At 73.2% G+C, this 56,794-nt stretch carries 48 protein-coding genes; 29 read left to right on the top strand and 19 right to left on the bottom strand.

Annotated features, from left to right (window positions below):
* Window positions 1–65 precede the first annotated feature (65 nt).
* Window positions 66–335 carry a hypothetical protein gene (locus tag U8525_RS22785; protein ID WP_374268396.1) on the top strand — a complete coding sequence of 90 codons (270 nt, stop codon included), beginning with the start codon at window positions 66–68 and terminating at the stop codon, window positions 333–335.
* Window positions 336–443: 108 nt separating this feature from the next.
* On the opposite strand, the gene U8525_RS22780 is transcribed toward U8525_RS22785, so the two are convergent.
* The gene (locus tag U8525_RS22780) at window positions 444–1,682 is read right to left on the bottom strand and encodes a hypothetical protein (protein ID WP_374268395.1); all 1,239 of its coding nucleotides are present in this window, start codon (window positions 1,680–1,682) and stop codon (window positions 444–446) included.
* Window positions 1,683–1,895: 213 nt separating this feature from the next.
* Between U8525_RS22780 and U8525_RS22775 the strand changes: the two genes are divergently transcribed.
* Entirely contained in the window at window positions 1,896–2,255 is a 360-nt protein-coding gene (locus U8525_RS22775) for a thioredoxin family protein (RefSeq protein ID WP_374268394.1), read from the top strand.
* On the opposite strand, the gene U8525_RS22770 is transcribed toward U8525_RS22775, so the two are convergent.
* The 3 genes from U8525_RS22770 to U8525_RS22760 all read right to left on the bottom strand — a co-directional run bounded on the left by U8525_RS22770 (window position 2,256) and on the right by U8525_RS22760 (window position 6,037).
* Window positions 2,256–4,121, bottom strand: coding sequence for an ABC transporter ATP-binding protein (locus U8525_RS22770; RefSeq protein WP_374268393.1), 1,866 nt, complete (start codon window positions 4,119–4,121; stop codon window positions 2,256–2,258). It lies immediately after the preceding gene.
* Window positions 4,122–4,158: 37 nt separating this feature from the next.
* Window positions 4,159–5,115: a universal stress protein gene (locus U8525_RS22765; protein WP_374268392.1), complete on the bottom strand. Its 957-nt coding sequence runs from the start codon at window positions 5,113–5,115 to the stop codon at window positions 4,159–4,161.
* Window positions 5,116–5,827: 712 nt separating this feature from the next.
* Window positions 5,828–6,037 carry a CsbD family protein gene (locus U8525_RS22760; RefSeq protein WP_374268391.1) on the bottom strand — a complete coding sequence of 70 codons (210 nt, stop codon included), beginning with the start codon at window positions 6,035–6,037 and terminating at the stop codon, window positions 5,828–5,830.
* Window positions 6,038–6,356: 319 nt separating this feature from the next.
* On the opposite strand from U8525_RS22760, the gene U8525_RS22755 reads away from it, so the two are divergent.
* Together U8525_RS22755 and U8525_RS22750 are read left to right on the top strand one after the other, a co-directional pair.
* Entirely contained in the window at window positions 6,357–8,141 is a 1,785-nt protein-coding gene (locus tag U8525_RS22755; protein ID WP_374268390.1) for a methyl-accepting chemotaxis protein, read from the top strand.
* 166 nt (window positions 8,142–8,307) lie between these two features.
* On the top strand, window positions 8,308–8,676 hold the full coding sequence (locus tag U8525_RS22750) for a VOC family protein (protein ID WP_374268389.1): 369 nt from the start codon (window positions 8,308–8,310) through the stop codon (window positions 8,674–8,676).
* An 11-nt stretch (window positions 8,677–8,687) separates the two neighbouring features.
* On the opposite strand, the gene U8525_RS22745 is transcribed toward U8525_RS22750, so the two are convergent.
* On the bottom strand, window positions 8,688–10,274 hold the full coding sequence (locus tag U8525_RS22745; protein ID WP_374268388.1) for a phytoene desaturase family protein: 1,587 nt from the start codon (window positions 10,272–10,274) through the stop codon (window positions 8,688–8,690).
* A gap of 215 nt (window positions 10,275–10,489) precedes the next feature.
* On the opposite strand from U8525_RS22745, the gene U8525_RS22740 reads away from it, so the two are divergent.
* The 9 genes from U8525_RS22740 to U8525_RS22700 all read left to right on the top strand — a co-directional run bounded on the left by U8525_RS22740 (window position 10,490) and on the right by U8525_RS22700 (window position 23,147).
* Window positions 10,490–10,975, top strand: a complete 486-nt coding sequence (locus tag U8525_RS22740; RefSeq protein WP_374268387.1) for a chemotaxis protein CheW — start codon at window positions 10,490–10,492, stop codon at window positions 10,973–10,975.
* Window positions 10,972–12,621 carry a CheR family methyltransferase gene (locus U8525_RS22735; protein WP_374268386.1) on the top strand — a complete coding sequence of 550 codons (1,650 nt, stop codon included), beginning with the start codon at window positions 10,972–10,974 and terminating at the stop codon, window positions 12,619–12,621. Before U8525_RS22740 ends, U8525_RS22735 begins: the two co-directional genes overlap by 4 nt.
* Before the next feature lie 12 nt (window positions 12,622–12,633).
* The gene (locus tag U8525_RS22730; protein ID WP_374268385.1) at window positions 12,634–13,248 is read left to right on the top strand and encodes a chemotaxis protein CheW; all 615 of its coding nucleotides are present in this window, start codon (window positions 12,634–12,636) and stop codon (window positions 13,246–13,248) included.
* Window positions 13,245–14,888, top strand: coding sequence for a methyl-accepting chemotaxis protein (locus U8525_RS22725; RefSeq protein ID WP_374268384.1), 1,644 nt, complete (start codon window positions 13,245–13,247; stop codon window positions 14,886–14,888). Before U8525_RS22730 ends, U8525_RS22725 begins: the two co-directional genes overlap by 4 nt.
* Before the next feature lie 9 nt (window positions 14,889–14,897).
* Window positions 14,898–17,054, top strand: a complete 2,157-nt coding sequence (locus U8525_RS22720; RefSeq protein WP_374268477.1) for a response regulator — start codon at window positions 14,898–14,900, stop codon at window positions 17,052–17,054.
* Window positions 17,051–18,118, top strand: coding sequence for a chemotaxis-specific protein-glutamate methyltransferase CheB (gene cheB / locus U8525_RS22715; RefSeq protein WP_374268383.1), 1,068 nt, complete (start codon window positions 17,051–17,053; stop codon window positions 18,116–18,118). The genes U8525_RS22720 and cheB (U8525_RS22715) overlap by 4 nt, the downstream gene beginning before the upstream one ends.
* Window positions 18,119–18,229: 111 nt before the next feature.
* On the top strand, window positions 18,230–19,960 hold the full coding sequence (locus U8525_RS22710) for an ATP-binding protein (protein WP_374268382.1): 1,731 nt from the start codon (window positions 18,230–18,232) through the stop codon (window positions 19,958–19,960).
* 75 nt (window positions 19,961–20,035) lie between these two features.
* Window positions 20,036–21,817 carry a monovalent cation:proton antiporter-2 (CPA2) family protein gene (locus U8525_RS22705; RefSeq protein ID WP_374268381.1) on the top strand — a complete coding sequence of 594 codons (1,782 nt, stop codon included), beginning with the start codon at window positions 20,036–20,038 and terminating at the stop codon, window positions 21,815–21,817.
* A 13-nt stretch (window positions 21,818–21,830) separates the two neighbouring features.
* Window positions 21,831–23,147, top strand: a complete 1,317-nt coding sequence (locus U8525_RS22700) for a dicarboxylate/amino acid:cation symporter (protein ID WP_374268380.1) — start codon at window positions 21,831–21,833, stop codon at window positions 23,145–23,147.
* 1 nt (window position 23,148) lies between these two features.
* Here the strand turns inward: U8525_RS22700 and U8525_RS22695 are convergent, their stop codons facing one another.
* On the bottom strand, window positions 23,149–23,571 hold the full coding sequence (locus U8525_RS22695; protein WP_374268379.1) for a response regulator: 423 nt from the start codon (window positions 23,569–23,571) through the stop codon (window positions 23,149–23,151).
* A 235-nt stretch (window positions 23,572–23,806) separates the two neighbouring features.
* On the opposite strand from U8525_RS22695, the gene U8525_RS22690 reads away from it, so the two are divergent.
* From U8525_RS22690 to U8525_RS22675, 4 genes are all read left to right on the top strand, one after another.
* Window positions 23,807–24,007 carry a hypothetical protein gene (locus tag U8525_RS22690; RefSeq protein ID WP_374268378.1) on the top strand — a complete coding sequence of 67 codons (201 nt, stop codon included), beginning with the start codon at window positions 23,807–23,809 and terminating at the stop codon, window positions 24,005–24,007.
* A gap of 99 nt (window positions 24,008–24,106) precedes the next feature.
* Complete coding sequence (locus U8525_RS22685) at window positions 24,107–25,585, top strand: sensor histidine kinase (protein WP_374268377.1); 1,479 nt, start codon at window positions 24,107–24,109, stop codon at window positions 25,583–25,585.
* The gene (locus U8525_RS22680; protein WP_374268376.1) at window positions 25,567–26,964 is read left to right on the top strand and encodes a sigma-54-dependent transcriptional regulator; all 1,398 of its coding nucleotides are present in this window, start codon (window positions 25,567–25,569) and stop codon (window positions 26,962–26,964) included. The genes U8525_RS22685 and U8525_RS22680 overlap by 19 nt, the downstream gene beginning before the upstream one ends.
* Window positions 26,965–27,427: 463 nt before the next feature.
* A complete protein-coding gene (locus U8525_RS22675; RefSeq protein ID WP_374268375.1) occupies window positions 27,428–28,945 on the top strand; it encodes an ATP-binding protein in 1,518 nt (505 codons plus the stop codon).
* A 1-nt stretch (window position 28,946) separates the two neighbouring features.
* Here the strand turns inward: U8525_RS22675 and cheB (U8525_RS22670) are convergent, their stop codons facing one another.
* Genes cheB (U8525_RS22670) through U8525_RS22640 form a run of 7 tightly spaced genes read right to left on the bottom strand, consistent with a single transcriptional unit; the run spans window position 28,947 to window position 38,598 of the window.
* Entirely contained in the window at window positions 28,947–29,978 is a 1,032-nt protein-coding gene (gene cheB, locus U8525_RS22670; protein ID WP_374268374.1) for a chemotaxis-specific protein-glutamate methyltransferase CheB, read from the bottom strand.
* The gene (locus U8525_RS22665; protein ID WP_374268373.1) at window positions 29,975–30,796 is read right to left on the bottom strand and encodes a protein-glutamate O-methyltransferase CheR; all 822 of its coding nucleotides are present in this window, start codon (window positions 30,794–30,796) and stop codon (window positions 29,975–29,977) included. The genes cheB (U8525_RS22670) and U8525_RS22665 overlap by 4 nt, the downstream gene beginning before the upstream one ends.
* Before the next feature lie 16 nt (window positions 30,797–30,812).
* Window positions 30,813–33,179, bottom strand: a complete 2,367-nt coding sequence (locus U8525_RS22660; protein ID WP_374268372.1) for a HEAT repeat domain-containing protein — start codon at window positions 33,177–33,179, stop codon at window positions 30,813–30,815.
* Complete coding sequence (locus tag U8525_RS22655) at window positions 33,176–35,719, bottom strand: methyl-accepting chemotaxis protein (protein ID WP_374268371.1); 2,544 nt, start codon at window positions 35,717–35,719, stop codon at window positions 33,176–33,178. Before U8525_RS22655 ends, U8525_RS22660 begins: the two co-directional genes overlap by 4 nt.
* A complete protein-coding gene (locus U8525_RS22650) occupies window positions 35,700–36,146 on the bottom strand; it encodes a chemotaxis protein CheW (RefSeq protein ID WP_374268370.1) in 447 nt (148 codons plus the stop codon). The genes U8525_RS22655 and U8525_RS22650 overlap by 20 nt, the downstream gene beginning before the upstream one ends.
* Entirely contained in the window at window positions 36,143–38,209 is a 2,067-nt protein-coding gene (locus U8525_RS22645) for a chemotaxis protein CheA (protein WP_374268369.1), read from the bottom strand. The genes U8525_RS22650 and U8525_RS22645 overlap by 4 nt, the downstream gene beginning before the upstream one ends.
* On the bottom strand, window positions 38,206–38,598 hold the full coding sequence (locus U8525_RS22640; RefSeq protein ID WP_374268368.1) for a response regulator: 393 nt from the start codon (window positions 38,596–38,598) through the stop codon (window positions 38,206–38,208). Before U8525_RS22640 ends, U8525_RS22645 begins: the two co-directional genes overlap by 4 nt.
* Before the next feature lie 289 nt (window positions 38,599–38,887).
* Here U8525_RS22640 and U8525_RS22635 point away from each other — a divergent pair, with 289 nt between their 5' ends.
* Window positions 38,888–40,345 (top strand): response regulator, encoded by a 1,458-nt coding sequence (locus tag U8525_RS22635; protein ID WP_374268367.1) that lies wholly within the window; start codon window positions 38,888–38,890, stop codon window positions 40,343–40,345.
* Window positions 40,346–40,436: 91 nt separating this feature from the next.
* Here U8525_RS22635 and U8525_RS22630 read toward each other — a convergent pair whose 3' ends face one another.
* A complete protein-coding gene (locus U8525_RS22630) occupies window positions 40,437–40,814 on the bottom strand; it encodes a response regulator (protein WP_374268366.1) in 378 nt (125 codons plus the stop codon).
* A 357-nt stretch (window positions 40,815–41,171) separates the two neighbouring features.
* Here U8525_RS22630 and U8525_RS22625 point away from each other — a divergent pair, with 357 nt between their 5' ends.
* Window positions 41,172–41,855: a cyclase family protein gene (locus tag U8525_RS22625; RefSeq protein ID WP_374268365.1), complete on the top strand. Its 684-nt coding sequence runs from the start codon at window positions 41,172–41,174 to the stop codon at window positions 41,853–41,855.
* Window positions 41,852–42,940 (top strand): glucose 1-dehydrogenase, encoded by a 1,089-nt coding sequence (locus U8525_RS22620; protein ID WP_374268364.1) that lies wholly within the window; start codon window positions 41,852–41,854, stop codon window positions 42,938–42,940. Before U8525_RS22625 ends, U8525_RS22620 begins: the two co-directional genes overlap by 4 nt.
* A gap of 23 nt (window positions 42,941–42,963) precedes the next feature.
* Here U8525_RS22620 and U8525_RS22615 read toward each other — a convergent pair whose 3' ends face one another.
* The 4 genes from U8525_RS22615 to U8525_RS22600 all read right to left on the bottom strand — a co-directional run bounded on the left by U8525_RS22615 (window position 42,964) and on the right by U8525_RS22600 (window position 47,342).
* Entirely contained in the window at window positions 42,964–43,509 is a 546-nt protein-coding gene (locus tag U8525_RS22615) for a hypothetical protein (RefSeq protein WP_374268363.1), read from the bottom strand.
* Between the two features lie 8 nt (window positions 43,510–43,517).
* Window positions 43,518–44,459, bottom strand: a complete 942-nt coding sequence (locus tag U8525_RS22610) for a hypothetical protein (protein ID WP_374268362.1) — start codon at window positions 44,457–44,459, stop codon at window positions 43,518–43,520.
* A gap of 391 nt (window positions 44,460–44,850) precedes the next feature.
* Window positions 44,851–45,276, bottom strand: a complete 426-nt coding sequence (locus U8525_RS22605; RefSeq protein ID WP_374268361.1) for a hypothetical protein — start codon at window positions 45,274–45,276, stop codon at window positions 44,851–44,853.
* A 92-nt stretch (window positions 45,277–45,368) separates the two neighbouring features.
* The gene (locus U8525_RS22600) at window positions 45,369–47,342 is read right to left on the bottom strand and encodes an ATP-binding protein (RefSeq protein ID WP_374268360.1); all 1,974 of its coding nucleotides are present in this window, start codon (window positions 47,340–47,342) and stop codon (window positions 45,369–45,371) included.
* 272 nt (window positions 47,343–47,614) lie between these two features.
* Here U8525_RS22600 and U8525_RS22595 point away from each other — a divergent pair, with 272 nt between their 5' ends.
* The 5 genes from U8525_RS22595 (at window position 47,615) to U8525_RS22575 (ending at window position 52,120) form a co-directional block, all read left to right on the top strand.
* On the top strand, window positions 47,615–48,067 hold the full coding sequence (locus U8525_RS22595; RefSeq protein ID WP_374268359.1) for a Fur family transcriptional regulator: 453 nt from the start codon (window positions 47,615–47,617) through the stop codon (window positions 48,065–48,067).
* A 203-nt stretch (window positions 48,068–48,270) separates the two neighbouring features.
* Window positions 48,271–48,648, top strand: a complete 378-nt coding sequence (locus U8525_RS22590) for a response regulator (protein ID WP_374268358.1) — start codon at window positions 48,271–48,273, stop codon at window positions 48,646–48,648.
* Window positions 48,649–48,769: 121 nt separating this feature from the next.
* Window positions 48,770–49,255, top strand: a complete 486-nt coding sequence (locus U8525_RS22585; protein WP_374268357.1) for a hypothetical protein — start codon at window positions 48,770–48,772, stop codon at window positions 49,253–49,255.
* Window positions 49,256–49,464: 209 nt separating this feature from the next.
* Window positions 49,465–50,994, top strand: a complete 1,530-nt coding sequence (locus tag U8525_RS22580) for a hypothetical protein (protein WP_374268356.1) — start codon at window positions 49,465–49,467, stop codon at window positions 50,992–50,994.
* A gap of 220 nt (window positions 50,995–51,214) precedes the next feature.
* On the top strand, window positions 51,215–52,120 hold the full coding sequence (locus U8525_RS22575) for a metallophosphoesterase (RefSeq protein WP_374268355.1): 906 nt from the start codon (window positions 51,215–51,217) through the stop codon (window positions 52,118–52,120).
* A gap of 24 nt (window positions 52,121–52,144) precedes the next feature.
* On the opposite strand, the gene U8525_RS22570 is transcribed toward U8525_RS22575, so the two are convergent.
* Window positions 52,145–52,582: a DoxX family protein gene (locus U8525_RS22570; RefSeq protein WP_374268354.1), complete on the bottom strand. Its 438-nt coding sequence runs from the start codon at window positions 52,580–52,582 to the stop codon at window positions 52,145–52,147.
* A 218-nt stretch (window positions 52,583–52,800) separates the two neighbouring features.
* Between U8525_RS22570 and U8525_RS22565 the strand changes: the two genes are divergently transcribed.
* Genes U8525_RS22565 through U8525_RS22550 form a run of 4 tightly spaced genes read left to right on the top strand, consistent with a single transcriptional unit; the run spans window position 52,801 to window position 56,292 of the window.
* Window positions 52,801–53,691: a transporter gene (locus U8525_RS22565; protein WP_374268353.1), complete on the top strand. Its 891-nt coding sequence runs from the start codon at window positions 52,801–52,803 to the stop codon at window positions 53,689–53,691.
* A gap of 41 nt (window positions 53,692–53,732) precedes the next feature.
* Entirely contained in the window at window positions 53,733–54,434 is a 702-nt protein-coding gene (locus tag U8525_RS22560) for a hypothetical protein (protein ID WP_374268352.1), read from the top strand.
* Window positions 54,431–55,738 (top strand): ATP-binding protein, encoded by a 1,308-nt coding sequence (locus tag U8525_RS22555; protein ID WP_374268351.1) that lies wholly within the window; start codon window positions 54,431–54,433, stop codon window positions 55,736–55,738. The genes U8525_RS22560 and U8525_RS22555 overlap by 4 nt, the downstream gene beginning before the upstream one ends.
* Complete coding sequence (locus tag U8525_RS22550) at window positions 55,735–56,292, top strand: response regulator transcription factor (RefSeq protein WP_374268350.1); 558 nt, start codon at window positions 55,735–55,737, stop codon at window positions 56,290–56,292. Before U8525_RS22555 ends, U8525_RS22550 begins: the two co-directional genes overlap by 4 nt.
* Window positions 56,293–56,794: the final 502 nt, after the last annotated feature.

The following is a 56,794-nucleotide window of genomic DNA, read 5'->3' as shown; positions in this document are numbered from 1 at the left end:
GTCCCGGGGTCGCATTTTCGTGGGGACACGGAGGCTTTCTCAACCGTCCCTGTCGAGGAGACCCCATGCGATTCAACAAGCTCGGAGATGAGGACGTGGGCGAGTCCACCTCGCTTCGCCACCGGAACCCGGACACCGGAGAGGATGAGATCAACATCTCGGACCAGGACATGGCTGTGTCGCCGCCCCTGGAAGAGGAGGCGGATGCGCGGGACATCCTGCCGGATCAGATCCAGCGCTTCGGCCGGGAGGAGGAGGAAGAGGAGCGTGAGCTGACCGCGCAGCCCGACGAGCCCGGCCCCCGCGCGCAGTCGCCGGACCTGCTGCCCGAGTAGCCGGGGCCTGGCCCCTGGATGCGGATGCGAACAGGGCGCGTCCCCGTGCGAGGGACGCGCCCCTTGTTTCAGGTGGAGGCACCCGTGAGGTGCCCCCGTCCCTTGTGCTCAGGACCTGCGGCGCGAGGACTTCTTCACCGTGGGCTTGCGGGCCAGGGCCTTCTTCGCGGCCCCGCCCTTCCGGGCAGCGGCCTTCTTCGCGGGAGCGCCACGCTTCTGGGCGGCTCCCTTCTTCGCGGAGGCCTTCTTCAGGGAGGCGCCACGCTTCTGGGCAGCCCCCTTCTTCGCGACACCCTTCTTCGCGGCTCCCTTCTTCGCGGCGGTCTTGCCCGCGGCCTTCTTCACGGCGCCCCTCTTCGCGGCGGCCCTACCTGCGGCCTTCTTCGCGGCACCACGCGCGGGCGCGGCCTTCTTCGCGGCGGCCTTGCCCGTGGCCTTCTTCGCGGCGGCCTTCTTCACGGCGGCCTTGCCCGTGGCCTTCTTCACGGCACCACGCGCGGGCACGGCCTTCTTCGCGGTGGCCTCCTTCCGAGCGCTCTTCTCTGCGGGGGCGGCCGGCGCCTCCGTCACGGGCGGCTCGCGACGGGCCTTCTTCGCGACGGGGCGCTTCGGCTCGGGCTCCGCGAACAGCTCCTCCTGCTCGGGGGCCTCCTCGTCGGACAAGGCCTCCGCCTCACCGGTGTCCCCGGCGAGCTCCTCCTCCAGTTCCTCCTCGCCGGACACCTCGACCTCGCCCTCTTCGAGCGCCTCCTCTTCGTCAGCCTCCGCGTCGGACGCGTCCTCCTCGTCCACACGCGCCGCGGCGCCGGACAGCGCGCCCTGGAGCACGGCGTTCATGGCGCGCGCGAAGGTCCGCTCCCCGAAGGTCTCCACCTCTTCCACGGGCGGAATCAGCACCTCGAGCATGTCCTTGAGCGTGCGGTACAGCCGCATCTCCTTCTTCTCGCCATCCCAGGTGCCGAAGACCCAGGCGTCCCCGTCCAGCGCGTCCACCCAGCCGGGCAGCGGCCCGCCGCCGTCCCCCTGCTCCTCCATCGCGGACTTGCGCGCGACGAACAGGTGCCGGTGCGTCCCCTTCAGCCCGAAGCGCCACACGCCCGCGGCGGGCAGGCCCACCACCATCAGGCGACTCTTCTCCAGGACGCTGGGCGCCCCCTCCTCGCCACGCAGCGGGTACAGCCGCACCTCGCCCTGGAAATCACCGCCGTTGACCCCCTGGTACAGGACCGCCAGGTCCTCGGGGAACGGGACGCCGCACTCCGTCTCCGCGCGGCGGACCTCCTCCGCCTGCACACCCACCGAGGTCGCCTTCGCCGACTTGCGCAGTGCCTCCAACCACTCGTGCATGACCCCTCCACGACATCGACAGCCACCAGGGCTCGCACCTTACGGCGCCTGGGCCCCCGTGCGCAGTGTGCATGTCGGGTTTCGTCCACCCGACGCCTGTAGACATATCTGGACAACCTGACACGCCCGCCCCCGCCATCCCCCCCGGCCGCCTGCCCCGAGGCCTGGCGGCCTGGATGGAAGCCCGGCCCCCCGGGCGTTAGGAAGGACGCCATGGCGCATCCCATCAGCATCGAGGCGACGACCGAGACCTTCGACTCGCTCGTCCTGGAGCCCCGCGACGAGCTGGTGGTCGTGGACTTCTGGGGTCCCGGCTGCCCCAACTGCGACATCTACGCGGCCGCCGAACCGGAGCTCCTCCGGGAGCTGGACGGCGCCCCCATGCGCGTCGTCAAGGTCAACGCCTACGAGCACGAGCCCCTGGCCACCCGCTTCGGCCTGTATGGCATCCCCACCTTCCTGCTGTTCCGCAACGGGCGGCTCCTGGGGAAGATGAGCCAGTACTACGGCAAGCCGTACTTCCTGGGCGTCATCCGGGACCACCTGCCCGGCGGCGCCAGGGCCCAGGCCTGATCAGTCCCGGTAGCCGCGCGCCTGGAGCCGGAACAGGTGCGCGTACCGCCCGTCGAGCGCCATCAGCTCGTCGTGGCTGCCCAGCTCCTGCACCGTCCCGTTGTGGAGCACGGCGATCTGATCCGCCATGCGCACCGTGGAGAAGCGGTGCGAGATAACGATGGCGATGCGGTCCGCGGCCAGCGCCTGGAAGCGCTCGAAGAGGGCGTGCTCGGCCTCCGCGTCGATGCTGGCCGTGGGCTCGTCCAGGATGAGCACCTCCGCGTCGTCGCGCATGAAGGCGCGCGACACCGCCAGCTTCTGCCACTGGCCGCTGGACAGCTCCTGGCCCTTCTCGAACCAGCCGCCCAGCATCGCGTCGTACTGGCCGGGCAGCGCCGCGATGACGGAGTTGGCCCCGCCCTGCTCCGCCGCCCGCTCGATGCGCGGCCGGTCCTCCAGGGCGGGCACGTGCCCCAGGCCGATGTTCTCCGCCACGCTGAACTGGTAGCGCACGAAGTCCTGGAACACCGCCCCGAAGCGGCCGCGCAGGTCGTCCGCGTCCATCCGCGCCGTGTCCACGCCGCCGTAGAGGATCTGGCCCTCCGTGGGCTCGTACATGCGCAGCAGCAGCTTCACCAGCGTGCTCTTCCCCGCGCCGTTCTCTCCCACCAGCGCCAGCTTCTGGCCGGGCTTGAGCGTGAGCGACACGTTGCGCAGCGCCCACGCGTCCTTGCCCGCGTAGCGGAAGGACACGTCGCGCAGCTCGATGGCGTTGCGCCTCCCGCGCGGCGGGGAGACGGCGGGCGGCAGCCTGGGCGCCCCCTCCGCGGTGGGGATGTCCAGGTAGGCGAAGAGGTTGCTCATGAAGAGCGCGTCCTCGTACATGGAGCCCACGCTGGTGAGGATGCCCTGGAAGGCGGCCTGCCCCTGCCGGAACACGGACAGGTACAGCACCATGTCGCCCACGGAGATGGCGGCGGACGCCGCGCGGCTCGCGACGAAGAGGTAGCAGCCGTAGAAGGCCGCCAGGGACAGGAGGCCCAGCCCCAGGCCCCACCCCATGCGCTTGCGCGCGAGCGCCCGGTCCTCCGCGAAGAACTTCTGGAACAGCTCGCGGTAGCGCCCCAGCACCAGCGGCCCCAGCCCGAAGAGCTTCACCTCCTTCACCGTGCTGTCGCGCGTGAGGAGCCACTCCAGGTAGTTGAGCTTGCGCCCCTCCGGCGCGCGCCACGAGTACAGCCGGAAGCCCTCCGCCGCCAGGCGCGCCTCCGCGATGAAGGCGGGGACGGACGCGGCGAGCAGCACCACCACGCTCCACGGCGACAGCGCCACCAGCAGCACGGCGTAGGTGGACAGGGTGATGACGTTGCGCACGATGCTGAACGCCTGCATCACCAGCGACAGCGGGCGCGCGTTCGCCTCGCGCCGCGCGTTCTGCATCTTGTCGTAGGTCTCCGAGTCCTCGAAGTGCTGGAGCTCCAGCTCCAGCGCCTTCTGGAGGATGCGCTCATTGAGCAGGTTGCCCAGGTGCGCGCGCAGGAGGTCCTTGGTGAGCGTGAGCCCCCGGTCCACCACCGCGGAGGCCACCATCAGCGCGAACTCCGTGGCCACCAGGCCCAGCACGCGCGAGTGCGCCGCCGCGTCGCCCTTCGCCGCGGCCACCACCGTGTCCACGATGAGCTTGCCCACCCACGCGATGCCCGCCGGCAGCACCGCCGCCACCAGCGTGAGCACGCCCAGCACCACCGCGCCCCGGGGGCTCGCCCGCCAGAAGAGGTGGAAGGTGCCCGGCAGCTGCTTGAAGAGGACGCCCGCGTTCTTCAAGCGGGCCCGGAACGACGGCGGTGGCGGAGGCAGGGGACGTGGCAAGGTGCCGCCCCTCATAACGCTCCGGCACCCACCGCGCTGGACTTCCCCGCTTTCAGGAGGCGGGGACGACCCCGCCGTCCGGCAGGGAGGCGGGCGGGGCGACGTGCCGGGAGATGAGCACGTCGCAGGGCGAGTGCCGCAGCACGGCCTCCGTCAGCGAGGACGGCGGGTCCTCGGAGGACATGCCCAGCGTGAGCAGGTCCGACTCGCCCTCCCGGGCCTCCGCGAGGATGCACTCCCGCGGATCCCCGAAGCGCAGGCGGCTCTCCAGCACGCGGCCCGTCTCCCGGTACGGCGCCAGGAAGCGCCCGAGCGCCCTGCGCGTCGCGTCCTCGCGCTCCTGCCGCAGTTGCAGCTCCCGCGCCAGGGGGACGTCCTGCCGGCGCAGGGCCGCCGCCTCCTCGCGCAGGTCCACCACGTGCAGCACCTCGATGGGCGTCGACGCGGGACACAGGCGCATCGTCAACTCCAGCGCGCGGCGCGACTCCCGCGAGAAGTTCACCGCGACGAGGGGCCGGTGGTAGACGCGGCCCGGGTGCGGCATCACCACCAGCACGGACGCGTCCACCTCCCGCACCAGCCGCATCACCATGGAGTCCTCCGGCAGCGGGGCCACCGGCTGGCCCAGGTGCGGCCGGCCCACCACCAGCACCTCCACGCCCTGGTCCTTCGCCAGCTCCGCCGCCTCGTGGGGCGCGTCACCGGTGCGCAGCTCCTCGCGCACGTCCACGTCCGGCCGCTGCCGCAGCCGCCTCACCGCGGACGTCACGGACCGGCGCAGGCACCGCTCGCCAGCCACCGCCCCGGCCGGGCCCGCGTGGCCGTCCAGCGACGGGCTCACGTGCAGCACGCTGAAGGCCGCCCCGTACGCGAGCGGAAGCCGCAGCGCGCGGGCCAGCGCGAACTCGGACTGGAGGGAGAAGTCCAGCCCCACCGCCACCCGGTGCAGCCCCCGCTGGGCGCGGAGGAGGCCGTCGGGCAGCAGGGGCAGGGTCCTTCCGGAAGACACGGTTGGCCTCATCTCGACTCCCTTCCACCACTGCCGCTGGGATGCACCCCATGGGTCTCAGGCGCGGCGGCTCACGCGGGCCCTCATGGACATACATTCAGCTCCGTCGGTCCATGTGCCACCCGTCTCGCAGGGACGCCGCTCCCACGGCCGGGCGGAGGACCGCGCGAGCGGCACGGCCCGAGGGGACGCGTGAGTGGGCGCGGGCGAACAGGCCTTCCGGTCCCTGGCCGGGGCCTGGCGCTGTAACGTTTTCAGGGCGCCGCACCGCTTCGTTCAAGGACTCCAGGGCAGGCGGGCGTTCAGGGCCGCTGTTTCAACGGCTTGGAACGTCCACCGCGCGACGCTGGGGAACCCGGGCGTTTTCGGAGGCTCGGCCAGCCCTTTGCAAAGACCTCTGCCCGGCCCCCGCGGGGGGCCGTGGGCGGCGGGTCGGACGGCAGGACGCAAGGGAGCGGGAACATGCGCGGGGTCATCACCGGACGTGAGGTGGTTGCCAACCTGGGACTCATCTACCGGGAGTTCGGAACAGCCTGTGTGTTGCGCTGTCTCTGGGTGATGCTCAGCGGCAAGTCCACCACCTTCCTCGAGGTGGCGTGTCCCTGCGACAAGCTCCGGCGGTAGCGCGCCGCGCGGTGAAGACAGCCCGGGCCGCGGGAAGCGCTGGCTTCCGCGGCCCGAACGGTTTCAACGGCGGTGGGTGTCTCGCGAGCTAGCGCTGGGAGGGCTCCGCGTCGCCGCGGCGCACTTCCTCGCGCTCGTCGCGCTTGTCCTTGATGGCGTGCTTCACGTCCTCGACCACGCCCTTGACCTTGCCCTTGAGCGTGTCCGCCTTGCCCTCGGCTTCCAGGGAGCGGTCGCCGGTCGCGACCCCCACGGTTTCCTTCACCTTGCCCTTGGCCTTGTCAGTCCACTCGCCCATGGTGTTCCTCCTGACGTCGGGTGAATCGTTGTGGGAGTGAACGTGCTCACGTCATGGGCCGGCGGCAGGCGGCGGTGGCTCGTCCGCATGGCTGCCCCCCGCGGGCCGTGACGGGGTTGAGACACTCCAGGATGTCCGGCAGGGGACGGCGAGCGGCGCGCGCCGGGACGACACGCGCCCCGCCCCGCCTACCTGCCACGTCCCTGTTATTCACGGAGACCCGGGAGTCCACGCCACCGGCCGAGACAAGACGTGGACGTTGCATTGACGCACCCGCGCTTCCCGCTCAGGCTTGCGCGGTCCCCGGATCCGTCACCTGATGAAACAGCCATCACCCACGTCGACCCAGGCGTTGCTCTTCAAGCTGCTGTTGCTGCGGACCCTGGTCGTCACGGTGGCGGTGGCGCCGGCCATCTACGTCGACATGCAGCTGTTGGACGTGGACGCGAGCAGCGCGGGGTTCGTGCTGGGCGTCGTCACGCCCATCGTGATTGGCGGGCTGGCGCTGGTGGTGCCCATCGGGGCGGTGGGGGCGCTGCTCCGGCACGCGGTGGAGGCGGAGGCGGACCCGGCGGAGCGGCTGGGGCGGCTGCTGCGGCTGCCGGGCGTGCTCACGTTCGTGGAGGCGCAGGCGGGCTGGTTCCTGGGCGGCATCTTCTTCAACGGCGCCATCGGCCTGGCGCTGGAGCGGCCGCCGCGCGTCATCCTGGTGGGCGTGGCGGTGGCGATGAGCGCGGGCCTCTTCAGCGCGCCCATCATGTACATGCTCTACGAGAAGGCGCTGGCGGCGGTGACGCTGGAGGCGTTCCGCCGGGCGCCGCACGAGCGCCCCCCTGGCGAGGGGCTGTTCCTGCCGCGGCAGAGCTGGTTCCTGCCGGCCATCGTGGTGTCCGCGCTGCTGATTACGTGCATCACGAGCATCGCCACGCTGCAGCTGCGGCTGGAGAAGAACCTGTCCGCGCTGGCGGACGACCTGGAGCTGTCGGGCGAGTACCAGGGCGCGGCGCGGGTGCGCTCGCGCATCCATCCGCTGCAGCGCGACCTGACGTTGCCGGTGGCGCTCCTGGGCGGGTTCGCGGCGCTGGGGGCCATCTTCACGGCGGCGTGGGCGGCGCGCCGGCTGGCGCAGGGGGCGAGGGCGGTGGGGGCGTCGCTGGACGCGCTGGTGGAGGGCCGCGCGGCGCCGCCGCAGTGGGTGTCCACGGATGAGCTGGGCGACCTGTCCGCGCGCACGTGGCTGCTCTACGAGCAGTTGCAGGAGCTGCCGCGGTCGCTGCGCTCGTCCGCGGGGCACCTGGCGAAGGCGGGCACGCGGCTGACGGAGGCGAGCGACCAGCAGAACCGCACGCTGTCGCGGCAGGCGGCGGCCATCCACCAGGCGCGCACGACGGCGCAGGAGATCCAGCAGATGTCGAGGCTGGCGGCCAGCCGCGCGGGGAGCGTGCTACAGGTGGCGGAGCGCGCCGCGGCCATGGGCAGGCTGGGCGAGGAGTCGCTGGCGGGCACGGAGCAGGGGCTCGACGACATCCGGGGCCTGACGCACGGGCTGAACCAGCAGGTGGTGGACCTGGGCACGCGGGCCCGCGAGGTGGGCCGGGTGTCGGAGGTGGTGAAGTCGCTGGCGGACCAGTCGCACATGCTGGCCATCAACGCGGCCATCGAGGCGAGCCGCGCGGGCGAGCAGGGCCGGGGCTTCGCGGTGGTGGCCCGGCAGATGCGCGAGCTGGCGGACCAGTCCATCAAGGCGACGGGGCAGGTGCGCGGGCTGCTGGAGGGCATGGAGGCCGCCACGGGCGAGGCGGTCGTCACCGCGGACAAGAGCGCCCAGGGCGTGGAGGCGGCGCTGGTGCCGCTGCGCAAGAGCGGCGAGCGGCTGCGGGAGCTGATCAAGCTCACGCACGAGTCCGCGGCGGCGGTGCGGCAGATCGCGGAGGCCGTGGCGCAGCAGCACGCGGGCGTGGATCAGCTGTTCAGCGCGGTGAGCGAGATGGACGAGCTGATGGCCGCGACGCTGCGGCAGCTGGGCACGACGCAGGAGGCGGCGACGGCGGTGGCCCAGGCGACGGGGCAGGTGTCGGAGCTGGCGGAGCGGTACGTGTCGTAGTCTGGCATTCCGTCCGCCAGGGCATTAGCCTCCACGCCGGTCGAAAAACGGCGGACCGGTTCGGTGAGCCCCGGTCACTTCCATGGTGGAAGCCCTTGTCCGTCTCCCTCGGGATTCAGGACCCACGGCCCTTCGAAGGCACGCGTGTGCCCTCGCGAGGTCCACCATGAAGCTGAACCACCTTGATTTGCAGGTCCCCGACGTCCAGGCCACCGCCCGCTTCTTCACGCGCTACTGCGGCTTCACGTCGCACGCGAAGAACCATGACTCGCCCGCCATCGCCATGCTCGGCGGGACGGATGGCTTCGTGCTCATCCTCCAGCGCCGCAAGCGCGACACCGACGTCTTCCCCGAGGACTTCCACGTCGGCTTCCTCCAGGACTCCGAGGCCCCCGTGCTCGCCTTCCATGCGCGCGTGAAGGCCGACGGCCTGGAGGTGTCCGACGTCCTCCGCAACAACCGGGGCACCCTCGTCTACTGCCGCGCCCCCGGCGGCATCCTCGTGGAGGTGAGCTGCCGCCCCGGCGCCGCGTGACCCGCTTCGCCTCAGCCGCTCCGCGCCACGCGGAGCGGCGCCTGTGCGCCGCCGTCGTCCTCCAGCGGCGGCACGTAGGGCCAGCCCCTCAGCGGCCCCTGGCCCGCCTCGCGCGTGAGGTAGTCCGCCGCGATGTTCGCGCTCTCCATGATGGTCAGCAGCCCGCTCCCCGGGTGCGTGCCGCCGCCCACGAAGTACAGGCCCTCCACCTGCGCGTTCTTCACGCGCGGCCGCAGCGGGCCCAACTGCATCCAGGTGTGCGACAGGTTGAACACCGCGCCCCGGAACACGTTGAAGTCGTCCCGCCACGTCTCCGCCGTGAAGTAGCGCTCCGCCCTCACGTGCTCGCGCAGCCCCCGGATGCCCACCTTCTCCAGCATCCTCGGGATGCGCTCGCGCAGCGTCACCTCCGTCTTCGCCCAGTCCACCGGACGCGCCGTGTTCGGCGTGGGCACCAGCACGTACAGCGTGGAGTGCCCCTGCGGCGCCCCCGAGCCGTCCGTCACTCCCGGGTTGCACACGTAGAAGGGCGGATCCTCCACGTCCACCGTGCGGTCCTCCAGCGCGTCCCGGTCCGTGCGCCTCGCGCTCTCCGACAGGTAGATGAGGTGGTGCGGCAGGTCCGCGTACGTCGTGTCCAGCCCGTAGTACGCCATGAACGTGCTGCACGAGTACCTCGCCCGCTCCAGCGCCCCGTCCGACAGCCGCGTGCCCTCGCGCAGCTCCGGCGCCACCAGGTTGCGCGCCGCGTACGCCAGGTCCGCGTTCACCACCACCGCGTCCGCGTCCAGCACCTCGCCATCCGTCAGCCGGACGCCCACCGCGCGCCCCGCCTCCGTGCGCACGCGCTCCACCGCCGCGCCCATGCGGAACGTCGCGCCCAGGTCCTGCGCGCACCTCATCATCCCTCGCGCCAGCTCCCGGAAGCCGCCCCGCACGTGCCACACGCCGAAGGCCAGCTCGATGAACGGAATCACGCTGAACACCGACGAGCACGTCGTCGGGTGCAGCCCCAGGTACTTCGACGGGTACGCCAGCGCGTACGTCATCCGGTCGTCGTGGAAGAACGAGTCCAGCTGCTTGTAGAGCGTCTGCCACGGCTTGAAGCGCAGCGTGGGCGCCAGCCGCCAGGGCGCGTAGTAGTCCAGGCCGCCCGCGTTCGTGCAGATGAACTTCTCGTACGCGAGCGCGTACTTCCGCCGCCCGTCCGCCATCCACTCCTGGAGCGCGCGCCCCCTGCCCGCGCCGAAGGCCTCCAGGTCCCGGCCCATGCGCGCCAGGTCGCGCCGCGTGTCCAGGTGCGTGCCGTCCCAGAAGTGCACGCGGGTGTTCGGATCCACCGGCACCAGCGTGACGTAGTCCTCCAGCCGCCTCCCCGCGCGCTGGAAGGTCTGCCTCAGGATGCCCGGCAGCTGGAGGATGGAGGGGCCCGTGTCCAGCGCGTACTCGCCGTCCTGGCCCAGCGTGAGCCCCTTCATCCGGCCGCCGGGCACCGCGTCCTTCTCCACCACGGTGACCCGGAAGCCCTGCCCCGCCAGGTTGATGGCGGCCGTCAGGCCCCCCGGGCCCGCGCCCACGACGATGACGTGCTGAACCATGTGCCTCACGATGCCCGGCCCCATGCCGACGGGCGACTGTCCCCCGGGCAGACGGCCCGGACGAAAAAGCGTTTCCTCGGGACTCCAAGCGTCCCGCCAGACGTTGGCTCCTGGCCGGGACCTGCGCTCGTCCTCCGGAGAGCGTTCTCTGGAAGACGGGCCCACATCCTGAATCCCCCGGGGGCCCGGCCTCCTGTAGCCTGCCACGCGCATCCATGAATCCCCCCTCGGAGGCCCGCCCACAGGAAGTCCTGCTGTTCACCCTGGAGCGGCAGCGCTATGGCCTGCCCGTGGAGGACGTGCGCGAGCTGGTGCGCGCCGCGCGCCTCACGCCCCTGCCCCAGGCCCCCGACGTGGTGGAGGGCCTGCTCAACCTGCGCGGCGACCTGCTGCCCGTGCTGGACCTGCGCCGCCGCTTCCGCCACCCCGCTCGCGCGCTGTCCCCCATGGACCACTTCATCGTCGCCAGCGCCGGGCAACGGCAGGTGGCGCTGCGCGTGGACCGGGCCGAGGGACTGCACGCCATCACCGCCGGGGAGTGGGACCCCTCCCCCCGGGAGCTGCCGGGCGTGGGGTACGTGGCCGGGGCCGCGAAGCTCCCGGACGGGCTCGTGCTCGTGCACGACCTGCGCGCCTTCCTCTCCGAGGCGGAGGCCCTGCAACTCGACACCGCGCTCGGGGCCCTCTCGGAGCCTGCTTGATTGGCGGCGTCCTCCCCCCGGGCTTCAAGGAGGTGCTCGCCCTGGTGGAGGAGCGCGCGGGGCTCGCCGCGCCCAGCTGCCTGGCCGCCGCGCTGGAGGGCATCCAGCGCGCCATGGCCCGCGCCGACCAGGAGGACGTGGAGGCCTACCTGCGCGAGCTGTCTTTCGACAGCGCGCTCCTGGACGACCTGCTCACCGAGCTCACCATCGGGGAGACGTACTTCTTCCGCACCCACGAGCACTTCGACCACCTGCGCCGCGTGGTGCTGCCGGAGCTGCGCGAGCGCCTGGGGCCGGACCACCAGGTGCGCGCGTGGAGCGCGGCGTGCTCCTCCGGCGAGGAGCCCTACTCCATCGCCGCGCTGCTGATGGCCGAGGGCTGGGAGGAGCACATGACCGTGCGCGCGACGGACGTGTCGCGCACGGCGCTCCACCGCGCCCAGCAGGCCCGCTACACGGACTGGTCCCTGCGCGGCCCCTCCGCGGACCGCATGCGCCCCCACCTCACGCAGGAGGGCCGCTTCTACTCGCTGTCCCCGGACGTGAAGCGCCACGTGCAGCTGGGCTACCTCAACCTGGCGCTGGAGACGTGGCCGTCGGCCGAGAGCGGCATCTGGCAGCTGGACGTCATCTTCTGCCGCAACGTCCTCATCTACTTCAACCGCGCCACCATCGAGGGCGTGGCGCGCAGGCTCCACGCGTCGCTGGATGACGGGGGCTACCTGTTCACGGGGCCGTCGGATCCGCCGCTCGGGGACTACGCGCCGTTCGAGCCCGTCCTCACCGAGTGGGGCGTGCTGTACCGCAAGCCCCTGGCCGGCGCGAGCGCCGGGCACTTCGTCCCGCTCCAGCCGCTGGCCCCGCTGCGCGCGGACGGCACGCCCTTCACCGTGGCGGCCCCCGGCTCCGGTTCGCTCCCCGCGCGGACCGAGCCCCCCCCTCCTCTGGCGCCCCCCGCGCCGCCGGTCGCCGGGAGGCCCGCTCCGGGCACCGGCCTCTCCGGCGGCGCACCCGCCCCGGGCTCCGGCCTGCTGGGCGGCGGCGCTCCCGCCTCGGGGACGTCTCCCGCTCGCGGCGCGCCCGCCGCGAGGGCTCCGGCGGTCCGCCCCGGCGAGGCCTCCACGTCCGGGACGCGGCCCCGCTTCACCCTCAGCGTGGAGGCGCTGGAGGCCGTGCGGGTGGCGCTGGCCCGGGGCGACTGGCGCGAGGCCGCGCGGCGAGCAGGCGCGCAGTCCGCCGACCCGGAGGGCGCCCTGGCCGCGGTTCGTGCACTGGCCAACCTGGATCCCCGCGCGGCGCTGTTCGCGTGCGCGGAGGCCTCGGTTCGTCACCCACTGGTCGCCGGTCTGCGGTATCTGGAGGCCTTGCTGCTGCTGGGACAGGCGCGGCTGACCGAGGCGGAGCGCTCCGCCCGGCAGGCGCTCTACCTGGAGCCGGGGCTCGCGGTGGGCCACCTGCTCCTGGGCCACGTGCTGCGCCGGCAGGACCAACCCGCCGCCGCCGCCCGGGCCTACCGCGAGGCGGAGGGGCTGTGCCGGAAGCTGCCGCCAGAGGCGCTGGTGCCGCTGGCGGAGGGAGAGCGGGCCGGCGCGCTCGCGGACGTGGCCCGCGCGGAGTCGCGGCGCCTGGAGCGGATGGAAGGCTGACGAGGCGAGCGGATGGCGAAGCGCGAGGGAAACATCGACTGGGACAAGGCCCGGGCCCGGCTGGAGGCGCTGGAGCGCGACACCGAGGCGCGCGACACCTTCTCCGACGAGGCCGCCCGCGAAGCGCTCGACGCGCGCGCGCGCGCCCTGGCCCGCCCGGCGGAGGTCCCCGTCCTGCCCGGCAGCCAGCGGGAGATGGTGCGCTTCAAGGCCGCGGGCCAGGCGTATGCCCTGGAGTCGCGCTTCATCCTGGAGGTCATGCGCGCGCCGGAGCTCACCCCGCTGCCGGGCGCGCCGCCGCTGCTGCGCGGCCTGACGCTGCTGCGCGGCGAGGTGCTGCCCGTGGTGGAGCTGGCCCCCCTGTTCGGCCGGCCCGCGTCGCAGGGCACCGGCCCCGTGCTGGTGGTGGGCGCGGCCCGCGCGGAGCTGGGCCTGCGCACGGATGAGGTGGAGGAGGTGACGGTGCTGGCGGGCGCGGAGCTGCTGCCCGCGCCGCCCTCCCTGGAAGAGGAAGCGGGCGCGCTGGTGTCCGGCGTCGGCCCCGACGGCACGCTCGTCCTGGAGGGGGAGGCCCTCCTCGCCGACGACCGTCTCGTGTTCGAGCTGTCCGAAGAAGGAGTCGCATGAGCATCGGGAATCGCATCGCGCTGGGCTTCGGGCTGTCCCTGCTGGTCCTGCTGGTCATCGCCGGCGTGGCCTTCCAGGGCGCCCAGCAGCTCACCACCACCACCGAGGGCCTGCTGGAGGCCCACAACAACTACAAGCTGCTGCGCGAGGTGCGCGCGCTCGTCGTGGACGCGGAGACCGGCCAGCGCGGCTTCATCCTCACCGGCGACGAGTCCTACCTGCGCCCGTACCAGAACGCCCTGACCGAGCTGCGCACGGACCTGGAGGCCCTGCGCCCCGCCATGGCCCGCTACCCGGACCAGCGCTCGCGCTTCGCGAAGCTGGAGCCGATGGTCACGAGCAAGCTGGACGAGCTGGCGGACACCGTCCGCGTCCGCCGGGAGCAGGGCTTCGAGGCGGCCCAGGCCATCGTGAAGACCAACCGGGGCCAGCGGGAGATGGAGGCCATCCGGGAGATCATCACGGACATGCGCGAGACCGAGGAGGACCGCTGGAAGACCTACTCCGACGCCGCGACCCAGGCCGCGCAGCGCAGCGTCTGGGTGCTGGCGCTGGGCACGCTCCTGGGCCTGGCCATCGTGGGCGTGGGCAGCTTCGTCATCACCCGCGGCATCACCGGCCCCCTGCGCAAGCTCACCTTCGGCGCGGAGCAGCTGGGCCGGGGCGAGCTCACCCACCGCATCGACGTGCGCGGCAAGGACGAGATGGCCGACCTGGCCGGCGCCTTCAACGCCATGGCCGACCGCCGCCAGCAGGCGGAGGTCCAGCTGGCGAAGCAGGCCGAGCAGCGCGAGCACACGCTCAAGACCGTGGCGGAGTTCGTCAACCAGCTGGCCGGCGCGTCCTCCGAGATCCTCGCCAGCACCACCGAGCAGGTGGCCGGCGCCCAGGAGCAGGGCACCGCCGTCACGGAGACGGTGAGCACCATCGAGGAGATCACCAAGACGTCGGAGGAGGCCGCCGGCCGCGCCCGCGCGGTGAGCGAGTCCGCCCGCCACTCGGAGGAGGTGGGCCGCTCCGGCCGCCGCGCCGTGGAGGAGGCGGTGTCCGCCATGGGCGCCGTGCGCGAGCAGGTGGAGTCCATCGCGTCGCGCATCCTCGCCCTGGCCGAGCAGGCCCAGGCCATTGGCGACATCATCACCACCGTCAATGACATCTCCGAGCAGACGCACATGCTCGCGCTCAACGCCTCCATCGAGGCGAGCCGCGCGGGCGAGCACGGCCGCGGCTTCGCCGTCGTCGCCTCCGAGGTGAAGGCCCTGGCGGACCAGTCCAAGAAGGCCACCTCGCAGGTGCGCCAGATCCTCGGGCAGATCCAGAAGGCCACCCACGGCGCGGTGATGACCACGGAGGAGGGCACCAAGAGCGTGTCCGCCGCCACGCGCGTCGTCACGGAGGCCGGCGCCACCATCCAGCAGCTGGCGGACCTGCTCACGCAGGCGTCGCTCACGGCCGCGCAGATCGCCGCGTCCGCCAACCAGCAGGCCACCGGCATCGGGCAGATCCGCCAGGCGATGCACGACGTGAACCAGGCCACGCAGCAGGGGCTCATCTCGTCGCGGCAGACGGAGCGCGCGATGCAGGACATCAACGCCATGGGCCAGAAGCTCAAGGGGCTGCTCGGGGAGTTCGGGCGCTAACCCATGCCCATGGACCGCGACAGGCTGGCGCAGGCGCTGCTGGACTCGTTCCTGGAGGAGCTGGAGGGGCACGTGGTGTCCCTCAACCGGGACCTGCTCGCGCTGGAGCAGGCCCCGGCGCGCGCGAGGGAGCTCATCCCCGGCCTGCTGCGCACGCTGCACAGCGTGAAGGGCGCGTCGCGCGCGGCCAGCACCAGCATGGTGGAGAACGCCTGCCACCGCATGGAGGAGGTGCTGGAGCCGCTCATCCACGGGCGCGCGCCCGCGCCGGACCTCTTCGAGCTGTGCTTCGCCACGGTGGACGCGCTGGACGACGCGGGCCGCCGCCTGGCGTCGCGCCAGGAGCTGGCCGGCTCGCCGCTGGAGGCGCTGCTGCCCCAGCTGGAGCAGGCCGCGCACGGCGCGCCGGCCCGGGCGTCGGCGCCCGGCACCGCGCCGAGGCCGGCGCCGCCCCCCGCCGGCGGGCAGCCGCCCCCGGAGGCGCCCGAGCCGGAGCTCCCCGTCCCCGCGCAGGTCAGCGGGGAGACGCTGCCGGTGCGCGTGTCCGGGCAGAAGCTGGACGCGCTGCTGGGCCGCAGCGGCGAGCTGCGCGTGGCGATGCTGCGCCTGGAGGGCCACGCCGAGTCCCTGGAGGCGCTGCGCGACGAGGTGGCCGGCCTGCGCGAGGCGGTGCGCGGCACGCAGTCCGAGGCGACGCTGCGCCGCGTGGAGCTGGAGCTGGCGCGGGTGGCGCGCGTGCTGGCGCAGGACCGCCGCGCGCTGTTCCAGTCCTCCACCGGCCTGGATGACGAGGTGCGCCGCTCGCGCATGCTCCCCTTCGAGGAGGGCTGCACCGGCCTGGAGCGCGCCGCGCGCGACGTGGCGCACGGCCTGGGCCGGCGCGTGCGCATGGAGGTGCACGGCGGCGGGCTGGAGCTGGACCGCTCGCTGCTCCAGTCCCTGCGCGAGCCCCTGCTGCACCTGGTGCGCAACGCGGTGGCGCACGGCCTGGAGGCGCCGGAGGAGCGCGCGCGCCACGGCAAGCCGGAGGAGGGCCGCGTGGTGCTGTCCGCGCGGCTGCGCGGCAGCCGGGTGGAGGTGGCGGTGGAGGACGACGGCCGCGGCCTGGACCTGGAGTCCCTGCGCGAGCGCGCGCGGGCCCGGGGCCTGGAGGCGCCCGAGGACGACGAGGAGGCGGCGCGGCTCGTGTTCCTGCCGGGCCTGTCCACCGCGCGGAGGGTGACGGCGGTGTCCGGCCGGGGCGTGGGCCTGGACGTGGTGCGCGCCCAGGTGGAGGCCCTGCGCGGCAGCGTGGAGGTGGCCTTCAAGGCGGGCCAGGGCACCCGCTTCACGCTGGACGTGCCGCTCACCCTGAGCACCCTGCGCGTGCTGCTGGTGTCCGTGGGCGGCCAGGTGCTGGCGCTCGCCAGCGAGGGCGTGGACCGGCTGCTGCGCCTGTCGCCCGCCGACGTGCGCGAGGTGGAGGGCCGCATGTCCTGGGTGACGCCGGAGGCGCTGGTGCCGCTGGCGTCGCTCGCGGGCGTGCTGGACCTGCCCCCGGGGCCGCCCCGGGCGCGGCCCCCCGCGGTGGTGCTGTCCGCGGGCACCGCGCAGGCGGCGCTGGTGGTGGACGAGGTCATCGCGGAGCAGGAGGTGCTGGTGCGCTCCCTGGGCAGCCGCGTGAAGCGCGCGCGGCACGTGGCCGCCGCGGCGGTGCTGCCGGATGGGCGCATGGCGCTGCTCCTCAGCCCCGCGTCGCTGGTGCGGGCCGCGGGGGGGCGCCCCTCCGCCCAGTTCTTCCCCACGCCCAAGGAGCGGGTGGCGCGCCGGCGCGTGGTGCTGGCGGACGACTCGCCCACGACGCGCATGCTGGAGCAGAGCATCCTGGAGAGCGCCGGCTACGACGTCACCGCGTGCGCGGACGGCGCGGAGGCCTGGGAGCGGCTCCAGGCCGGCGGCGCGGACGCGCTGGTGCTGGACGTGGAGATGCCGCGCATGGACGGCTTCCAGGTGACGGAGGCCGTGCGCACCTCTCCCCGCTTCGGGCGGGTGCCGGTGGTGCTCGTCACGTCGCGCGAGAAGCCCGAGGACAAGGCGCGCGGCCTGCAAGCCGGCGCGAGCGCCTACATCGTGAAGAGCGCGTTTGACCCCACGAGCCTGCTGGAGACCCTGAGGCGACTGCTATGAAGACCGAACCGTTGCGCATCCTGGTGGCCGAGGACTCGCCCACCGCCCGGCGGCTGCTGGTGGAGATCCTGCGCACCGACCCGGCGCTCACCGTGGTGGGCGAGGCGAAGGACGGCCTGGAGGCGGTGGAGCTGTGCCAGCGCCTCCAGCCGAACCTGGTGACGATGGACATCCAGATGCCGCGCATGGACGGCCTGGACGCCACCCGCCGCATCATGACGGAGGTGCCCACGCCGGTGGTGGTGGTGTCCACGCTGGTGGAGCGCGACATCCAGACGTCCATGGCCGCGCTGAGGGCCGGGGCGCTCGCGGTGCTCCAGAAGCCGGTGGGCCCGGAGTCGTCGGACTTCGAGGCGGACAGCCGCCGCCTGCGCGACACGCTCAAGGCCATGGCCCAGGTGAAGGTGGTGCGCCGCTGGCCGGACCGCGCCACCCCGCCCCAGACCCCGCCGGAGGCCACGCCCACGCCCGGCGCCCGCCCGCCGGCCGTGCTGGCGATGGCCGCCTCCACCGGAGGCCCCGCCGCGCTCTACCGCATCCTCTCCGACCTGGGCGCCCGGGAGGCGCCCCCGCCCCCCATCCTGGTGGTGCAGCACATCGCGCTGGGCTTCGGCTCCGGCCTGGCCACGTGGCTGGGCACGGCCACGAAGCTCCAGGTGAAGGTGGCCGAGGACGGCGAGCCGCTGGCCCCCGGCACCGTGTACCTGGCCCCGGACGACAAGCACCTGGGCGTCACCCAGGACCACCGCGCGCAGGTGTCCGGCGCCGCGCCCATCCAGGGCTTCCGCCCGTCCGCCAACTGGCTCTTCCGCGCGGTGGCCCGCGCCTACGGGCAGACGGCCCTGGCGGTGGTGCTCACCGGCATGGGCCAGGACGGCCTGGACGGCATCCGGGACCTGCACCAGGCGGGCGGGCGGGTGATCGCCCAGGACGAGGCGACGTCCGTGGTCTACGGCATGCCCGCCGTGGTGGTGGCAGCCAACCTGGCGCACGAGGTCCTGCCGCTCGGGCAGATTCCCCGGCGGCTGCTGGCCCTGCTCCAGCCCGCGGGGCGGCTCACCTGAAGTGTTGGTTGAGTGAAATTCATCCGCGCGCGGGCCCGAGCGGAATGGCGCCCCTGGCCCGGAGTGTCAATATCGAGTCCAATCGGGGCGTCCCCACGTCCCCTCTTCCCGATGAGCGCTCCCACGACCGGACTGGCCTACGAAGCGGTGTTCGCCGCCATCCCCGACCCTGCCTACCTGCTGGATGGCACGGGGCGGCTGGTGTCGTGTAGCGCTGCGGGCGCCCGGGCGCTCGGCCGCGAGGCGTGCGCGCTCTCGGGCCGGCACTGGAGCGAGCTGGGGCTGCCGCAGGAGGCGCTGACGGCGCTGGAGGCCGCGCGCGTGCGCGTGGTGACGCTGCGCGAGCCCGCCACCGTGGAGGCGCCCTGGCCGGGCCCGCGGGGCGTCCGCCGGCACGCGCTGGTGCTCACGCCGCTGGGCTCGGAGGCGGACGCGTCCCCGGCGGTGCTGGTGACGGCGCGGGCGCTCACGGAGGCCGAGGCCGTCTACTCCCGGGCCCTGGAGCTGGAGCAGGCCGCGCGCGCGGAGGTGGAGACGGCCGAGCGCCGCCGGTCCTTCCTCTACCAGGCGATGACGACGCTGTTCACCCACCCGCCGGATCCGCAGGGCATGTACACGCTGCTCGCGCACCTGGCGGTGCCGGACCTGGCGGACTGGTGCCTGGTGGACGCGCTGGAGCACGGCCCGTGGGTGGGCCGCGCGGCGGTGGCGTGCCTGGACCCGACGCAGCAGGAGCGCGCCCGGAGCCTGCCCATGCGCACGGAGCTCCGCGACGACGCGCCGGTGGGCCTGCTGCGCGTGCTGCGCACGGGCGAGCCGGAGCTGGTGCCGGCGGTGACGGAGTCGCTCCTGCGCGCGGCCGCGGCGGAGCCCGCGCACCCGGCGATGCTGGAGGCGCTCCAGGCGCGCTCGTACATGATCATCCCGCTGCGCGCGCGCGGCCACACGCTGGGCGCGGTGACGTTCGTGAGCTCCGGCTCCGGGCGGCGCTACGGCCCGGACGACCTGGCGCTGGCGGAGGACCTGTGCCTGCGCGCGAGCCTGGCCATCGACAACGCGCGGCTGGTGGGGGAGTCCCGCCGGGCGGCCCGCGCGCGCGAGGACCTGCTCGCGGTGGTGTCGCACGACCTGAAGAACCCGCTGGGCGTGGTGCAGCTGGGCGCGGCGCTGCTCCTGCGCGGCACGGCGGGCAAGCCGGGCGGCGAGGCGGTGGCGAAGCAGGCCACGCGCATCAACGACGCGGCGGAGCGCATGTCGCGCCTCATCTCCGACCTGCTGGACTGGGGCCGCCTGGAGGCGGGGCACCTGCCGCTGGAGCTGGGCGAGCACACCGCCGCGGCGCTGGCCACGGAGGCGCTGGAGGCCATCCGCCCGCTGGCGGAGGCCAAGGGGCTGCACCTGGAGGCGGACCTGCCCACCGAGGGCCCGCGCGTGAAGTGCGACCGCAGCCGCGTGCTCCAGGTGATGGGCAACCTGCTGGGCAACGCGGTGAAGTTCACGCCCCCGGGCGGCACGCTGGCGGTGAAGGCGGTGCTGCGCGGCAACGAGGTGTCCTTCGACGTGCGCGACACGGGCAACGGCATCACGCCGGACGCGCTGCCGCACATCTTCGACCGCTACTGGCAGGCGCGCGACGCGGCCGCCCGCGGCACCGGCCTGGGGCTGGCCATCGCCAAGGGCCTGGTGGAGGCGCACGGCGGCACCATCCGCGCGGAGAGCATCCTGGGCACCGGCAGCGTCTTCACCTTCACGCTGCCCGTGGCGCCGCACCAGGGGCTCCCCGGCACCGCGCCGCAGTCCTCCGCCGGCAGCGCGCGCCCGCGCGACACCTACGAGCACTGACGCCGCGCGGCCCTGAGGGGGCCACCTCCCACGCCTGTTGCCGAGGTGGCCTTCAGCGTGCCATGCAGGCGCCTTATGTCCTTCCTGCATCAGGCGCTGGTGTTCCTGGCCGCCACGGTGGTCGCCGTGCCCCTGTTCAAGAGGCTGGGGCTGGGCTCGGTGCTGGGCTACCTGGCGGCGGGGGCGGTCATCGGGCCGCACGGCGCGGGGCTCATCTCCGACGTGGAGCACATCCTCCACATCGCGGAGCTGGGCGTGGTGCTGCTGCTGTTCGTGATTGGCCTGGAGCTCCAGCCGTCGCGCCTGTGGAGCCTGCGCCGCAACGTGTTCGGCATGGGCGGCGCGCAGGTGGTGCTGACGGGCGTGCTGCTCGCGGGAGTGGGCAGGGCGCTGGGCCTGGCCTGGGGCGCGGCCCTCATCGCGGGCTTCGGCCTGTCGCTGTCCTCCACCGCGTTCGCGCTCCAGTTGCTCGCGGAGAAGAACCAGCTCACCACCGAGCACGGGCAGATGGCCTTCGGCATCCTCCTGTTCCAGGACCTGGCCGTGATTCCGCTCCTGGCCGCGCTGCCGCTGCTGGGCACCTCCGACGCGCCCTCCACGGAGCCCGGGTGGCTGATGGCGCTGAAGGCCGTGGGCGCGGTGCTGGTGGTGGTGGTGGCGGGCCGCTACCTGCTGCGGCCGGTGTTCCGCGCGGTGGCGTCCGTGCACAGCCAGGAGCTGTTCACCGCGACGGCGCTGCTGGTGGTGGTGGGCACCGCGGCGCTGGTCAGCGCGGTGGGCCTGTCCATGGCGCTGGGCGCGTTCCTCGCGGGCGTGCTGCTGTCCGAGTCCGAGTACCGCCACGAGCTGGAGGCGGACATCGAGCCCTTCAAGGGCCTCCTGCTGGGCCTGTTCTTCATCGCCGTGGGCATGTCCGTGAACCTGGCGCTGCTCGCGCGCGAGCCCCTGCGCGTGCTGGCGCTGGTGCTGGGCCTCACCGCCCTCAAGGCGCTGGTGCTCTACGGCCTGGGGCGCGTGGGCTTGAAGAAGCCGGGCGGCGCGGAGAGCCTGGCGGTGGTCATCTCACAGGGCGGTGAGTTCGCCTTCGTCCTCTTCTCCCTGGCGGTGTCCTTCCACGTGATGGACCGCGCGCAGGCGGACCTGCTGGTGCTGGTGGTGGGCCTGTCCATGGTGGTGACGCCGTTCCTGTCCGCCCTCCACGAGCGCTGGGTGGCGCCGCGCTTCCAGCGCCAGGGCCCGCAGCGCGAGTACGACGTGTCCCCGGAGGAGGACCACCCGGTCATCATCGCGGGCATGGGGCGCGTGGGGCAGGTGGTGGCCCGCCTGCTGCGCGCCCGCCGCATCGGGTTCACCGCCATCGACGCGAGCGCGGAGCACATCGACTTCATCCAGCGCTTCGGCAACCAGGTGTTCTACGGCGACGCGTCCCGGCTGGACCTCTTGCGCGCGGCCCGCGCGGAGAAGGCCCGGGTGTTCGTGCTGGCCATCGACGACATGGCCGCGTCCCTGCGCACCGCGCAGATGGTGAAGGAGCACTTCCCGCACCTGACCCTCTACGCGCGGGCGCGCAACCGCGAGCACGCGTACCGCCTGCTGGACCTGGGCGTCACCCACCTGGTGCGCGAGACGTTCGACGCGAGCCTCGCCATGGCCGGCGACGTGCTCCAGGAGCTGGGCCTCACCTTCGCGGAGGCCCGCCGCTCCGTGGAGCGCTTCCGCGAGCACGACGAGGCCCTGATGCTGGAGAGCGCCAAGGTCTTCAAGGACGAGAAGAAGATGATGGAGGTCATCGTCCGCGCGCGCCGCGAGCTGGAGCAGCTGTTCGAGAAGGACGAAGCCGAGCAGGAGTCGGCCTGAGGAGGACACCCCCATGAGCGCCGACACCGCGCCCCCCCCGAAGTCCTCCTCGCGCCTCTACCTGTGGGTGCTGGCCGCCATCTTCGCGGGGGGCCTGCTGGGCCACCTCGCGCCGTCCACGGCGGTGAAGCTCAAGCCGCTGGGCGACGGGTTCATCGCGCTGGTGAAGATGCTCATCTCCCCGGTCATCTTCCTGACCGTGGTGCTGGGCGTGGCCAACGTGGCGGACATGAAGAAGGTGGGCCGGGTGGGCGGCAAGGCGCTGCTCTACTTCGAGCTCGTCTCCACGTTCGCGCTCTTCATCGGCGTGCTGGTGGTGTCGGTGCTCAAGCCGGGCTCCGGCTTCAACGTGGACCCGCGCACGCTGGACGCGAGCGCCGTGGCCCGCTTCGCCCAGCAGGCGCACGACCAGTCCACCGCGGGCTTCCTGCTGCACCTCATCCCGCGCACCTTCGTGGACGCCTTCACCGGCGAGGGCGACCTGCTCCAGGTGCTGCTGATGGCGCTGCTCCTCGGCTTCTCGCTGACGGCCATCGGCCCCGTGGCGAAGCCCGTGGTCGTCCTCTTCGAGGCGCTCTCCCAGGCCTTCTTCCACATGATCCGCACGGTGATGAAGCTGGCGCCCATTGGCGCGGGCGCGTCCATGGCCTTCACCCTGGGCGCCTACGGCGTCACCAGCCTGGGGCCGCTGCTGCGCCTGATGGGGTGCTTCTACCTGGCGTGCGCGCTCTTCGTGGTGGGCGTGCTGGGGCTGGTGGCGCGGCTGACCGGCTTCTCCCTCCTCAAGTTCCTGCGCTACATCCGCGCGGAGCTGCTCCTGGTGCTGGGCACGTCCTCGTCGGAGTCCGCGCTGGTGCCGCTGATGCAGAAGCTGGAGCGGCTGGGGTGCTCCAGGTCCGTGGTGGGGCTGGTGGTGCCCAGCGGCTACTCCTTCAACCTGGACGGCACCAACATCTACCTCACCATGGCGGCGCTGTTCGTGGCCCAGGCGCTCAACGTGCACCTCACCTTCACGCAGACGGCCACGCTCCTGGGCGTGGCGATGCTCACGTCCAAGGGCGCCTCCGGCGTGACGGGCGCGGGCTTCATCACCCTGGCCGCCACGCTGGCGGTGGTGCCGTCCGTGCCGGTGGCGGGGCTGGCCCTCATCCTGGGCATCGACCGGTTCATGAGCGAGGCGCGCGCGCTCACCAACTTCATCGGCAACGGCGTGGCCAGCATCGTCGTGTCCCGGTGGGAGAACGAGCTGGACCGCGAGCGCCTGCGCGCCGAGCTGGACGGCCAGCCCCTCCCCGAGGCCCCGCCGGCCGACGCGGGGACTCCGGCCTGACTCAGGCGGGCGCCACCGCGTCGCGCACCGCGGCCTTCAGCACGTCCAGGTCCACCGGCTTGTCCAGCAGCCGCCGGGCGCCCAGCCGCAGCGCCTCCGCGTGCGTCTCCGCGTCCGCGAAGGCGCTCAGCAGCAGCACGGGGCAGGTGACGCCCTGCGCGCGCAGCCGCCCGAGCGCCTCCAGGCCGGTGCGCCCCGGCATGCGCACGTCGCTGACGATGAGGTCCGGCGGCGCGAGCGTGCCGCCGTGGCCCCGCATCATCGCCATGTAGTCCCCCAGCTCGAAGCCGTCCTCCACCTCCACCACCGTGTAGCCGGCCCGCCGCAGCGTGTACACCAGCATCGCCCGCATCGCGTCGTCGTCCTCGGCCACCAGGATGCGCGCGGCCGGCGCCGCTCCTTCGTGTGGAGGTGCGTGGATCATTTGAGCACGGAGGAGCACGGCGCATGCCACGCGCCTCGAAGGGACGTGGCTCCGTCGTGCCCGCGGGGTCCCGGGGCATCCTGCCCCCGCCGGGGCAATGTGCCCCAGGCCTGCGTGGACATTCCGCCCCGCCCTGGCGGCGCCCCGCTCGGGGGCGTGGGTTGGCATGGCCGATGCTCTAGCCCCCGGTCGGCCCCGCATCCCACTTCTCGCGGGCCCACACGGAGTCTCTCCCATGAAGCGCACTTCCGCCCTGGTCCTCGGTCTGTCCCTGTCCCTCGCCTCCATGGGCGCGTTCGCCGCCGCGCCCAAGGCCCCCAAGAGCGCGCCCGCCGCCCAGACCCAGCCGAAGGCCGGCGCCAAGGCGAAGAAGGCGAAGCAGGGCGCCTCCCAGAAGGCCCCCGCCGCGCCGGCCGAGGGCGCGAGCAGCAACTAGCCAAACGCTGTCGTGACGCAGCACCCGCGGTACCCGTAGCGTACCTCCCCGGTCCGTGTGTTCCTTCCCCCTCACGCACGAACCGGGGGTTGCCTTTTCGTGAAGCTCGCTCGCAAGTTCACCCTGGCCCTGGTGCTGCTCGCCGTCGCGGTGATGGCCGGCCTCCAGGCGTTCCAGGTCAACCGGGAGCTCGCCCGGTCGGAGATCGACACCCAGCACGACCACCGCCTGCTCGGCCACACGCTGGCCGGCTCCATCGGCAAGGCGTGGCAGCTCGCGGGCGAGTCCGAGGCGCTCACGCTCCTCAACCAGGCCAACCGCTTCCAGGAGCAGGTGCGGCTGCGCTGGGTGTGGCTGGACGGCGGGCCGGGCTCCGGCTTCGCGCCGGCGCTGCCTCCGGCCCTGCTGCTCAGCCTGCGCGCGGGCAACGACGGCTGGCTGATGGACACGTCCAACAGCCCGGGCGTGCTGCGCTCGTACACGCCGGTGTTCCTGGGCCGGCGCATGGGCGCCATTGAAATCACCGAGTCCCTGTCCGAGCAGGAGCAGCACGTGCGCGCCACCGTGCTGGGCACCTTCATCGCCACGGCGGCGCTGTCCTTCTTCTTCCTCCTGGCCGCCATGGCCATGGGCCGCCGGCTGGTGGGCCGGCCCGTGGAGCAGCTGGTGCACCTGGCGGGGCGGATTGGCGAGGGCGACCTCACCGCGCGCGTGCCCCTGCGGCGCGAGCGCGGCGACGAGCTGACGACGCTGGCGGTGGCCATGAACCGGATGGGGGAGCAGTTGGAGGAGACGCGGGCGCGGCTGGCGGCGGAGACGGCGGCGCGGCTGGCCACGGTGGAGCACCTGCGCCACGCGGACCGGCTCACCACCGTGGGCAAGCTCGCGTCCGGCGTGGCGCACGAGCTGGGCACGCCGCTCAACGTCGTCATGGGCCGCGCGAAGATGGTCTCCTCCGGCGAGGCGGAGGGCGACGAGGTGGGCGAGTGCGCCCGCATCATCTTCCAGCAGGCGCAGCACATGACCGGCATCATCCGGCAGCTGCTGGACTTCGCCCGGCGCCGCACGCCCTCGCGCGCGCCGGAGGACCTGTCGCTGCTGGCGGAGCGCACGCTGTCCCTGCTCAAGCCCATGGCCACCAAGAAGGGCGTGACGCTGTCCCAGGAGGTGCCCCCGGGCTTCACCGTGGAGGTGGACGCGGGGCAGCTCCAGCAGGTGCTCACCAACCTGGTGATGAACGGCCTGCACGCCATGAGCCGGCCCGGCACCCTGCGGGTGCGCTCGCAGGTGCTGCGCGCCACCCCGCCCGCGGACGTGGGCGGCCCGGAGCAGGACTGGGCGCGGCTGGACGTGGAGGACGAGGGGACGGGCATCCCGCCGGACGTGCTGCCCCACGTCTTCGAGCCCTTCTTCACCACCAAGGACGTGGGCGAGGGGACGGGGCTCGGGCTGTCCGTCTCCTATGGGATGGTGCGGGACCACGGCGGCTGGATTGACGTGAAAAGCGAGCCGGGCCGTGGGAGTTGTTTCTCCATCTACCTGCCGCCGGGGACACACGCATGCCAGGCCGCATCCTGATTGTCGAAGACGAGCGCGAGATGCGCGCCATGGTGGAGAAGGGCCTCCAGCGCCGGGGCTTCCAGCCCCTGGCCGTGGCCGCCGCGGACGAGGCCCTCCAGCGGCTGGCCGTCGAGGACTTCGACACCGTCCTCACGGACCTGCGCATGCCGGGCATGGACGGCCTGGCGCTGTGCGAGCGCATCGTGCTCAACCGGCCGGACATCCCCGTGGTGGTCGTCACCGCCTTCGGCAGCCTGGAGACGGCGGTGGCCGCCATCCGCGCGGGCGCCTACGACTTCATCACCAAGCCCATCGACCTGGACGCGCTGGTGCTGGTGCTGGAGCGCGCCGTGCAGCACCGCGCCCTGCGCGCGGAGGTGCGGAGGCTGCGCCAGGCGCTGGACCAGCGCCAGGACGACGGCGCGCTCGTGGGGGAGAGCCCCGCGCTCAAGCAGGCCTACGCGCTCATCGACCGGGTGGCGGACGTGGACGCCACCGTCTTGATCACCGGCGAGAGCGGCACGGGCAAGGAGGTGGCCGCGCGGGCCCTCCACGCGCGGGGCCGGCGCAAGGAGGGGCCCTTCGTGGCCATCAACTGCGCGGCCATGCCGGAGCAGCTCCTGGAGAGCGAGCTGTTCGGCCACGCCAGGGGCGCCTTCACCGACGCGAAGGCCTCGCGCACGGGCCTCTTCATCAAGGCCAACGGCGGCACGCTGTTCCTGGATGAGGTGGGTGAGCTGCCCATGACGCTCCAGCCGAAGCTGCTGCGCGCGCTCCAGGAGCGCGTGGTGCGCCCGGTGGGCGGCGACACGGAGATGCCCTTCGACGCGCGCATCGTCGCGGCGACGAACCGCGACCTGGAGCTGGCGGTGGAGGAGAACCGCTTCCGCGAGGACCTCTACTACCGGCTCAACGTCATCGGCCTGGAGCTGCCCCCGCTGCGCGCGCGCGGCAACGACGTGCTGCTCCTGTCGCAGCGCTTCGTGGAGCAGTTCGCGTCCCGCACGGGCAAGAAGGTGGTGGGGCTGTCCCCCGCGGCGGCGCAGCGCCTGCTGGCCTACGGCTGGCCGGGCAACGTGCGCGAGCTGCAGAACTGCATCGAGCGCGCCGTGGCGCTCACGTCCTTCGAGCAGCTCACCGTGGACGACCTGCCGGAGCGCATCCGCAACTACAGCACGCCGCGCGTGGTGCCGGAGAACACGGACCCCTCGGAGCTGGTGACGCTGGAGGAGCTGGAGCGCCGCTACATCCACCGCGTGCTGGAGGCCGTGGGCGGCAGCCGCACGCTCGCCGCGCGCATCCTGGGCGTGGACCGCAAGACGCTCTACCGCAAGCTGGAGCGCGGCGACGCCGAGGCCCGGGAGTCCAAGGAGCCTCGGGAGACGAAGCGGCCCTAGGCCGAGGGCTCCCCGGGTGGTGTCCGCCCCCCTGTGTTCCCAGCTCTTGAGAGAGGAGCCATCCGTTCCAGCCACAACCCTTCACCATGGCCACACGGCGGAGGGGCGCTGGCTGGAGGTGTGCCGCAAGGAACGCCCACCCCCCCTCGGGGATGGCTCCCGCTTTGCGTTTCGCGCGGTATGGTCCCGGGAGGATGCGCCCCGTCCCCCTCCAGAGCCGTGTCTCCTGTCGCGTGGCGGACCTCTCATGGGGGCCAGGCGACAAGAACGACGCCGACCCGTTTCCTCCTGGAGGTTCCTCCCTACCCTCGGAAATCCACGAGTTCATGAATCGCGTCACGGGCGGACAGGACGCCCTCCGCTGTCCAGGCCCCGTGCTCCGGCGATGAGGCCGGGCACGCTCCGCGGCAGCGCCGTGTTCCCCACCTGAAGGAATCGCCCCCGTACCCCGAACGACCCGCCGATGGCCCAAGCCCCTGCCCGCCCGCGCTCCCGCCCCCCCGCCCCGTCCCCGACGGAGGTCTCCGGTCCGGGTCTGCTCGCGCTGCTGGAGGGGCTGCCGGAGGCCTTCCTCGGCGTGGACGCGGGCTGGCGCATCACCTGGCTGAGCCCGCGCATGCGGGAGCTGCTGGGCGCGCGCATCCAGCCGGGGGACGACCTGCGCAAGAAGGCGGCGGACGTGCTGGGGCTGGCCCAGCACCTGCGCCTGGACGCGCCCGCGACCGAGCAGCCCCCCGCCGCGCCCTACGAGCACCGCTGGCACGAGGGCGACCGCTGCTTCGAGGTGAGCGCCCGCCCGGTGGACGGCGGCCTGCTGGTGCACTGCCGCGACATCACCCGCGAGTTCCAGGCCCGCCACGAGCTGCAGCGCGCGGGCGAGCTCTTCCAGTCCGTGATGGAGGGCACCACCGACGCCATCTACATCAAGGACCTGGAGGGCCGGTACCAGGTCATCAACTCCGCGGGCGCGCACGCCCTGGGCCGCACCGTGTCCGAGGTGCGCGGGCGCCTGGACGCGGACCTCTTCCCGCCCGACGAGGTGAAGGTCAACCGGAGGCACGACCGGGACGTGCTCAAGGCGGGCCACCCCCTCACCTACGAGGACGTCCAGAAGGACCCCAACGGGGACCCGCGCGTGTGGCTGTCCACCAAGGGCCCGCTGCGCGACCCGGAGGGGACCGTGTTCGGCCTCTTCGGCATCAGCCGCGACATCACCCAGCGCAAGTGGGCGGAGGAGGAGGTGCGCCGGCACTCCGAGTTCCAGGAGCACCTGATGGGCATCATCAGCCACGACATCCGCAGCCCGCTCGGCGCCATCATGAACTGGTCGCGCGTGCTCGCGGCCGGCGGGACCGCGGAGGAGACGGCGCGCACCAGCCAGCGCATCGCGACCGCGGCGGTGCGCATCGAGCGGCTGACGCGCCTGCTGCTGGACTTCACCCGCGCGCGGCTGGTGGGCGGCGTGGTCATCGAGCCGCGCGGCGCGGACACGAAGGAGCTGCTCACCAAGGTGGCGCACGAGTTCCGCGTGGCCTACCCGCAGCGCGACATCGTCGTGGAGCACAAGGGCAACACGCAGGGGCACTGGGACCCGGACCGCCTGGCGCAGGTGGTGTCCAACCTGGTGGAGAACGCCCTCAAGTACAGCCCGGCGGACGCGCCCGTGAGCCTGGCCACGCGCGGCCTGCGCAACAAGGTGGTGATGACGGTCCACAACCAGGGCCGCCCCATCCCGGAGGCCACCCTGCCCCACCTCTTCGAGCCCTTCCGCCAGGGCCCGCAGCAGACGCGCACGCTGAAGATGAGCTACGGCCTGGGGCTCTACATCGTGCGGGAGATCGTCCACGCCCACGGCGGCACCATGGACGTCACCTCCACCGAGCGCGACGGCACCACCTTCACCGTCACGCTGCCGCGCCGCGCGCCGCCCCGGAAGGGCCCGCCGCCCGAGCCGCCTCCGCCGCCCCCGCACCACACCTGATTCAGATGAAGCGGGAGATGAGGGGCACCAGCGCGTCCAGCGGCGCGCTGCCGTTGGACAGGCCCGCCTCCGCCACCGCGCGCGGCATGCCGTACACCACGCAGGAGGACTCCGCCTCCGTGAGCACCACGCCGCCCGCGGCGCGCACGGCGCGCGCGCCCTGGAGGCCGTCCTCGCCCATGCCGGTGAGCACCAGGCCCAGGGCCTCCTTCCCCCAGACGTCCGCCACGCTCTGGAAGAGCACGTCCACGGAGGGGTGGTGCGGGGTGCCCAGCGGGTGGCGGTCCAGGCGCACCAGGTCGAGCGCCCCGTGCCGCGCCACCTTCAGGTGGTGGCCCGCGCGCGCCAGCACCGCGCGGCCCGGCACCAGCTCCAGGCCGTCGCGCGCCTCCACCACCTCCAGCGCGCTCTGCGAGTCCAGCCGCTTCGCCACGGCCTCCGTGTAGCCGGCGGGGATGTGCAGCGCGAGCACCACCGGCGCCGGGAAGTCCCGGGGCAGCGCGCCCAGCAGCCGCGTCAGCGCCTGCGGCCCGCCCGTGGACGTGCCCACCGCCAGCAGCTTCGTCGACGCCGAGGGCAGCGGCCGCGCGGGCGGGGCGCTCGCGGCCTCCGCCCGCGCCTTCGCGTAGCGCGGCACCGCGCGCCCCGCGACGCGCACCTTCTCCACCAGCTCCGCGCCCAGCTCGTAGAGGCGGTCCGTGGCGAGCGCCGTGGGCTTGTGCACCAGGTCCACCGCGCCCGCCTCCAGCGCGGACACCGCCAGCTCGCTGTCCGTGTCCGCGCTGCTCACCACCACCACGCGCGGCGCCTCCGGCATGCCGGCCAGCGCGCGCAGGACGCCCATCCCGTCCAGCTGCGGCATCACCAGGTCCAGGGTGAGGACGTCCGGCCGGAGCTCCGCCACCCGCTCCAGCGCGTCCAGCCCGTCGCGCGCGGTGCCCACCACCTCCAGGCCCTCCGCCTCCGACAGCACCTTGCGCAGCACCTTGCGCGCGAACGCCGAGTCATCCACCACCAGCACGCGCAACGTCATGGGTCCGCCTTGCTGTAGAAGAACGCGCCGCGGCGCTCCTCGCAGCGCAACGCCGTGCCGAAGCGCATCAGGGACTCGGAGGTGCCCACCACCAGGTGGCCGCCGGGCCGCAGCGCGCGGGTGAGGCCGTCCACCACGCGGCGCGCGGTGTCGTCCTGGAAGTAGATGAGCACGTTGCGGCAGAGGACGGCGTCGCAGCTGCCCGGCTCCGGGTAGCCCTCCAGGTCCACCAGGTTGAGCTGGCGCCACTCCACCTTCGCCATCAGCTCCGGCCGCACGCGGGGGCGGCCGTCCACCAGGTCCATCCAGCGCCCCATCACGCCCGGGGGCAGCGCGCGCAGGCAGCGCAGGTTGTGCGCTCCCGCCCTCGCGCGCTCCAGCGCCCGGGCGCTCAGGTCCGTGGCCAGGAGGGACACGTCATCCAGCACGCCGCGCGCGGCCAGCAGCATGGCCAGCGTGAGGGGCTCCTCGCCGGTGGAGCACGCCGCGCACCACACCCGGGGCCTGCGGTCGGCGCGGACCTCCGGGACGAGCAGCTCGTCCACCAGCACCTCCAGCGCCTGCGGCTCGCGGAAGAAGTACGTCTCGTGGACGAGCAGCGCCTCCACCAGCGAGTCCAGCGCCTCCGGCCCCTTCGGGTCGTAGCGGAGGAAGTAGTAGTAGTCGAGCAGCGAGTCGAACCCGGCGTCCAGCGCCCGGGTGGACAGCTTCTCCGCCAGCAGGTCCCGGTCCTCGGGCCCGTAGTGCAGGCCCGAGCGCTGCTCGATGAGCATGGAGAGGATGGCCAGGACCTGCGGGGACAACGGCAGCGCGCTCATGGGCCGTGGCTTCTCTTCAGCGGCCCAGCGCCAGCAGGCAGGCGCGGCGCACGTCCGCGTCCTCGTCGCGGTGGGCGGCCCGGTCCAGCGCCTCGCGCGCCTCCACGGTGCCCAGCGCCGCCACGGCGGGCGCGGCGGCCCGGCGGCCCGCGGGGCTCGCGCCGACCAGCGACTGCATCAGCGCCGCCCGCGCGTCCGCCCGCCGCATGCGCGCCAGCGCCGCCACCAGCAGGGGCGCCGTCGCGTCATCCGCCACCTCCAGCGCCGCCAGCAGCCCGGGCAGCCGGCCCTCCACCGGCAGCGCCAGCGCGGACACCACCTGCTCGCGCAGCATCACGTCCCCCAGGAGCGACACCAGCTGCTGCGTCGCGTGCGGGCCCGTGCGCGTGGCGAGGAAGCCCACCGCCGCGCTGCGCACGCTGTCGTCCCGGTCCCCGGCGGCGCGCAGCAGCGCGGGCAGCGTCTCCGGGGCGTCGTACTCCGCCACGGCGGACAGGGCCACCAGCCGCGTGGCCGGGTCCTCCGAGTGCACCGCCTCCAGCAGCACCGGCAGCGCGTCCGGCCGCCGGGCCACGCCCAGGCCCAGGAGGGCCGCGCGGCGCACGTCCGCGTCCGTGGAGGAGGCCGCGCGGCGCAGCGCCGCCATGGCGCTCTCCGTGTGCATGTGGGCCAGCGCGTCCACCACCGCCACGCGCACCTGGCCCGCGTCGTCGTTGGCCAGCGCGACGATGGCGTCCGCGGCGGCCTCCTCGTTGAGCTTCCCCAGCGACTGGCACGCGTAGTAGCGCACCCACGGGTCGCGGTCGTTCAGGCCGCCCAGCAGCGTGGAGGTGATGCGCGCCTGCTTGTCCGTCTGGCCCAGCGCGCGCATGGCGGTGGCGCGCGTGCGCTCCGACTCGTGGCTGGCGGCGGCCAGCAGCGCGTCCACCGCGCGCGGGTCGTCGATGAAGGGCAGGCCGTAGATGGCCGCGTCGCGCAGCCGCTCGTCCGGGTCCCGCATGGCGGCGAGCAGCGCGTCCAGGCCGCGCGTGTAGCCGAAGTACGCCACGATGCGCAGCGCCGCCCGCCGCTGGCGCGCGTCCGTGGAGCGCGCCGCCTCCAGCGCCAGCGCCTCCGTCGTCTCGCTGCCCAGGGACTGGATGGCGCCCACCACCGCCTGCGACACGCGCGGGTCCTCGTCCGCCAGCCGCGCGAACAGGGCGGGCACCGCGGACGTGTCGCCGATGCGCGACAGCGTCTCCGCCGCCAGCGCGCGCACCGTGGCGTCCCGGTCCTCCAGGCACACCAGCACGTCCGGCACCGCCGCGGCGCGCCTGCCCACGAGCGGCAGCAGCACCCGCCTGCGCGAGCTGTCCCCCTCGCGCAGCGCCTGGAGGATCTGCGCGTCCGCCTCCGCGCCCAGCTCCCCCAGGGCCGCCGCGGCCGCGCGCGACACGCCCAGGTCCTGCGAGTCCAGGAGCTTCAGCAGCCCCGTGGCCGCGTCCGCGCCGCCCACCCAGCCCAGCAGGCGCGCCACCGCGGTCTTCTCCCCCGCGTCCGCGCCCGCGATGACCTGGGCCAGCCGCCGGCCGGTGGGGTGCGGCTCCGCCGAGTGGGAGCGCAGCACCGACGGCACCGTGCGCGCGCCGCCGAAGCGCTGCACCTGCGCGTCGTGGATCTCGACGAGCGCCACCGCCGCCACGCGCACCACCGCGTCGTTGCCGCGCTGGAGCAGGCCCACGAGCGCGGGCACCGCGGCCTCCTGGCCGGTGCGCCCCAGGGCGCGCGCCGCCTCCAGGACGTAGAAGGGGTCCGACAGCAGCGCCATCAGCGCCGGCACGACGGTGGGGTCGCCCGAGCGGCCCAGCACGTCGATGGCGGGGAAGATGCGGAAGAAGTTGCCGCTGCCCAGCGACGTCAGGAGCGCGTCCACCGCCGCGCCGCCGCCCACGCGGCCCAGCGCCTCGATGGCGGCCACCGCCACGTTGTCGTCCGGGTGGACGATGAGCCGCGACAGCAGCGGCACGGACCGCCGGCTGCGGCGGCGCCCCAGCACCTGCGCGGCGTCGCAGACGATGGCCGGGTTGGGGTCGTCCCCCAGCGCCTCCACCGGGCCCTCGACCTCGCCCGTGGCGGCCACCAGCGCGTCCACCGCCGCGGCGAGGCGCGCCTCGCTGTCCCGGCGGTGGCGCAGCACCACGCACAGGGGCTCCACCGCGGCGGCGCCCAGGCGCGCCAGCGCGGACACCACGGCGCGGCGCACCGCCCACGACGGCGCGTCCAGCCCCCGCACCAGCTCCGGCAGGCTCGCCGGGCCCCGACGCGCCAGCTGCTCCACCGCCTCCACCCGGGCGCGGTCGTCCGCGGACAGCGACAGCGGGTGCTGCTTCGCGGGGGCGCTCATGTGGCCTGCTCCCGCGCGCGCTGGGGCGTCCCCGGCTCCGGGGTGTTCAGCAGGCCGCTCAGGTGACTCAAGCCCTCCACCTGCTCTCCGTGCAGCCGCGACAGCTGCCCCAGCCGGCCCGCCACCTCCTTCACCTCCTGGGCGGTGACGGCCATGGCGCGCGCCTGCTCCGCCGTGGTGACGGCGATCTCCCTCGCGCGGCCGCGCAGGTCCTCCACCGACCGGCCCAGCTGCTCGCTCAGCGCGGCCTGCTCCTGGACGGACCTCGCCACCGCCGCCACGCCCGTGGCCTGCTTCGCGGCGGACGCGGTGAGCAGGGACAGGGCCTCCGCCTGCTCATCCAGCGCGCGCGAGGTGGACCTCGCCACCCGGCGCACGTCCTCCGCGCCGCGCACCAGCGACGTGAGCGCCTGGGCCTGCTCGTCCGTGGCGCGCGTCACCTCCTTGGCCAGGCTGGCCACCTGGCGGCTGGCGAGCTCCCCCTGCTTGAGCGCGCGGGCCTGCTCCGCCATGGCGCGCGTGGACTGGGCCACCTCCTTGCGCGTGGCCTCCATGGCGCGCGTCACCTCCTGCGCGGCCTTGGCCTGCTCCGCGACGCCGGTGAGCGTGCGCTGCGTGGAGGCCGCCACCTCCTGCGCCGCCGCGCCCAGCAGCCCCACCTGCTGGCCCTGCGCCACCACCGCGGCGCTCACGCCCTGCACCAGCTGGCGCATCTGCGTGGTGCCCCGGGCCAGGTCCGTGGCGGCCTGCGCCTGCTCCTGCATCGCGCGCGACACCTTCTCCGCCACGTCCGCCAGCTGGTTGTTGGAGCGCACCGCGTCGCGCAGCGCCTTGGCCTGGTCCTGGGTGGCCTGGGTGGTCTGCCGCGCCATGCGCCGCATCTCCGTGCCGCCCTGGGCCAGCGCCTGCGCGGCCTGCGCCTGCTCCACCGCGGACGCGGCGATGAGCCGCCCCTGCTCGCTCACCTTCGCCGAGGCCTGCACCAGCGCCTGCACCGCCTGCACCTGCTCCGTCGACGCGCGCGACGCCTCGCGCACGTTCACGCCCAGCTCGTCCACGCCCTTGAGGATGGTGCCCAGCGCGCGCTCCGCGTCCCCCGCCAGCGCCGCGCCCTCGTCCGCCGCGCGCACGCCCTCACCGGTGGCCACGGCCGCCTCGCGCGCCGTCGCCTGGAGGCCCCGGACGATCTTGGCCACGTCGCCGCTGGCCGCCGCCGCGCGGTCCGCCAGGGCGCGGATCTCCTCCGCCACCACCGCGAAGCCGCGGCCGTGCTCCCCGGCGCGCGCCGCCTCGATGCTGGCGTTGAGCGACAGGAGGTTGGTGCGGTCCGCGATGAGGTTGATGGTCTGGACGATGTCGCCGATCTCCTCGGCGCGCCGGCCCATCTCCTTCATCACCCCGGACGACTCCACGATGGACTGGCGGATGCGGCCGAAGCCCGAGATGGAGCGCGCCACGGTGGTGCCGCCCTCGCGCGCGCTCGCGCCCACGCGCTCGGCGGCCTGCCGCGCCTCCTCCGTCAGCTGCGACGCGCGGCGCGTGGAGGCCTCCAGCTGCGCGGAAGCGGTGGCGCTGGTAGCGGCCAGGCCGTTGATGCTCTCCGCCGCGCGGGCCACCGCCTGGGCGGAGCGCGACAGCTGCTCGATGGTGGCCGCGTTGGCCTCCACCACGGCGGCGTTCTTCTCCGCGGTGGCGGCCACCTCCTCCACGCTGGCGGCCACCTCCTGCACGGTGGACGCGGTGGTGACGGCGCTGGCCTCCAGGGTGCGCGCGTGCTCGGCGACGCCGCGCACGCTGCGGGCCACCTGCTCCGTGGTGGAGGCCGTCTCCTCCACGCTGGCGGCCATGGTGGCCGCGTCGCGCACCACGTCCTGGAGCGTCTTGCCCAGGGACACCACGGCGCCGGACACCTGGCCCATGCGCTCGCCCACGCCCTGCGCGTCCGCGGCCAGCCGGGTGATGCCCTTGGACATCTCCTCGATGGTGGCGGCGACCTCCTCCGTGGTGGCGGCGCTGGCCTGGTTGCGCGACACCAGGTCCTCCACCGTGGCGGTCATCTCCTGCATGCTCGCCAGCAGCTCCTCGCTGGAGGCGGCCAGGTCCTCCGCGTTGGCGCTCACGCCCTTCACCGAGCGCGCCACCTCCTCCAGCGTGGAGGCCGTCACGTCCGCGCTGCTGGAGAGCGCGCTCGCGTCCTTGCGCACGCTGGCCACGGACGCGGTCACCTCCTGCATGGCGCCCGCGGTGGACTCCGCCTCCTGCTGCACGCCCCTCGCAGCGTCGCTCACGGACGCCTGGCTGCGCACCAGCGCCTGCACCGCGGCGCTCGTCTGCTCCACCTGCGCGGCCACGGACTCGATGGCGCTCCGCACCTGCTCGCCCGCCGCCGCCTGCTCGTTGCCCGCGGACGCGAGCCGCGCCGCCAGCTGCTCGGTGGACTTCACCAGCCCCACGCCCTCCGCCACCTGGAGCGAGGCGCGCTCCGCCAGCGCGCGAGCATCCTCCAGCCTCCGCACGCCGCTACCGCTGTCCGTCGACATCCGCCGCCTCCTCCCCGACCACCCGGGGGAAATCAATGAGCATCACCAGCCGCGGCCCCACCTGCGCCACGGCCTTCACGAACCCCTTCGCGCCCTCGACCACCATGGGTGGGGGCGGCTGGAGGGCGCGCGGATCCAGCTTCAGCACCTCGCGCGCGCTGTCCACGAGCAGCCCCACGGTGCGCTCGCCCAGCTGGCCCACCACCACCCGCGAGTCCAGGGACGGCGTCCCCGCCGGCAGCCCGAAGCGCGCGCGCGCGTCCACCACCGGGATGACCCGGCCGCGCACCTGCACCAGGCCGGCCACGTGCGCAGGCGCCCCGGGCACCGGCGTCGCGCCGGTGAAGGACTCCATCTGCACGACGTCCGCCGCGGGAATCGCGTACTCCGCCCCGTCCACCTTGAACAGCACGTGCAGCACGTTCATGACACCCGCTCCCCGGCCCGCGGCGCGCGCATGCGGCGGCCCGAGCGCGCCGCGCCCAGCGCGCCCAGGTCCAGCACCAGCGTGGGCTGGCCGTCCCCCAGGTCCGTGGCGCCGGCCACGCCGGGCACGCGCACCAGCGGATCCTCCAGCGGCCTCAGGACGATCTCCTGCTGCCCCACGAGCCGGTCCACCGCGAAGGCCACCGGCTCCCCGCGCTGGCGCACGATGAGCGCCTTGGCGCCCGGCCCCGCGTCCGCGCCGCGCGCGGGCGCCGGCGCGTCCAGCAGCCGCGCCAGCGGCACCAGCGGCACGGCCGCGCCCCGGCGCTCCACCAGCCCCACGCCGTCCGCGCCCGCGGGGCGCACCACGCCCGTGACGTCGATGAGCTCCTCCACGGTGGCCACCGAGACCGCGTACCGGCGGCCCGCGCACTCGAAGACGATGGCGTCCATCAGCGTCACCGTGAGGGGGACGCACACGGAGAAGGTGGTGCCCGCGCCCTTGCGCGTGTCCATGCGCAGCTCGCCGCCCAGCTGCTCCACGACGATGCGGCGCACGATGTCCATGCCCATGCCCCGGCCGCTGGTGCGCGAGGCCTCCTCGCGCGTGGACAGGCCGGGCCGGCACAGCAGGTCCAGGAGGGCGTCCGGCGAGTCCGGCACGGCGGTGCTCGCCGCCCTCGCCACCGCCCCCGGGTCCACGCCGCGCCCGTCGTCGCGCAGGGTCAGCTCCAGCTGGCCGTTGGCGCGGGCGTGACAGCCCAGGCGCACCACCCCCTCCGGGGGCTTGCCCGCGGCCTGGCGCTCCTCGGGGGACTCCAGCGCGTGGTCCACCGCGTTGCGCACCAGGTGCACCAGCGCGGGCAGCAGCCGGTCCGCCACCGCCTTGTCCAGCTCCGCGTCGCCCACGTCCAGCTCCAGCCGCACCGCCTTGCCCGTGGCGCGGCGCAGGCCTCGCACCAGCAGGGGCAGCGGCTCCAGCACGTCGCCCACGCGCACCATGCGCAGCCGCAGGATGGCCGAGCGCAGGTCGCGCAGCTGCCGGCCGTTCTCCTGGAGGATGGCGGTGAGCTCCCGCGTGGGCGCCCCGGCCTGGGTGAGCGCCGCCACCGCGCGCGTCAGCCGGGAGCGGTTGACCACGAGCGCCGCCAGCCACTCCATGGCCTCGTCCAGCCGGGACACCTCCACGCGCAGCAGGCCTCGGCCCCGGCGCGCCTCCGGCTCGTCCAGCGCTTCATCCGGGGCGGCGGCGCTGCCCGGAAGGCCGCCCGCGTCCGGGGCCGCGGGCTCGGCGGGCGCGCGCGCCGCCAGCGAGCGCACCGTGGCGGGCGGGCCGCCCACGGCGTCCAGCAGCACGGCGTCCTCCGCGCGGGTGATGAGCAGGAGCGCGAACGCGAGCGACGCGCCCCCCGCGGCGGCGCCGGACAGGGGCAGCACCTTCACGATGTCCGCGAGCTTCGCCACGCGCTCGCGCACCGTGTTGATGTTGAGGCCCTTCGCGGCGCGCTCCGCCGACGGCACGAAGTCCAGCCGCAGCGCGCGCTGTCCTCCGGCGAGGCCGCCCTCCAGCTGCTCGCGCTCGGACGGGGTCAGCCGGGCGGCGAACGCGGCCTCCGCGTCCAGCGCCATCGGCCGGGCCCGCTCGGGGGCCGCGTCCCGCACCTGCGGCCCCAGCGCCTCCAGCCGCTCCAGCAGGCTCGCGGGCGCGGGCGACGCGGCCTTGCCGGCGCCCAGCTGCCGCACGCGCAGCTCGATGGCGCGCAGGCCCTCCACCAGCGGCTCCACGCTGGACTCGGGCAGCCGGCCGCCGGCCTGATCCGCCAGCCTCAGCGAGGCCTCCATCCAGTGGGACAGGGAGACGACGGGCTCCACGTCCACCATGGAGGACAGGCCCTTGAGCGTGTGCAGCGCGCGGAACAGCTCGCGCACCGCGCGGGGCTGGGCCTGCCCCTTGCGCACGGCCGCCTCCACCGCGAGCAGCTCCTTCTGCGCGGCGGCGAGCAGCTCATCCACCTCCGCCAGGTACGCGGGGAGGAACTCCGCGAACTCCCCTTTTCCCGTCACCCGCGCGGCGCCTCGGCCGGAGCTTTCTCCAGGAGGGTCCGGGCGGCGTCCTGGAGGGAGTCCGGCGTGAAGGGCTTGGTCATGAAGCGGTTGGCGCCGGCCTGGAGCGCGCGCTCGCGGGACGCCTCATCGCCACGGGTGGTGACGATGATGATGGGCAGGTCGCGCAGGTGGTCCTGTCCGCGCACGAACTCCACCACCTCGATGCCGCCGATGTCGGGCATGTTGAGGTCCAGCACGAGCAGGTCATACGGCTTGAGCGACAACTGCTCGATGGCCTCCAGCCCGCTGGACGCCTGGGTGAAGCGGCTGTCCGGGTAGGGCCGCAGGCAGGCGACCACCATGTCGCGCATCACCTTGCTGTCATCGACGACGAGTACCTCGGGCATGGCGTCCTCTGAAAACGACGGGCCAAGCTAGACCGATTCCCACTCGCTGAAAGAAATGAGTCATCCGGCGCGCGCTGAACGTTGGCTGGTCCACGCCTGCCCCGAGCGCCGTGCCACGGCGGGTGACAGCGCGCCACGGACCTCCGCCACATCCGGCACCCTGCGCCCTGCTGACCTCCGCACCGGGGACCGACTTCCATCCATGCGCCCGCCTCCTCCGCCCGATGCCGCCTTCCCTCGCCCGTCGGGGTTCCCGCCCGTCCCTGCCGAGCCCGCACCGTGTGTCTGGGTGGTGGACGACAGCGCCAGCGAGGCGCGCTTCATCAAGGCCGCGTTGGGAACGGGCTTCCAGGTGGAGACGTTCCCGGATGGCGCCGCGATGCTCGAAAGGCTGCACGCCGGCCGGGCGCCGGACGTGGTGGTGCTGGACTGGGAGATGCCGGGAATGTCCGGCCCGGAGGTCTGCCAGTTCCTGCGCGGCCAGCGGGAGACGGAGGTGCTGCCGGTGCTGCTGCTCACCTCGCACAGCCGGCCGGAGGACCTGGTGCAGGGCCTGCGCGCGGGCGCCAACGACTACGTGTCCAAGCCCTTCCGCACGGAGGAGGTGCGCGCGCGGGTGGACGCGCTCGCGCGCACCAAGCGGCTGGTGGACGACGTGCGGCGCGCGAGCGAGGAGAAGGCCGAGGTGTTCGCGCAGCTGGACGCGCTGCTCACCTCCTCGCCGGTGGGGCTGTCCTTGATGGACCGGGACCTGCGCTTCGTGCGCGTCAACGCGTGCATGGCGAAGCTGGACGGGCTGCCCGTGGACGCCTACGCGGGGAGGACGCTGGCGGAGGTGCTGCCCGGCCGCGCGCCCTGGCTGGAGCCGCTGCTCCGCCGCGTGATGGAGACGGGCGAGCCCGCGGAGGAGCTGGGCCTCACGCTGGAGCACGCGGGCGCGCCGGGGAGCGGGGTGCACGTGATGGCCAGCTACCACCCGGTGCGCACCGCCCGGGGGGAGGTGGTGGGCGTGGGCAGCGTGCTGGTGGACGTCACCCGGCACAAGCAGGCGGAGGCCGAGCTGCGCTCGACCGCGGAGTTCCGCGAGCGCTTCCTGGGCATCGTGGGCCACGACCTGCGCAACCCGCTCAACTCCATCCGCATGGGCGCCAGCTTCCTCGTCGCCAGCGAGCAGCTGCCGCCGCCGCTGGAGCGCACCGCCAGCCGCATCATCCACAGCACGGACCGGATGACGCGGATGATCACCGAGCTCCTGGACTTCACCCGCAGCCGGCTGGGCAGCGGCATCCCGCTGACTCCGGGCGCCACGGACCTGGGTCAGGTGGCGCGCCAGGTGGTGGGGGAGCTGGAGCTGGTGCATCCGAACCGCACCGTGAAGGTGACGGCCACCGGCCCCCTCACGGGGAGCTGGGACGCGGACCGGCTGGCGCAGGTGCTGAGCAACCTGGTGGGCAACGCCCTCCAGTACAGCCCGGCGGACGCCACCGTGGAGCTGACGCTCGTGGGGGAACCGGAGCAGGCCGTCGCGCGGGTGAGCAACCCCGGGGAGGCCATCGACCCGGAGGAGCTGAAGACGCTGTTCCATCCGTTCCAGCGCGCGCGCACCGGCGCCCACGTGCCGTCCGGGCTGGGGCTGGGCCTCTTCATCTCCGACCAGATCGCCCGCGGGCACCGGGGCTCGCTCACCGTGACGTCGGACGCGGAGCGGACCGTGTTCACCCTGACGCTGCCGAGGAGCGGTGCCTGAGCCCGAGCGGACGCACGTCGCCCCGCTCGCGTGCCTCCCGGCCGGGCAGGCCCGCGGGCCTCCGGGAAGCGCCGGGGCCTGGGCGCCGCGCTCAGGAGGCCGGGCAGTGCCGGGCCACCATGGCCAGCAGCTCCGCGATGTCCACGGGCTTGCGCAGCAGGCCCACCGTGCCCGGCGGCGCCTTGGCGGAGAAGTGGGCGGTGAGCATCAGCACCGGCAGCTCGCGGTAGCGCGCGTCCTGCTGGAGCTGGTGGAGGAACTCATGTCCGTCCATCACCGGCATCATCAGGTCCAGCAGCACCAGGCAGGGCGGGTCGTCGTGGGCGGCCAGGACGTCCAGGGCGGCCTGGCCGTTGGCGGCCTGGAGCACCGTGTAGTCCTCCATCTCCAGCAGCTCCGCGACGACCTCGCGCAGGTCCGGTTCGTCGTCGACGATGAGGATGGTGGAACGCGAGGGGGTGCTGCTCACGGGCAGCAGCCTATGCAGGTCGCGCCGCTGGCGCCAAGGCTGACGTGAGCCCTCGCCCCGCGCGTGCACGCGGGCTTCACGCGGGGCAGGCCCCCGGCAGGTCGCCTGTCGGGAGGCACGCGCGGAGATGGGGGTGGGTCCGTTGCAACTGCCGGCCCCGCGCCCCCGTGGACCTCGTCGCGGACTCCATCGAAGCGAGCTGGGACGCACGGGGGCGGCGCTCCACGGAAGGGCGCGCGGACGCGGAGCAGGCGCCCGGCGCGGAGGGGACGGGCGGCCCTGGAGGCCGGGGCGGCCGGTGGAGCACGCCGTCCCTCGTCGCGTCCTGGCATGGACACGCGTGTCTACGTTTCGGGCATGGCAACGCATTCGACGCTGGAGGCCGGGACGGGCGGCCCGCCCTGGGTGGACGTGACGGTGCCGGTCCAGGACGGGATGGTGCACTGGCCGGACAACCCGCCCATCCAGGTGCGGCCCCACCTGGCGATGGCGAAGGGAGACGCGGCCAACGTGTCGCACCTGTCGCTGGGCGTGCACTCGGGGACGCACGTGGACGCGCCCGTGCACTTCATCGCGGGCGGCATGGGGGTGGACGCGATGCCCCTCGACCGGCTGCTGGGGGACGTGCGCGTGCTGGCGCTCTCCGGCGGGCCGGCCATCACAGCGGCCGCGCTGCGGGCCCACGCGCCGCGCCGGGGGGAGCGGCTGCTGTTCAAGACGCGCAACTCCTCACGCCGGTGGGACACGGCGGCCTTCCAGCCGGGCTTCACCTACCTGTCGAGCGACGGGGCGCGCTACCTGGTGGAGGTGGGGGTGCGCACGGTGGGCATCGACTACCTGTCCATCGCGGGCATGGACGAGGGCGCGGCGACGCACCAGCTGCTGTTGGAGGCGGGGGTCTGCGTCATCGAGGGCCTGGACCTGACGCGGGTGGAGCCCGGCGCCTGGGAGATGGTGTGTCTGCCGTTGCGACTGAAGGACGGGGACGGGGCTCCGGCGAGGGTGTTGTTGCGGTCACGAGCGGAGGGGGGACAGTCATGAAGGCCGTCGCGGTGTTTCCAGGCACCCACGAGGTGCGAGTAATTGATCAGCCGCCACCGCCCGTGGCGAAGGGCACGGAGGTGCTGCTCAAGGTGCGGGAGGTGGGCATCTGCGGCACGGACCGGGAGATCGCCGCGTTCGAGTACGGCGATCCTCCGCCGGGCGAGGACCACCTGGTGATTGGACACGAGGCGCTGGCCCAGGTGGAGGCGGTGGGGCCCGGGGTGACGAAGCTCCGCCCCGGGGACCTGGTGATTCCGTCGGTGCGCAGGCCGTGCCTGCACGAGGACTGTCTGGCCTGTCGCGCGGGCCGGCAGGACTTCTGCGTGACGGGGGACTTCCGCGAGCGCGGCATCAAGCAGACGCACGGCTTCCTCACGGAGCAGACGGTGGAGGAGGAGGGGAACCTCACGCGGGTGCCGCCGGAGCTGGCGGACGTGGCGGTGTTGACGGAGCCGCTGACCATCGCGGCGAAGGCGGTGCAGCAGGTGAAGACGTTGCAGCAGCGGCTGCCCTGGGAGCCCGCGAAGCAGCGGGCGGTCGTCCTGGGCGCGGGGCCGGTGGGCCTGCTGGGCGCGATGACGATGGTGGCGCACGGCTTCGAGACGCACGTGTATTCGATGGAGCCACAAGACAGCGACCGCGCGGACCTGGTGCGCTCGTTCGGCGCGGGCTACCTCTCCGGCCAGGACGTGAAGCCGGAGGAGCTGGGGAAGAAGCTGGGGAACATCGACCTCATCTACGAGGCGGTGGGCCACGCGAAGCTGGCGTTCACGGCGCTGGAGTCACTGGGGCCCAACGGGCTGTTCATCTTCACGGGCATCCCGCCGCTGAGCGGGGACACGCCGCTGCCGGCGGATCATCTGATGCGGAACATCGTGCTGGAGAACCAGCTGCTCTTCGGCACGGTCAACGCGAGCCGCAGCGCGTATGCGCTGGCCCTGAAGCTCCTGGGGCAGTGCATGGAGCTCTTCCCGGACAGCGTGCGGCGCATCATCACCGCGCACCGGAGCATCGAGGACGCGCCCGGGATGCTGCTCGAGCGCACGGGGATCAAGGAGGTGGTGCGGCTGGCGTGGAACTGAGGGACGGCGCTCGTCATGGGCCACTACGGCAGCTTGCTTCTGAGCCTCAGCCAGCCTTGCAGCTCCGGATGTTTCTGCACCCCGCGCGTTTCAGCGATCTGCGCCAGGACATTGAGCGCGTTCTTGAGGTCACGAAGCTTGAGGAGCCTGTCCTGCGGAAGGGTGCTCAGGTCCGTCGAGGATGACAGCCGTCCTGCGTCCTCGACGGACAGGGTGGCCATTCGCCGGAACCACGCCACGATGACCTCGGGGTCCAGGAGAGGGTCACCTTCCTGGGCCCCAAGGTCGCGGATGAGCCGTGCGCGCAGGTTCATCGCCGAGAGCGAGAAAGGGTGAGCGATGCGCGCTGGCGAACGACTCGAAAGCCCGTCGTATACGCGCAGCGCGATGTGAGCCCACGGAAGACTTCGTTCCTCGCCCGCCCGGGCAGCGGCTGTGAATGCGAACACTTCCCAGTTGAAGTTCTCGCCTCCAACGGGCTCGCCGATGGTGAGCCCATCAAGCCACACCGCTACGTCGTTGGCAGGCCATTGAAGAACGGTATCCAGCAGGTCTCGAACGGTTTCCATGGTCCCCGCTACTGTGGGAAGAGTATGCCCGCTCGGGCGAAGGCCTGTCTCCCGATCTCCAGCGCCCTCGCGCTCATCGCCTCGGATGCGCCATACAGGAAGTGACCACTCTGTGGCGTAATCTCCATGCCGATGCGAGCGGCGCCGTGAACAGCGATGTCCGCCTCGCCAGCGGCCAGCACGGGACGACCTCCACTGGCAACCGCGTGCGAGATTTCGGTTCCTCGCCACGTATGAGGAACCACCTGCAACTGGCCCTCAGGAGTGACCACCCACTTGATTCGGCCCGCGTTCGCATAGCGTAGGAACTCGGAGTCCATCACGCTGGCAGGTCGAACGCCGACCTTCCGCGCGGTTTCCAGCTCAGCAGCGAAGAACTGGGGCTTCTGGTTCTCGAAGAGCTTCGCTGGAGCAGCGTCGCGGCTCTGCGGCCCGCCCTGTCCTCCCTGCCCCCGAGCGGCCATGGCGACTGCATTGGGGGCAAGTCCTACCGTCATGGCTCCCTCAGCCACGGAGATGGAGCGAACACCGCCAGCCATCGCCGCGGACAGCTGGAAGCCCGCGTTCGTCTCCGCCGCCAGGGCCACACGCGCGAAGCCCGGGAGCATGGGGCCCTTCGAAGCCATGTTCGCCGCCCCGCCCCCCAGCGCCGCCGTCAGCGCCAGGATGAGGACTCGCGCTCCATTCGCTCCCATCACCTTCCCGAAGTGGTGCCCGGCCTCCTCCAACTCCTGGAAGGACACCGCCCGCTCCGCGTCCAGGGACAGCCGCTGCCATCCCTTCACGAGGTTGGCGAAGGACTCCAAGCCGATGTAGGCGATGACGTAGGTCGTTAGCGCGATGGCCACGAGCTTCGTCACCGGCTCGGGTGCCACGACGAGGACCATGTAGGCGGCCATGGCCGAGGTGATCATCGCCTTCAGGGCCAGTGGGTTGATGACTTCCTTCACCGCCTCCCTCTTCCTTGGGCGCGAGGCTCCGGGTCCCACGAAGCGAGCCGGACTCGCTGGCGCCCCTCCTCCTCGGGACGCAGAGAAAAGCGCATGTCCAGCACGAGCTGGGTCATCACCCTCTGGAACGCCCCCGCGTCAACTTCGATGGGCTCCACGCTGCTCGGCGGGGTGTAGACGATGGGCGCGCCTTCTCCCGTGTCCAAGCGGACCACCCTCGACGTTGCACAGCCCGCAATGAGGTATCCCAGCAGCAGCACCACGCCCCAACGCAGTGTCATCCCACCCTCCAGGCTGGCTCCCTCACAGAAGGAAGCGCGAGGCCGGGACTAACACCTGAGTCCGACACCCTTGGAATCGCGGCAAGGATGCGGACCGGCGCTGGGGGTGCTCACCGTGAGCGTGTGCTCCGCGCGGCGCCTCCTCCATCTCCCCGCCTCACCGCCTGGTTCACGGCCTGGATGAGCTGATCGATGTCATAGGGCTTCAGGAGCAGCTCAATCACATCCTGACCGGTGTATTTCTTCGCGCCCTCGCGGTTGGTGGTCGTGAGCACGAAGGGGATGCCCGCGACGACCGGGTTCGCCGCGAGCTTCTGGAACGCGCCCCAGCTCAACTCGAACGGCACGCTGATGTCGTAGACGATGACCGCTGGCGCCACCTCCCGCACCAGCGTCGCGAAGTCCAGCGGGCCGCGCATCACGTCCTGCACGCGCACGCCCTTCGCCTGGAAGCCCGCCCCGTCCAGCAGCTCTTCCAGTGCCTCGATGAGGTCCTCGCTCCCGTTCATCACCAACACGGCCGGTCGCTTTCCCATGCGGGGAAGTTGCGTCCTCCCGCCCCGAAGAAAAGCGGCCTCCCGCCAGCGGGTGTGGATCACCCGACAGTGCGCCGGGCGTCCAGGCCCCGTCAGGCGTGGCCCACCGGAGGCCCCGCGCGGGGCAGCCGCACCCGGAACGTGGCGCCCTGCCCCGGCGTGCTCGTCACCGCCACCTCGCCGCCGTGCGCCTCCACGATGCGATACAGGCGATACAGCCCCAGCCCCAGCCCCCCGTAATTGCGCGTGGGCACCGCGCGCTCGAAGCGGCGGAAGAGGCCGTCCACCCGGTCCGGCGCGATGCCGATGCCGTGGTCACGCACCTCCAGCCAGGCCGTGTCCGCGTCCGCCTGGACCTCCAGCTCCACGGGCTTGCCCGGACCGAACTTCATCGCGTTCACCAGCAGGTGCGTCACCACCTGCCCCAGCCGCAGCGCGTCCCAGCGCCCCACCGCGGGCGCCACGTCGCGCACCACCAGGAGGCACCCCGCGCGCGCCGCCACCTCCTCCGTGCGCGCCACCACGTCCCGCACCACCTGCCCCAGGTCCACGTCCTCCAGGTTCAGCCGGGGCGCGTGGCTCTGCATCTGCGACACGTCCAGCAGCCCCTCCACCAGGTCCGCCAGCCGCTGCACCTGCCGGTCCGCCGCCACCAGCGCGCGCTCCAGCCGCTCCGGCGCCACCTGGCGCTCGTGCTTGAGCGCCGCCGCCGTCCCCTGCACGCGCAGCCGCAGCGCGGCCAGGGGCGTGCGCAGCTCATGCGCGGCCACCGCCAGGAACTCGTCCCGCACGCGCACCGCCTCGCGCGCCTCGCGATACAGCCGCAGCTGCTCCGTCACGTCGCCGATGATGCCCGCCATGCGCACGGGCCGGCCCTGCGCGTCGCGGATGGCCCGGCCCCGGCTCACGCACGAGCGGTAGCCCCCGGCCTCGTGCTTCAGCCGGAACGACACGTCGTAGGGCGTCCCCTGCTCCAGGTGCCGCGCCAGCGCGGACGCCACCGCGTCCCGGTCCTCCGGGTGCACCCTCGCGAGGAACGCCTCGGAGGTCCCGGGGAAGTCCTCCGGCCCCAGCCCCAGCATCTCCAGCAGGCGCGGGCTCCAGTACATGCGCTGGCCGCGCATGTCCCAATCCCACACACCGTCATAGGAACCGGACACCACCAGCCGGTAGCGCTCCTCGCTCTCGCGCGCGGTGCGCTCGGCCTGCTCCAGGAGCCCCACCCGCCGCTCCAACTGGCGCACCATCGAGTAGAGGTGCGTCTCCGTGGACAGCTCGTCGGGCACCGGCGCGGGCAGGGGCCCCTCCGCGCGCGATTCGCGCAGCAGCGTGGCCACCAGCTCGTCGTCCCCCTGCGCGCGCCGCACGAAGCCGTTGGCCCCCACGTTGGCGGCCATGCGCAGGTCCAGCTCATCCGGCGAGGTGGCGTGCGTGAGGATGACCGGCACGCGCGCGAGCTTCGGATCCTGGCGCAGCGCCAGGCACAGCCGGAAGCCGTCCAGCCGGGGCATCAGCACGTCCGCCAGCACGACGTCCGGCGGATGCCGCCGCGCCAGCTCCAGCGCGGACACGCCGTCCTCCGCCTCCATCAGCTCGAAGTGGAAGGAGGCCAGCGCCAGCAGCAGGAGCTTGCGGTAGACGGGGTCGTCCTCCGCCACCAGCACCCGCAGCGCGGCCCGGCCGGCCTGCGCCCGCCGCGCCTCCCCCGGCAGCGCCTGCCGCACCGCCTCCACCCGCGCGCCCAGCGACAGGCCCGGCGCCAGGAAGCCCGTCACCGGCACCCCCAGCCGCTGGAGGGCCGCCTGCTCGGCCGGAGGCGCCTCCACCCAGAGGGAGGCGCCGGACCCGGCCAGCGCCGCGCGCAGCGCCTCCAACTGCGCCCCCGCCGAGCCGAGCAGCCCCGCCGCCGCCAGCACCAGGTGCACCGGCGGGGACTCGCGCAGCGCGCTGACCAGCGGCTCCACCCCCGCCGCCACCAGCACCCGCCACCCCTGGCCCTGGAACGCCAGGGACAGGAGCTCCCGATGAGGGCCCGGGGCTTCGACGAGCAGCAGGGTGGGCTTCATCGGGGGAGTGAGGCCGAAGGCGGGCGCGGGCGACAGGTCGTCCTGGAGCGAGGGCCCCCAACGGCCCGCCTCCAGGTATGGAAAGGGCGCAGTCTGGTAACGAAGGCTCCCGAGTCAAGGCAACCCTGCGGAAGTGTTGGAAGTTGGAAGGCCACGGGCCCAGGGAGCCAGCGGCTGGCCTGCCGCGTCACAGGTACAACCGGGCTACAGGTACACTTCATTTACACGCGCGCGGGGGGACGCGAGCGCGGCGGTGTGTTATTCGACCGCCCATGGGTGCCAAGAAAGTCACGGCGCAGGAGAAGCTGACCGGGTTCCAGGACCGGATTCGCGCCGCGGGGCTGCGCAGCACCGCCCCCCGCGTGGCCGTGCTGCGCAAGCTGGAGACCGCCACCGCCCCCATGAGCCACGCGGACCTGGTGGAGGAGCTGGGCGGCGAGGGCTACGACCGCGTCACCATCTACCGCAACCTCACCGACCTCACCGAGGCCGGCCTCGTCGTGCGCGCCGACCTGGGCGACCACGTCTGGCGCTTCGAGCTCAAGCGCGCCGGCGCCACCGAGCACGCCAACAACCACCCGCACTTCACCTGCACCGACTGCGGCACCGTCTCCTGCCTCCCCGAGGAGTCCGTGCGCCTCACCACCGCCCGGGGCGTCCCCCGCGCCGTGTCACAGCGCGCCGTCGAGGTCCAGCTGCGCGGCCTCTGCGACCGCTGCGAGTAGCCAGCCCACCCCTCCGCTCCCCGCCCGCCAGGCAGCCTGCCTGGGGAGCGCCCATGGCGCCTGTGCTCGCTGGTAGGCGCACGCCTACATGTGAGCTTCCACTCTCCTGTCCCCAGGCACAGATTCGTGCTGGCGAAGGCGGGGACCCGCCGCTCCGGCTCGGGGGACGGCGCGGGCGCTCCGCGGCTCGCAGGGGGATTGGGATGGAAGCCCATCACACGTTGCTGGTCGTCGACGACGACATGGACATCCGGGATGCGCTCCAGGACGCGCTGGAGCTGGAGGGCTACGCCGTGCAGCTGGCGGCGGATGGGCTGGAGGCGCTGGAGCGGCTGCGCTCGTCGGAGCCCCGGCCCCAGCTCATCCTCCTGGACCTGATGATGCCCCGCATGGACGGCGTCGCGTTCCGCGAGGCGCTGCGCCACGAGCGCGCGTGCTCGGACATCCCGGTGGTGGTGGCCAGCGCGGACCTGGACGTGCGCGGCACGGTGGATGGCATGGGCGTGGCGGGCTACCTGCGCAAGCCCCTGGACCTGTCCGCGCTGCTCACCACCGTGAAGCAGCTGTGCCTGCCGGTCTGAGCGCCCGCCTGCTCCACCTGCGGCGGGCCGGGATGACCGCGGGGCGCAGGTTGGCGCCAGGACCCAGCCACCCCACCCTTGAAGCCAGACACGAATCCCATACACGAAAGGAAGCGGGACCATGAAGAAGCTCATCGTCGCCACAGTGATGTGCCTTGGGACGGCTGCCTTCGCGCAGGAGACCTCCGGCACGCCAGAGAACCCGGCGCCGAGCGCGCCCAGCTCGCGTCAGCACAACGGCCCGTCCACGGGCATCCAGGCCCAGCAGGTGGGCCCCGCCATCGGTGACGCCGCGAAGTCGCTCGTGGGCGCGGACACGTCCAAGGACAAGGCGGCGCAGACCGGCGTCTGGAAGGAGAAGGACGCCTTCAGCCTGGAAGGCACCGTGAAGGCCAAGGACGACGACGACATCACCCTGGCGCGCAAGGACACGCTGCCGGAGGTGAAGCTGGACGTGCGCGAGCGGACGAAGGTGACCCTGGACGACAAGCCGGCGACGCTGAGCGAGCTGCCCGAGGGCGCCAGGGTGCGCGCGAAGTTCCAGCTGGACGGCGATGACTCCGTCGCGCTGGAGCTGAAGGCCACGTCGCCCAAGCCCAAGAAGTAGGACCGCCGGACAGCTTCCTCGCGAAGGCCGGACACCGGGCCCGCTCCCCACCAGGGGAGCAGGCCCGGCTTTTTTACTGCCCCTTCAGGGTCGGCCGGTGCCCTGGCTGGGAAGGAGATTGCCCTCTCCCCCGGGAATGTCGCACGGACAGCCTGCGCTCCGAGGCGGGTACGCCGCTTGCTTGGGTGGCGCGTACGCGTAGGGAGACCATGGTGAAACGACGACTGCTGGGCGTGTGTGTAGGGGCGATGGTGCTGTCGGCGTGGGGCTGCGGCGGGTCCGATGGGCCCTCGTCCCCCGTGGACGATACAGACGACATCAATCCGCGGCCGGAGCTGGATGCGGGGACGGGCGGTGACACGGACGCGGGCGCGGACGCCGGCACGGACACCGACGGCGGCGCGGACGCCGGGACGGACGCGGGCACCGACACCGACGCGGGCACGGACGCCGACGGCGGCACGGACGCGGGCGCGGTGGATCCATGGCCGGCGGATCCGGTGACGGACTATTCGGACCGCTACGGCATCGGCAAGGTGAAGTCGGTGGGCATCGACCTGGGCAAGAACATCTGGGTGCTGGACGGCGCCCGCATCGGCGTGGTGCGCGCGGACACGCAGAAGCTGGTCTGGGTGGCGGGGCCCGTGGGCCAGGCGGCGGAGGGGCAGTCCTCCACCGTCATCTGCGGCGGCGAGGCGGGCCGCGCCTACGTGGGCTACAGCGCGCCGGACCTGGACGTGGATCCGGAGTACCCCGGGCTGCACACCAACTTCATCGTCACCGCGAAGCCCTGCGAGAGGCCGGTGAACGACCAGACCTGCTACCCGTTCAGCGCGCGCCGGCTACAGCTCTACAAGCAGGGCGACGTGGACGCGGTGAAGCTGGACGCCAGCGGGCAGGTCACCCTCGAAAGCCACATCAACCAGTCCCGCCGCGCCAACACCGACGCGGACGGCACGCCCTTCATCCAGACGGGCCCGAGCGTGGTGGACGGCGTCAGCCTGGGCATCCGCAACAGCAACGACCACCACTTCGACGAAGACCGCGCCATGCTCAGCTGCGCGTCCGTGCTGCGCGGCCCCAACAAGGGCGACGTCTTCTTCGGCACCAACCACGGCGTCGTGCGCCTCCGCGGCCTGACGTACAACGCCCACCGGCACCCGGTGTGGTTCGACGCGAGGGGCTCGCAGTACGCCGGCTACACCTACGGCCTGGGCATCTCGCCGGAGGGGGACGTGCTCATCGCGAACGACTGGAACTTCGGCACCGTCACGCCCGACACGAAGCTGGAGACCTGGGACGACACCCTCAGGTCGGACATCAACCAGCAGAAGGTGAAGTCCTCCTATCTCCCGGAGGTCAACTCGCAGGCGGACTTCGACGAGTGGCGCGGCTTCCAGCAGACCACCGACGGGAAGTACTACCTGGGCAGCAAGTCGCTGGGCCTGTGGGAGATGACCATCCTCTCCGCCACCAACCCCTTCCAGAAGGGCACCCGCGTCGGCGCGGACGTGTCCGCGCTCGGCAACGTCAACAGCCTGGCCTCCACCCAGGATGGCTCGCTCTTCATCGGCACCAACGCGGGCGGCCTCTACCGGCTGACCCCGGCCAAGACGCTGGAGAAGGTGGCGGGCGTGCGCGGCAACAAGGTGCTCCAGCTGGTGTACGACGGCTCCGGCGCCTCCGGCATGCTGCTGGTGCTCACCTCCGAGGGCCTGACGGTACTGCGCGGCTACTAGCAGGTCCCACCCTGACGCCGGGATGCTGCGCATGTCGCACCCGGCGTCACGGCGGCGCGGCGCCCGCCTGGAAGGCGCGGAAATGTTCGGGAAGGAGGCCCGGTTTTGCTTCCGCCCCCTTGCCTTCGCTCAAGCGGGCAGGCGGACCGGCCCCCGGGCTTCACGGCCCTCGGGATCGCTCTCTACAATCGCCCTCGCCCCACCGGAGGAATCCGAACGCATGCGCCTGAGACTCGCCCGCCGCCGTCACGCCGCTGGTGCCACCTCCTCCCTCGCCATCTCCGAGGCAGTGGAGCCCCACGGCCGCAACGAGCTCCAGGCGCGAGGCCCCGACCCCTTCCGGCCGGACCGGCGCCTGCGCTGGCGGGACCACTTCGTGCTCACCGAGCACCTGCTCCAGCTGGACAGCATCCACCCGGAGCATGACGGCCTGCGCATCGCGCAGCTGTCGGACGTGCACGTGGGCCAGGCGACCTCCGACGTGCGGATCCGCCGCGCGGTGGCCGCGGTGAACGAGGCGGCGCCGGACCTGGTGTTCCTCACGGGCGACTACGTCACCCACAGCCCCAAGCCGCTGCCGCGCGTGCGCCAGCTGCTCCAGGGGCTCAACGGCCCCGTCTTCGTGGTGATGGGCAACCATGACCACTGGGTGGACGTGCCCTACCTGCGCGCGGGCTTCGAGGACCTGGGCTACACGGTGCTCCAGAACGAGCACCGCGTGGTGCACGTGAAGGGCGCCCCGGTGACGGTGCTGGGCATCGACGACGGGCTCACCGGCATGGCGGACGTGGAGGCCACCTTCCGGGGGGCGCCCACGACCGGCACGCGGCTGGTGCTGGCCCACACGCCGCCCACCGCGGAGCAGCTGCCCGCGCACGCGGGGCTGGTGCAGTTCTCCGGGCACACGCACGGCGGGCAGTTCATCGTGCGAGGCCTCACCGAGGCCATCTTCCGCCGCGCGGGCCAGCCCTACATCCGCGGCCACTACCGGGTGAACGGCAACCACCTGTACGTGAACCAGGGGCTGGGCTTCGGCTTCGGCGGGCCGTACCTGCGCCGGGGCAGCACGCCGGAGGTCGCCTTCTTCACCCTGCGCACCCCGCAGGCCGCCCACGTCGGGACCTGATGCCACGGCGCGCCCGCGCGTCCTTCAGCGCAGGGGCGCGCCCAGCTTCATGCCGCCCAGCGAGCTCTCGCGCTTCTTGCGCGACAGGCTGAAGGGGCCGGGCCCGAAGTAGACGATGAGCAGGGCGCCTCCCGCCATGGAGAGGTTCTTCATGAAGTGGATGAGGTTGTTCTGGGCCTGGACCGGATCATCCATCTTCCAGAAGTGATGGACCATGAAGGCGGCCGCCACCAGGAACACGGCGAGCATGGCCGCGCCCAGGCGGGCGAAGGTGCCCAGCAGGACGCACAGGCCCCCCACCACCAGCACCCCACCGGACACCAGCACCGCCAGCCGTGCGTCGGGCACACCGGACGCCTGGGCGTAGGCCGTGAGGGCCTGGAGCTGGATGAAGTGATTGAGCCCGCTGGTGATGAAGATGACCGAGAACAGCAGTCGTCCCAGCGGTGCGAGCAGCCCCATGGATGACCTCCGTGCCTCCGACGTGTCCCCCCGCAACGCGGACGGGTGGGTGTCATTCTCCAGATACGCACGGCCGGGCGGGCGGACAGCCGGCCCCCGCTCCCCCGCCCGTTCCCCAGGCGGGCGGACCGCCGGTCCGTCCCCGGGGTGACGCACCGGCGGGCTGCGACAACACGCCACAGTGCGCCAGGACGGTGGGACGCTAGGGTGGCCACGCCTTGAGAACCTCCATCCTGGCCCTCCTGAGCGCCGCGCTCCTCCTCGCCCCCGCGCCCGCGGCGTGGGCCTGCGCGAGCTGCGCGTGCGGGGACCCCACCCTCACGTCCATGGGCGGCGAGCAGCCCTTCGAAGGGCGCCTGCGGCTGTCCACGATGCTGCGCGCGTGGGGCCACACGGAGGGCGTGGCGGGCGTGGACGCGCAGCGGCTGCGCGAGCTGCGCATGGACGTGGCGGTGGCGTACGCGCCCAGACCCTGGCTGGTGCTGGCGGTGAACCTGCCGCTCCAGGCGCGCGAGGTCCAGGACGTGAGCCTGGGGTTCGAGCGCGGCTGGGGGCTGGGCGACATCGACGTGAGCGCGAAGGCGTTCGTGTGGAAGGACAAGGAGTTCTCGCCGGACCAGCTGCTCAGCGTGGTGGGCGGGGTGAAGCTGCCCACCGGCCCCCGGCTGCGCGCGCGGGACGGGACGGCGCTGGGCATCGACGCGCAGCCCGGCAGCGGCTCCGTGGATCCGATGGCGGGGCTGGCGTGGCAGGGCTTCCGGGGCAGCTGGTCGTTCCTCGCGAGCGCCCTGGGCTTCCTGCCCTCGCGCGGGCGCGACGACTACCGGCTGGGCGCGTCGGTGCGCACGCAGGTGGCGGCGCAGTATCAGCCGTCGCCCACCTGGGCGGTACGCCTGGGCGTGGACACCCGGGCGGAGAAGGCGCCGGACACGAACGGCACTCCGGAGGAGTCCGGCGGAGGCTTCATCGCCTACGCGTCGCCGGACCTCCTCTTCAGCCCGGGCATGGACGTGGTGGTGCAGGCCGGGGTGCGCATCCCCGTCGTCAACCAGCTGCGCCGGGTGTCGTCCACGCCCATCGCGGTGCTCTCGCTCGCGTACGACCTGTGATGCTCCGCGCCGCGCGTCTGGGATGGCTGGGATGGCTGTGCATGCTGAGCGCGTGTGGCGAGCGCGTGGATGGCATGACCGTCACGCTGGGCCTGGAGCACCGGGCCGCCGCGCAGGGCGTGCAGGCGGCGGGCGGCGACCGGTCCTTCACGCGCGCGGACGGCCAGGTGCTCACGCTGACGCGCGGCTACGTGGCGCTGGGCAGCGTGGAGCTGAGGCCGTGCGAGGAGGCGCTGGGCTGGCGGCTCTTGAAGGCGCTGTCGCCCGTTGGAACCGCGCACGCGCACTCGGTGGGGTCGCCGTTGAAGCTGGGCGTGCCGCACGTGAGCGGGCTGGAGCGGCCGGACGGGGACGTGCTGACGCTGGGCACGGTGCGGCCTCCGCCGGGGCGCTACTGCCGGGCGCGGCTCACCTTCGAGCCCGCGGACGCGGACGCGGAGGGGCTGCCGGGCGCGGACAGCGGCGTGGACATGGGGGAGCGCACGCTGTGGCTGGAGGGGACGCGGGTGCCCGCGGGGGGCGGTGAGCCCCAGCCGTTCCGGCTGGTGACGTCCAACGTGGCCACGGTGGACGTGGTGCTGGACGGGCTGACGCTGTCCGAGGAAGAGCCGGCGGCCGAGCGCACCTTCGCGCTCGCCTGGGACACGTGGCTGGCCACGGTGGACCTGGAGTCCCCCGACGCGGCGGCGGCGGCGCTGGACACGGTGGCCCGCTCCGTGGCGATGTCCTCCGCCACGCCATGACGCCATCACCGCGGCCCTCCTCCGAACCCTCGCTCCGCGCCCGCATCAACCTGGTGTGGCTGTTGCGGCTGCGCTGGGGCGTGCTGGTGGGGCAGGCGGTGCTGGTGGCGGTGGCGGCGTGGGGCCTGAAGCTGGTGCTGCCGGTGCCCGCGCTGGTGGCGCTGCTGGGTCTGGAGGCGGTGACGAACGCGGCGGTGCGCGCGGGGCTCGCCAGGGCGCGGCCGGTGGCGGAGGCGGCCATCTTCGGGCTGATGCTCTGGGACACGCTGGTGCTCACGGGGCTGCTCGCGCTGAGCGGTGGCACGCACAACCCCTTCACCACGCTGTACCTGGTGAACGTGGCGCTGGGCACGGTGCTGCTGCCGCCGCGCCGCACGTGGGCGATGCTGGGCGTCACGCTGGTGGCGTTCGGGTCGCTGTTCGTGTTGCAGGACGTGACGCTGCCGGGGCTGGAGCGGCCGGACCACGCGGAGCTGATGCGGCTGCACCTGAGCGGCATGTGGGTGGCGTTCGCGGTGGCGGCGGGCTTCATCGTGTATTTCATCCAGCGCGTGACGCGAGCCCTGGCCCGGCGTGAGCAGGAGTTGGAGCAGGCGAGGGCAAGGCACGCGAGGCAGGAGAAGGTGGCCTCGCTGGCGACGCTTGCGGCGGGCGCGGCGCATGAGCTGTCCACGCCGCTGTCCACCATCGCGGTGGTGGCGAAGGAGCTGGAGCGGGCGCTCGCGGCATCACAGACATCTGAGTCAGTGAGAGAGGATTTGAGGCTCATCCGCCAGCAGGTGGACCGCTGCCGGGACGTGCTGGTGCAGATGTCCGCGGACGCGGGTCAGACGACGGGCGAGCCCTTCCAGCCCATCCCGCTGGAGCGGCTTGTGGAGGAGACGCTGTCGGAGCTGACGGGCCGCGAGCGGGTGCGGGTGGATGTGCCGGAGGCCCTGAGGACACAGCGGGTGCACGGACCGCCGAGAGCGCTCGCGAGGGTGCTGCGGGGGCTGGTGAAGAACGCGCTCCAGGCAACGCCCGCGGGCCGGGGCGTGGAGCTGCGGGTGCTGCCGGAGGGCACGGGCGCGCGGCTGGAGGTGCGCGACGAGGGCCAGGGCATGCCAGAGGCGGTGCTGACACGCGCGGGAGAGCCGTTCTTCACGACGAAGGCGCCGGGCGAAGGCATGGGGTTGGGCTTGTTCCTGGCGCGCTCGCTGGCGGAGCAGTTGGGAGGCTCCCTGGAGCTGCGCTCGAAGGCGGGGGAGGGCACGACGGCGAGCCTGAGCCTGCCGGGCGAGGGCGCGAAGGAAGCGGCGGCATGAGCACGGTCCCGGTGGATCAGCGTCCCAGCCTGTTGCTGGTGGACGACGACAGCACGCTGCGCGAGCGCCTGGCGAGGGCCTTCCGCGAGCGCGGCTGGGACGTGACGACGGCGGGCAACCACGACGAGGCCATGGCGGCGGCGCGGCGCGAGTCACCGGAGTACGCGGTGGTGGATCTGCGCATGCCGGGCCACAGCGGGCTGGAGCTGGTGCGCGACCTGCTGGCGGTGGATGCGTCCACGCGGGTCATCGTGCTGACGGGCTACGGCAGCATCTCCACGACGGTGGACGCCATCCGGCTGGGAGCGGTGAACTACCTGCCGAAGCCCGCGGACGCGGACGACATCCTGGCGGCGTTCGCGCGGGCGGAGGAAGCGCCGAACGTCGCGGCGCCGGAGACGCTCCAGGCGCCGTCACTGGCGCGAGCGGAGTGGGAGCACATCCACCGCGTGCTCGCGGACAGCGCCGGCAACATCTCCGAGGCCGCCCGCAAGCTGGGCATCCACCGCCGGTCGCTCCAGCGGAAGCTCCAGAAGTACCCGCCGTCGCGCTGACGCGGCGTCTTCACTCCCATTTCCAGGGTGCCGAGTTCCATTCATCAATGTTCAGGTGTCCGGTCTTCCCAGCTCCAAGGGGAGCGGTCCGGTTCGCCCTTGTGCCTGAGCTGTGACTCCACGAATGACTCGATGTCCGGAGTCCCAGCGCAGCGGCCTGATTCACGGCTCGGATGAATCCGTCATGCCCCGCGGGTTGAAGCTGCATGAGTCGGCTGGAGTTAAGTGCGGAGCAGAGGAGCGAGCTGGAGGCGTGCTTCCGAAGGACGGAGGACCGACGACTGCGGGAGAGGTGCCAGGCGGTGCTGATGGCCGCCCGAGGACGTCCCCAGCCGCAGATTGCAGAGGACCTGGGTACCACGACCCGTAATGTCCGTAACCGTCCGGTGGACGTCGTGCCGGGAGGCTTGATGACAGACGCGGACCGTGCTCGGCGAGCGCCGCGAGGAGCGAGGAGTTCAGGGACTGGGCTGGAGGGGCGAATCGGGCGGGTCGGCGGTGC

This window comes from Corallococcus sp. RDP092CA (genome assembly GCF_041903675.1).
Taxonomy (GTDB): domain Bacteria; phylum Myxococcota; class Myxococcia; order Myxococcales; family Myxococcaceae; genus Corallococcus.
Note: the sequence above shows the minus strand (reverse complement) of the source record. Positions and strands in the feature narration are given on the sequence as shown.

Coding starts and splice junctions, on each gene's coding strand:
- U8525_RS22785 (WP_374268396.1), top strand. CDS start 66: ATGCGATTCAACAAGCTCGGAGATGAGGACGTGGGCGAGTCCACCTCG.
- U8525_RS22780 (WP_374268395.1), bottom strand. CDS start 1,682: ATGCACGAGTGGTTGGAGGCACTGCGCAAGTCGGCGAAGGCGACCTCG.
- U8525_RS22775 (WP_374268394.1), top strand. CDS start 1,896: ATGGCGCATCCCATCAGCATCGAGGCGACGACCGAGACCTTCGACTCG.
- U8525_RS22770 (WP_374268393.1), bottom strand. CDS start 4,121: ATGAGGGGCGGCACCTTGCCACGTCCCCTGCCTCCGCCACCGCCGTCG.
- U8525_RS22760 (WP_374268391.1), bottom strand. CDS start 6,037: ATGGGCGAGTGGACTGACAAGGCCAAGGGCAAGGTGAAGGAAACCGTG.
- U8525_RS22755 (WP_374268390.1), top strand. CDS start 6,357: ATGAAACAGCCATCACCCACGTCGACCCAGGCGTTGCTCTTCAAGCTG.
- U8525_RS22750 (WP_374268389.1), top strand. CDS start 8,308: ATGAAGCTGAACCACCTTGATTTGCAGGTCCCCGACGTCCAGGCCACC.
- U8525_RS22745 (WP_374268388.1), bottom strand. CDS start 10,274: ATGGTTCAGCACGTCATCGTCGTGGGCGCGGGCCCGGGGGGCCTGACG.
- U8525_RS22740 (WP_374268387.1), top strand. CDS start 10,490: ATGAATCCCCCCTCGGAGGCCCGCCCACAGGAAGTCCTGCTGTTCACC.
- U8525_RS22730 (WP_374268385.1), top strand. CDS start 12,634: ATGGCGAAGCGCGAGGGAAACATCGACTGGGACAAGGCCCGGGCCCGG.
- U8525_RS22725 (WP_374268384.1), top strand. CDS start 13,245: ATGAGCATCGGGAATCGCATCGCGCTGGGCTTCGGGCTGTCCCTGCTG.
- U8525_RS22720 (WP_374268477.1), top strand. CDS start 14,898: ATGGACCGCGACAGGCTGGCGCAGGCGCTGCTGGACTCGTTCCTGGAG.
- cheB (WP_374268383.1), top strand. CDS start 17,051: ATGAAGACCGAACCGTTGCGCATCCTGGTGGCCGAGGACTCGCCCACC.
- U8525_RS22710 (WP_374268382.1), top strand. CDS start 18,230: ATGAGCGCTCCCACGACCGGACTGGCCTACGAAGCGGTGTTCGCCGCC.
- U8525_RS22705 (WP_374268381.1), top strand. CDS start 20,036: ATGTCCTTCCTGCATCAGGCGCTGGTGTTCCTGGCCGCCACGGTGGTC.
- U8525_RS22700 (WP_374268380.1), top strand. CDS start 21,831: ATGAGCGCCGACACCGCGCCCCCCCCGAAGTCCTCCTCGCGCCTCTAC.
- U8525_RS22695 (WP_374268379.1), bottom strand. CDS start 23,571: ATGATCCACGCACCTCCACACGAAGGAGCGGCGCCGGCCGCGCGCATC.
- U8525_RS22690 (WP_374268378.1), top strand. CDS start 23,807: ATGAAGCGCACTTCCGCCCTGGTCCTCGGTCTGTCCCTGTCCCTCGCC.
- U8525_RS22680 (WP_374268376.1), top strand. CDS start 25,567: ATGCCAGGCCGCATCCTGATTGTCGAAGACGAGCGCGAGATGCGCGCC.
- U8525_RS22675 (WP_374268375.1), top strand. CDS start 27,428: ATGGCCCAAGCCCCTGCCCGCCCGCGCTCCCGCCCCCCCGCCCCGTCC.
- cheB (WP_374268374.1), bottom strand. CDS start 29,978: ATGACGTTGCGCGTGCTGGTGGTGGATGACTCGGCGTTCGCGCGCAAG.
- U8525_RS22665 (WP_374268373.1), bottom strand. CDS start 30,796: ATGAGCGCGCTGCCGTTGTCCCCGCAGGTCCTGGCCATCCTCTCCATG.
- U8525_RS22660 (WP_374268372.1), bottom strand. CDS start 33,179: ATGAGCGCCCCCGCGAAGCAGCACCCGCTGTCGCTGTCCGCGGACGAC.
- U8525_RS22655 (WP_374268371.1), bottom strand. CDS start 35,719: ATGTCGACGGACAGCGGTAGCGGCGTGCGGAGGCTGGAGGATGCTCGC.
- U8525_RS22650 (WP_374268370.1), bottom strand. CDS start 36,146: ATGAACGTGCTGCACGTGCTGTTCAAGGTGGACGGGGCGGAGTACGCG.
- U8525_RS22640 (WP_374268368.1), bottom strand. CDS start 38,598: ATGCCCGAGGTACTCGTCGTCGATGACAGCAAGGTGATGCGCGACATG.
- U8525_RS22625 (WP_374268365.1), top strand. CDS start 41,172: ATGGCAACGCATTCGACGCTGGAGGCCGGGACGGGCGGCCCGCCCTGG.
- U8525_RS22620 (WP_374268364.1), top strand. CDS start 41,852: ATGAAGGCCGTCGCGGTGTTTCCAGGCACCCACGAGGTGCGAGTAATT.
- U8525_RS22615 (WP_374268363.1), bottom strand. CDS start 43,509: ATGGAAACCGTTCGAGACCTGCTGGATACCGTTCTTCAATGGCCTGCC.
- U8525_RS22605 (WP_374268361.1), bottom strand. CDS start 45,276: ATGGGAAAGCGACCGGCCGTGTTGGTGATGAACGGGAGCGAGGACCTC.
- U8525_RS22600 (WP_374268360.1), bottom strand. CDS start 47,342: ATGAAGCCCACCCTGCTGCTCGTCGAAGCCCCGGGCCCTCATCGGGAG.
- U8525_RS22595 (WP_374268359.1), top strand. CDS start 47,615: ATGGGTGCCAAGAAAGTCACGGCGCAGGAGAAGCTGACCGGGTTCCAG.
- U8525_RS22590 (WP_374268358.1), top strand. CDS start 48,271: ATGGAAGCCCATCACACGTTGCTGGTCGTCGACGACGACATGGACATC.
- U8525_RS22585 (WP_374268357.1), top strand. CDS start 48,770: ATGAAGAAGCTCATCGTCGCCACAGTGATGTGCCTTGGGACGGCTGCC.
- U8525_RS22580 (WP_374268356.1), top strand. CDS start 49,465: ATGGTGAAACGACGACTGCTGGGCGTGTGTGTAGGGGCGATGGTGCTG.
- U8525_RS22575 (WP_374268355.1), top strand. CDS start 51,215: ATGCGCCTGAGACTCGCCCGCCGCCGTCACGCCGCTGGTGCCACCTCC.
- U8525_RS22570 (WP_374268354.1), bottom strand. CDS start 52,582: ATGGGGCTGCTCGCACCGCTGGGACGACTGCTGTTCTCGGTCATCTTC.
- U8525_RS22560 (WP_374268352.1), top strand. CDS start 53,733: ATGCTGAGCGCGTGTGGCGAGCGCGTGGATGGCATGACCGTCACGCTG.
- U8525_RS22555 (WP_374268351.1), top strand. CDS start 54,431: ATGACGCCATCACCGCGGCCCTCCTCCGAACCCTCGCTCCGCGCCCGC.
- U8525_RS22550 (WP_374268350.1), top strand. CDS start 55,735: ATGAGCACGGTCCCGGTGGATCAGCGTCCCAGCCTGTTGCTGGTGGAC.